Annotated in this window: 49 protein-coding genes and 2 pseudogenes (2 of these 51 running past the window's edge); 26 read left to right on the top strand and 25 right to left on the bottom strand. The window is 60.4% G+C overall.

The genetic code is table 11. The features are described from left to right. Together CAF65_RS11895 and CAF65_RS11900 are read right to left on the bottom strand one after the other, a co-directional pair. Window positions 1-118, bottom strand: a pseudogene (locus CAF65_RS11895) (type II toxin-antitoxin system RelE/ParE family toxin); it reaches 138 nt to the left of the window's first position. A 211-nt stretch (window positions 119-329) separates the two neighbouring features. Further along, complete coding sequence (locus CAF65_RS11900; protein ID WP_085716450.1) at window positions 330-731, bottom strand: lysozyme inhibitor LprI family protein; 402 nt, start codon at window positions 729-731, stop codon at window positions 330-332. Window positions 732-955: 224 nt separating this feature from the next. Between CAF65_RS11900 and CAF65_RS11910 the strand changes: the two genes are divergently transcribed. From CAF65_RS11910 to CAF65_RS11950, 9 genes are all read left to right on the top strand, one after another. Next, window positions 956-1,933 carry a dipeptidase gene (locus CAF65_RS11910; protein WP_008019494.1) on the top strand — a complete coding sequence of 326 codons (978 nt, stop codon included), beginning with the start codon at window positions 956-958 and terminating at the stop codon, window positions 1,931-1,933. Window positions 1,934-2,012: 79 nt separating this feature from the next. Next, the gene (locus tag CAF65_RS11915; RefSeq protein WP_008019495.1) at window positions 2,013-2,543 is read left to right on the top strand and encodes a DUF5943 domain-containing protein; all 531 of its coding nucleotides are present in this window, start codon (window positions 2,013-2,015) and stop codon (window positions 2,541-2,543) included. Between the two features lie 15 nt (window positions 2,544-2,558). Further along, a complete protein-coding gene (dgcA, locus tag CAF65_RS11920; protein ID WP_085716452.1) occupies window positions 2,559-4,619 on the top strand; it encodes a dimethylglycine demethylation protein DgcA in 2,061 nt (686 codons plus the stop codon). A gap of 172 nt (window positions 4,620-4,791) precedes the next feature. After that, complete coding sequence (dgcB, locus tag CAF65_RS11925) at window positions 4,792-6,738, top strand: dimethylglycine demethylation protein DgcB (RefSeq protein WP_085716453.1); 1,947 nt, start codon at window positions 4,792-4,794, stop codon at window positions 6,736-6,738. Beyond that, on the top strand, window positions 6,738-7,958 hold the full coding sequence (locus CAF65_RS11930; protein ID WP_085716454.1) for an electron transfer flavoprotein subunit alpha/FixB family protein: 1,221 nt from the start codon (window positions 6,738-6,740) through the stop codon (window positions 7,956-7,958). The genes dgcB and CAF65_RS11930 overlap by 1 nt, the downstream gene beginning before the upstream one ends. A gap of 15 nt (window positions 7,959-7,973) precedes the next feature. After that, window positions 7,974-8,744, top strand: coding sequence for an electron transfer flavoprotein subunit beta (locus CAF65_RS11935; protein WP_085716455.1), 771 nt, complete (start codon window positions 7,974-7,976; stop codon window positions 8,742-8,744). A gap of 122 nt (window positions 8,745-8,866) precedes the next feature. Continuing rightward, window positions 8,867-9,433, top strand: a complete 567-nt coding sequence (locus tag CAF65_RS11940; RefSeq protein ID WP_085716456.1) for a GNAT family N-acetyltransferase — start codon at window positions 8,867-8,869, stop codon at window positions 9,431-9,433. A gap of 129 nt (window positions 9,434-9,562) precedes the next feature. Further along, complete coding sequence (locus CAF65_RS11945) at window positions 9,563-10,369, top strand: RHS repeat-associated core domain-containing protein (protein WP_085716457.1); 807 nt, start codon at window positions 9,563-9,565, stop codon at window positions 10,367-10,369. Window positions 10,370-10,511: 142 nt separating this feature from the next. Then, the gene (locus tag CAF65_RS11950) at window positions 10,512-11,732 is read left to right on the top strand and encodes a retropepsin-like aspartic protease (protein ID WP_143492096.1); all 1,221 of its coding nucleotides are present in this window, start codon (window positions 10,512-10,514) and stop codon (window positions 11,730-11,732) included. Between the two features lie 767 nt (window positions 11,733-12,499). Here CAF65_RS11950 and gbcA read toward each other — a convergent pair. Next, entirely contained in the window at window positions 12,500-13,795 is a 1,296-nt protein-coding gene (gene gbcA, locus CAF65_RS11955) for a glycine-betaine demethylase subunit GbcA (protein ID WP_085716458.1), read from the bottom strand. A 295-nt stretch (window positions 13,796-14,090) separates the two neighbouring features. Between gbcA and gbcB the strand changes: the two genes are divergently transcribed. After that, the gene (gene gbcB / locus CAF65_RS11965) at window positions 14,091-15,191 is read left to right on the top strand and encodes a glycine-betaine demethylase subunit GbcB (RefSeq protein ID WP_085716460.1); all 1,101 of its coding nucleotides are present in this window, start codon (window positions 14,091-14,093) and stop codon (window positions 15,189-15,191) included. 59 nt (window positions 15,192-15,250) lie between these two features. On the opposite strand, the gene CAF65_RS11970 is transcribed toward gbcB, so the two are convergent. Together CAF65_RS11970 and CAF65_RS11975 are read right to left on the bottom strand one after the other, a co-directional pair. Further along, window positions 15,251-16,075 (bottom strand): NAD(P)-dependent oxidoreductase, encoded by an 825-nt coding sequence (locus CAF65_RS11970; RefSeq protein WP_085716461.1) that lies wholly within the window; start codon window positions 16,073-16,075, stop codon window positions 15,251-15,253. Between the two features lie 213 nt (window positions 16,076-16,288). Beyond that, entirely contained in the window at window positions 16,289-17,329 is a 1,041-nt protein-coding gene (locus CAF65_RS11975) for a low specificity L-threonine aldolase (protein ID WP_085716462.1), read from the bottom strand. 130 nt (window positions 17,330-17,459) lie between these two features. Between CAF65_RS11975 and CAF65_RS11980 the strand changes: the two genes are divergently transcribed. The 8 genes from CAF65_RS11980 (at window position 17,460) to fdhA (ending at window position 27,601) form a co-directional block, all read left to right on the top strand. Then, the gene (locus CAF65_RS11980; RefSeq protein ID WP_085716463.1) at window positions 17,460-18,212 is read left to right on the top strand and encodes a TraX family protein; all 753 of its coding nucleotides are present in this window, start codon (window positions 17,460-17,462) and stop codon (window positions 18,210-18,212) included. Between the two features lie 303 nt (window positions 18,213-18,515). Further along, window positions 18,516-19,769, top strand: coding sequence for a serine hydroxymethyltransferase (gene glyA / locus CAF65_RS11985; protein ID WP_085716464.1), 1,254 nt, complete (start codon window positions 18,516-18,518; stop codon window positions 19,767-19,769). A 23-nt stretch (window positions 19,770-19,792) separates the two neighbouring features. Further along, window positions 19,793-21,043 (top strand): sarcosine oxidase subunit beta, encoded by a 1,251-nt coding sequence (locus tag CAF65_RS11990; RefSeq protein ID WP_085716465.1) that lies wholly within the window; start codon window positions 19,793-19,795, stop codon window positions 21,041-21,043. Window positions 21,044-21,057: 14 nt separating this feature from the next. Further along, complete coding sequence (locus CAF65_RS11995; RefSeq protein WP_007980417.1) at window positions 21,058-21,387, top strand: sarcosine oxidase subunit delta; 330 nt, start codon at window positions 21,058-21,060, stop codon at window positions 21,385-21,387. Continuing rightward, the gene (locus CAF65_RS12000) at window positions 21,384-24,401 is read left to right on the top strand and encodes a sarcosine oxidase subunit alpha (protein ID WP_085716466.1); all 3,018 of its coding nucleotides are present in this window, start codon (window positions 21,384-21,386) and stop codon (window positions 24,399-24,401) included. The genes CAF65_RS11995 and CAF65_RS12000 overlap by 4 nt, the downstream gene beginning before the upstream one ends. A gap of 149 nt (window positions 24,402-24,550) precedes the next feature. Then, window positions 24,551-25,183, top strand: coding sequence for a sarcosine oxidase subunit gamma (locus tag CAF65_RS12005; RefSeq protein ID WP_085716467.1), 633 nt, complete (start codon window positions 24,551-24,553; stop codon window positions 25,181-25,183). A 158-nt stretch (window positions 25,184-25,341) separates the two neighbouring features. Next, on the top strand, window positions 25,342-26,199 hold the full coding sequence (purU, locus tag CAF65_RS12010) for a formyltetrahydrofolate deformylase (RefSeq protein ID WP_085716468.1): 858 nt from the start codon (window positions 25,342-25,344) through the stop codon (window positions 26,197-26,199). Window positions 26,200-26,401: 202 nt separating this feature from the next. Continuing rightward, the gene (gene fdhA, locus CAF65_RS12015; protein ID WP_085716469.1) at window positions 26,402-27,601 is read left to right on the top strand and encodes a formaldehyde dehydrogenase, glutathione-independent; all 1,200 of its coding nucleotides are present in this window, start codon (window positions 26,402-26,404) and stop codon (window positions 27,599-27,601) included. 669 nt (window positions 27,602-28,270) lie between these two features. Here the strand turns inward: fdhA and CAF65_RS28710 are convergent. From CAF65_RS28710 to CAF65_RS12040, 5 genes and pseudogenes are all read right to left on the bottom strand, one after another. Beyond that, window positions 28,271-28,801: pseudogene (locus tag CAF65_RS28710) on the bottom strand (RHS repeat-associated core domain-containing protein); the annotation flags it as partial. Between the two features lie 341 nt (window positions 28,802-29,142). Next, window positions 29,143-30,186: an RHS repeat-associated core domain-containing protein gene (locus CAF65_RS28715; RefSeq protein ID WP_256578630.1), complete on the bottom strand. Its 1,044-nt coding sequence runs from the start codon at window positions 30,184-30,186 to the stop codon at window positions 29,143-29,145. Window positions 30,187-30,272: 86 nt separating this feature from the next. After that, window positions 30,273-30,947 carry an anti-sigma factor domain-containing protein gene (locus CAF65_RS12030; RefSeq protein ID WP_085716470.1) on the bottom strand — a complete coding sequence of 225 codons (675 nt, stop codon included), beginning with the start codon at window positions 30,945-30,947 and terminating at the stop codon, window positions 30,273-30,275. Then, window positions 30,944-31,570 carry a sigma-70 family RNA polymerase sigma factor gene (locus CAF65_RS12035; RefSeq protein WP_085716471.1) on the bottom strand — a complete coding sequence of 209 codons (627 nt, stop codon included), beginning with the start codon at window positions 31,568-31,570 and terminating at the stop codon, window positions 30,944-30,946. Before CAF65_RS12035 ends, CAF65_RS12030 begins: the two co-directional genes overlap by 4 nt. A 54-nt stretch (window positions 31,571-31,624) precedes the next feature. Next, window positions 31,625-32,218, bottom strand: coding sequence for a fasciclin domain-containing protein (locus CAF65_RS12040; RefSeq protein WP_085716472.1), 594 nt, complete (start codon window positions 32,216-32,218; stop codon window positions 31,625-31,627). Between the two features lie 321 nt (window positions 32,219-32,539). Here CAF65_RS12040 and CAF65_RS12045 point away from each other — a divergent pair, with 321 nt between their 5' ends. Further along, window positions 32,540-33,100: a DUF2780 domain-containing protein gene (locus CAF65_RS12045; protein ID WP_085716473.1), complete on the top strand. Its 561-nt coding sequence runs from the start codon at window positions 32,540-32,542 to the stop codon at window positions 33,098-33,100. Window position 33,101: 1 nt separating this feature from the next. Here the strand turns inward: CAF65_RS12045 and CAF65_RS12050 are convergent, their stop codons facing one another. After that, window positions 33,102-33,989 carry an acyltransferase gene (locus CAF65_RS12050; protein ID WP_085716474.1) on the bottom strand — a complete coding sequence of 296 codons (888 nt, stop codon included), beginning with the start codon at window positions 33,987-33,989 and terminating at the stop codon, window positions 33,102-33,104. 240 nt (window positions 33,990-34,229) lie between these two features. On the opposite strand from CAF65_RS12050, the gene CAF65_RS12055 reads away from it, so the two are divergent. Next, entirely contained in the window at window positions 34,230-34,733 is a 504-nt protein-coding gene (locus CAF65_RS12055; RefSeq protein ID WP_085716557.1) for an ATP-dependent zinc protease, read from the top strand. Between the two features lie 12 nt (window positions 34,734-34,745). Here the strand turns inward: CAF65_RS12055 and CAF65_RS12060 are convergent, their stop codons facing one another. From CAF65_RS12060 to CAF65_RS12095, 8 genes are all read right to left on the bottom strand, one after another. Beyond that, entirely contained in the window at window positions 34,746-35,375 is a 630-nt protein-coding gene (locus CAF65_RS12060; RefSeq protein ID WP_143492097.1) for a glutathione S-transferase, read from the bottom strand. Window positions 35,376-35,566: 191 nt separating this feature from the next. Continuing rightward, window positions 35,567-35,746, bottom strand: a complete 180-nt coding sequence (locus CAF65_RS12065) for a hypothetical protein (protein ID WP_085716476.1) — start codon at window positions 35,744-35,746, stop codon at window positions 35,567-35,569. Next, the gene (locus CAF65_RS12070) at window positions 35,743-36,873 is read right to left on the bottom strand and encodes a PepSY domain-containing protein (RefSeq protein ID WP_085716477.1); all 1,131 of its coding nucleotides are present in this window, start codon (window positions 36,871-36,873) and stop codon (window positions 35,743-35,745) included. The genes CAF65_RS12065 and CAF65_RS12070 overlap by 4 nt, the downstream gene beginning before the upstream one ends. Before the next feature lie 71 nt (window positions 36,874-36,944). Then, entirely contained in the window at window positions 36,945-39,389 is a 2,445-nt protein-coding gene (locus tag CAF65_RS12075; protein ID WP_085716478.1) for a TonB-dependent siderophore receptor, read from the bottom strand. Between the two features lie 175 nt (window positions 39,390-39,564). Then, window positions 39,565-40,539 carry a FecR domain-containing protein gene (locus tag CAF65_RS12080; protein ID WP_085716479.1) on the bottom strand — a complete coding sequence of 325 codons (975 nt, stop codon included), beginning with the start codon at window positions 40,537-40,539 and terminating at the stop codon, window positions 39,565-39,567. Further along, entirely contained in the window at window positions 40,536-41,054 is a 519-nt protein-coding gene (locus tag CAF65_RS12085) for an RNA polymerase sigma factor (protein ID WP_085716480.1), read from the bottom strand. Before CAF65_RS12085 ends, CAF65_RS12080 begins: the two co-directional genes overlap by 4 nt. A gap of 146 nt (window positions 41,055-41,200) precedes the next feature. After that, window positions 41,201-41,908: a PolC-type DNA polymerase III gene (locus CAF65_RS12090; protein ID WP_085716481.1), complete on the bottom strand. Its 708-nt coding sequence runs from the start codon at window positions 41,906-41,908 to the stop codon at window positions 41,201-41,203. Then, window positions 41,905-43,845, bottom strand: coding sequence for a putative nucleotidyltransferase substrate binding domain-containing protein (locus tag CAF65_RS12095; RefSeq protein WP_085716482.1), 1,941 nt, complete (start codon window positions 43,843-43,845; stop codon window positions 41,905-41,907). Before CAF65_RS12095 ends, CAF65_RS12090 begins: the two co-directional genes overlap by 4 nt. Before the next feature lie 253 nt (window positions 43,846-44,098). Between CAF65_RS12095 and CAF65_RS12100 the strand changes: the two genes are divergently transcribed. Continuing rightward, window positions 44,099-44,560 (top strand): response regulator, encoded by a 462-nt coding sequence (locus tag CAF65_RS12100; RefSeq protein ID WP_085716483.1) that lies wholly within the window; start codon window positions 44,099-44,101, stop codon window positions 44,558-44,560. A 93-nt stretch (window positions 44,561-44,653) separates the two neighbouring features. On the opposite strand, the gene CAF65_RS12105 is transcribed toward CAF65_RS12100, so the two are convergent. Further along, on the bottom strand, window positions 44,654-46,831 hold the full coding sequence (locus CAF65_RS12105; protein WP_085716484.1) for a malate synthase G: 2,178 nt from the start codon (window positions 46,829-46,831) through the stop codon (window positions 44,654-44,656). A gap of 545 nt (window positions 46,832-47,376) precedes the next feature. Between CAF65_RS12105 and CAF65_RS12110 the strand changes: the two genes are divergently transcribed. Further along, a complete protein-coding gene (locus CAF65_RS12110) occupies window positions 47,377-47,895 on the top strand; it encodes a glycine cleavage system protein R (RefSeq protein WP_085716485.1) in 519 nt (172 codons plus the stop codon). A gap of 215 nt (window positions 47,896-48,110) precedes the next feature. Here the strand turns inward: CAF65_RS12110 and rarD are convergent, their stop codons facing one another. The 5 genes from rarD to CAF65_RS12135 all read right to left on the bottom strand — a co-directional run bounded on the left by rarD (window position 48,111) and on the right by CAF65_RS12135 (window position 53,896). Next, window positions 48,111-48,998, bottom strand: coding sequence for an EamA family transporter RarD (gene rarD, locus CAF65_RS12115; protein WP_085716486.1), 888 nt, complete (start codon window positions 48,996-48,998; stop codon window positions 48,111-48,113). 204 nt (window positions 48,999-49,202) lie between these two features. Further along, the gene (locus CAF65_RS12120) at window positions 49,203-50,177 is read right to left on the bottom strand and encodes a serine/threonine protein kinase (protein WP_085716487.1); all 975 of its coding nucleotides are present in this window, start codon (window positions 50,175-50,177) and stop codon (window positions 49,203-49,205) included. Window positions 50,178-50,359: 182 nt separating this feature from the next. Beyond that, window positions 50,360-52,261 (bottom strand): PhoX family phosphatase, encoded by a 1,902-nt coding sequence (locus tag CAF65_RS12125; RefSeq protein ID WP_085716488.1) that lies wholly within the window; start codon window positions 52,259-52,261, stop codon window positions 50,360-50,362. 66 nt (window positions 52,262-52,327) lie between these two features. Beyond that, window positions 52,328-53,092: a TOBE domain-containing protein gene (locus tag CAF65_RS12130; RefSeq protein ID WP_085716489.1), complete on the bottom strand. Its 765-nt coding sequence runs from the start codon at window positions 53,090-53,092 to the stop codon at window positions 52,328-52,330. 63 nt (window positions 53,093-53,155) lie between these two features. Then, on the bottom strand, window positions 53,156-53,896 hold the full coding sequence (locus CAF65_RS12135) for a ComF family protein (protein ID WP_085716490.1): 741 nt from the start codon (window positions 53,894-53,896) through the stop codon (window positions 53,156-53,158). A gap of 91 nt (window positions 53,897-53,987) precedes the next feature. Between CAF65_RS12135 and bioB the strand changes: the two genes are divergently transcribed. The 4 genes from bioB to bioC form a co-directional block, all read left to right on the top strand. Continuing rightward, window positions 53,988-55,043, top strand: a complete 1,056-nt coding sequence (gene bioB, locus CAF65_RS12140; protein WP_007981424.1) for a biotin synthase BioB — start codon at window positions 53,988-53,990, stop codon at window positions 55,041-55,043. Window positions 55,044-55,209: 166 nt separating this feature from the next. After that, the gene (gene bioF / locus CAF65_RS12145; protein WP_085716491.1) at window positions 55,210-56,388 is read left to right on the top strand and encodes an 8-amino-7-oxononanoate synthase; all 1,179 of its coding nucleotides are present in this window, start codon (window positions 55,210-55,212) and stop codon (window positions 56,386-56,388) included. Further along, window positions 56,381-57,112 (top strand): alpha/beta fold hydrolase, encoded by a 732-nt coding sequence (locus CAF65_RS12150; RefSeq protein WP_085716492.1) that lies wholly within the window; start codon window positions 56,381-56,383, stop codon window positions 57,110-57,112. The genes bioF and CAF65_RS12150 overlap by 8 nt, the downstream gene beginning before the upstream one ends. Then, window positions 57,105-57,671, top strand: the 5' portion of a protein-coding gene (gene bioC, locus CAF65_RS12155; RefSeq protein WP_085716493.1) for a malonyl-ACP O-methyltransferase BioC. Its footprint extends 246 nt past the window's final position; only the first 567 of its 813 coding nucleotides appear in the window; its start codon is at window positions 57,105-57,107; its stop codon lies off the right edge, out of view. Before CAF65_RS12150 ends, bioC begins: the two co-directional genes overlap by 8 nt.

Genomic DNA, 57,671 nt, shown 5'->3' on the forward strand with positions numbered 1-57,671 from the left:
GACTTACGTCGGGCATGCCAGCGAGCGCCGTGATGGCATCACGAACCTGAATCTGGTGAACGGAATGCAATCTCAAGAGTTGCTTAACGGCCTTTCGAGTCCAGTGAATGCTGTTCATGGAAACATATAAGTCTTTTATAAGATTTGCGAATCTTTACTTATATTTTCGGCTGGCCAACAAACGAATATTGTCAGGCTATTGCGCCGAAAGGAGCGTCAACTCTCCTTTCGGCAAGGACATGTGGGATTGGTCTGGGAAAGCTGTGGGAATAGTCTTTTTTGAGCGCGATAGCTGATGACGCTACCCGCTTTCGCCGGTTGAATCAGGATTACTCCTGCCCAATCGACTCCAAAAACTCCGACCGTTCGTCACTCATTCGCGCGATGCAATCGTTCTGGGCAATGGTGAACGCCTTGCTGCCGCTGGTGGCCGGGAAGGCTTCGACGACGCAGTCGGCATCCCGGGTCTTGAGCCATTGCTGTTGGGCGGCCTTGAGCTTGGCCGTGATGTCGGCCAGTTGCGACGGGTTCTTGCCGTATTGCGACTGCATGCGCTCGGTCAGGCCCTGGAGGTTTTCCTTGAGCAGGTCTTCGGCGGTGGTTTTGCTGAACGCCGAACACTCGAGGGTCTGGACGTCGTTTTCGACTTTGTCGCACGGGTTGTCGTCGGACACCTCCGCTGCGTGTACGCCGGTCGCAATCATTGCCAAAGCCAGAAGGATGGATTTCATTCAGGTCGCCGCTCTATTCCAGTGATGCGGCGAATTCTGGCCCAAGCCGAGGGCCTTGAACAGGTCGGTGATTGTGCCTGACTACGACCCTTTGTCGCGGATTGACGCTTTCGGCAAACCCCCTGTCGTTTTTGCACCCGGCTGCCCCTGCACCGAGGCATATGCTGGCCCCAAAGCGCCGGCAGACGATTCGGCGCATGAATCGCTAATAAGGGGACAGCCTGATGAGCCCAGCCGAATTGCACGCCGACAGCATCGTTATCGACGGGCTGATTATTGCCAAGTGGAACCGCGAGCTGTTTGAAGACATGCGCAAAGGCGGTCTGACCGCAGCCAACTGCACCGTGTCGGTGTGGGAGGGCTTCCAGGCCACCGTCAACAACATCGCCGCCAGCCAGAAACTGATCCGCGAGAACAGCGACCTGGTGATTCCGGTGCGTACTACCGCCGACATCCGCAAGGCCAAGGAGCAGGGCAAGACCGGCATCCTCTTCGGCTTCCAGAATGCCCACGCCTTCGAAGACCAGATCGGTTACGTCGAGGTGTTCAAGCAGCTGGGCGTCGGTATCGTTCAGATGTGCTACAACACCCAGAACCTGGTGGGCACCGGTTGCTACGAGCGTGATGGTGGCCTGTCGGGCTTCGGTCGCGAAATCGTCGCCGAGATGAACCGGGTTGGCGTGATGTGCGACCTGTCCCATGTCGGCTCCAAGACTTCCGAAGAAGTCATCCTCGAGTCGAAGAAGCCGGTCTGCTACTCCCACTGCCTGCCGTCGGGGCTCAAGGAGCACCCGCGCAACAAGTCCGATGAAGAACTCAAGTTCATCGCCGACCACGGCGGCTTTGTCGGCGTGACCATGTTCGCGCCGTTCCTGGCCAAGGGCATTGATTCGACCATCGACGACTACGCCGAAGCCATCGAATACACCCTGAACATTGTCGGCGAAGATTCCATCGGCATCGGCACCGACTTCACCCAGGGCCATGGCCAGGACTTCTTCGAATACCTGACCCACGACAAGGGCTACGCCCGTCGTCTGACCAGCTTCGGCAAGATCATCAACCCGCTGGGCATCCGCACCGTGGGCGAGTTCCCGAACCTGACCGAGACGTTGCTCAAGCGCGGCCACTCCGAGCGCGTGGTGCGCAAGATCATGGGCGAGAACTGGGTCAACGTGCTCAAGGACGTCTGGGGCGAGTAAGCCGCAGCACTTCTGAATCTTTTCCCCCCGGCCATCCGCGCCGGGGGCAATACCAAAATTCTTCTGGAGTTAAGTTTCCATGGCCAAGATCGCCCCGCAATTGCCAATCGAAGTCGACAGCGAAACCGGTGTCTGGACCTCCGACGCCCTGCCGATGCTGTACGTACCGCGCCATTTCTTCGTCAACAACCACATGGGCATCGAGGAAGTGCTGGGCGCCGAAGCCTATGCCGAAATCCTCTACAAGGCCGGCTACAAGTCCGCCTGGCACTGGTGTGAAAAAGAAGCCGAATGCCATGGCCTGGAAGGCGTAGCGGTGTTCGAACACTACATGAAGCGCCTGTCGCAGCGCGGCTGGGGCCTGTTCAAGATCCAGGACATCGACCTCGACAAAGGCACCTGCAGCGTCAAGCTCGAGCACTCGGCGTTCGTCTACGTGTACGGCAAGGTCGGGCGCAAGGTCGACTACATGTTCACCGGCTGGTTTGCCGGCGCGATGGACCAGATCCTCGCCGCTCGCGGCAGCAAGATCCGCACCGTGGCCGAGCAAGTCTACGGTGGCTCCGAAGAGGGCCACGAAGACGGCTTGTTCATCGTCAAGCCGTTGTAAGTCGAGGAACCCGCCATGGCTTTCGAAGCAATGTTCCAGCCGATCCAGATCGGCAAACTGACCATCCGCAACCGCGTGCTCAGTACCGCGCACGCCGAGGTCTACGCGACCGACGGCGGCATGACCACCGATCGGTACGTCAAGTATTACGAAGAGAAGGCCAAGGGCGGGATCGGCCTGGCGATTTGCGGCGGTTCGTCCGTAGTCGCCATCGACAGCCCGCAGGAATGGTGGAGCTCGGTGAACCTGTCCACCGACCGCATCATTCCGCACTTCCAGAATCTGGCCGACGCCATGCACAAGCACGGCGCCAAGATCATGATCCAGATTACCCACATGGGCCGTCGCTCCCGTTGGGACGGCTTCAACTGGCCGACGCTGATGTCGCCGTCCGGCATTCGTGAACCGGTGCACCGCGCCACCTGCAAAACCATCGAGCCGGAAGAAATCTGGCGGGTGATCGGCAACTACGCGCAAGCTGCGCGCCGCGCCAAGGCCGGTGGCCTGGACGGCGTCGAACTGTCGGCCGTGCACCAGCACATGATCGACCAGTTCTGGAGCCCTCGGGTCAACAAGCGTACCGACGAATGGGGCGGCACCTTCGAAGGCCGCATGAAGTTCGGTCTGGAAGTGCTCAAGGCCGTGCGCGCCGAGGTCGGTGACGATTTCTGCGTGGGCATGCGTATCTGCGGTGACGAATTTCACCCCGATGGCCTGTCCCACGAGGACATGAAGCAGATCGCCAAGTATTACGACGATACCGGCATGCTCGATTTCATCGGCGTCGTGGGTTCGGGTTGCGACACCCACAACACCCTGGCCAACGTGATTCCGAACATGAGTTATCCACCGGAGCCGTTCCTGCACCTGGCGGCCGGTATCAAGGAAGTGGTCAAGGTTCCCGTGCTGCACGCGCAGAACATCAAGGACCCGAACCAGGCCACCCGTATTCTGGAAGGCGGTTACGTCGACATGGTCGGCATGACCCGTGCGCACATCGCCGACCCGCACCTGATCGCCAAGATCAAGATGGGCCAGGTCGACCAGATCAAGCAGTGCGTCGGTGCCAACTACTGCATCGACCGCCAGTATCAGGGCCTGGATGTGTTGTGCATCCAGAACGCGGCGACCTCCCGTGAATACATGGGCCTGCCGCACATCATCGAAAAAACCACTGGTAAAAAACGCAAGGTGGTGGTGGTCGGTGCCGGCCCGGCGGGGATGGAAGCCGCTCGTGTGGCTGCCGAGCGTGGCCACGATGTGACCCTGTTCGAGAAGAAGGAATTCATCGGTGGGCAGATCACCACGGCGTCGAAAGCGCCGCAGCGTGACCAGATCGCCGGTATCACCCGCTGGTATCAGCTGGAACTGGCACGGTTGAAAGTCGACCTGCGCCTGGGCACCGCGGCGGATGCGCCGACCATCATGGACCTGCGTCCGGATGTGGTGGTGCTGGCGGTCGGGGGTCACCCGTACCTGGAGCAGAACGAACACTGGGGCGCGGCTGAAGGCCTGGTAGTCAGCAGCTGGGACATCCTCGATGGCAAGGTAGCGCCGGGCAAGAACGTACTGGTCTACGACACCATTTGCGAATTCACCGGCATGTCGACCGCCGACTTCATCGCCGACAAGGGCAGCCAGGTCGAGATCGTCACCGACGACATCAAGCCTGGGGTGGCGATTGGCGGTACGTCGTTCCCGACTTACTACCGCAGCATGTATCCGAAAGAAGTGATCATGACCGGCGACATGATGCTGGAGAAGGTCTACCGCGAAGGCGACAAGCTGGTGGCGGTACTGGAAAACGAATACACCGGCGCCAAAGAGGAGCGGGTGGTGGACCAGGTGGTCGTTGAAAACGGCGTGCGTCCGGACGAAGAAATCTACTACGCGCTGAAGGAAGGCTCGCGCAACAAAGGCCAGATCGATGTCGAAGCCTTGTTCGCGATCAAGCCGCAGCCATGCCTGGAACAGAGCGGCGACGGCTACCTGCTGTTCCGCATCGGCGACTGTGTGGCCCAGCGTAACGTACACGCGGCGATCTACGACGCGCTGCGGCTGTGCAAGGATTTCTAAGAGCTTGTGGATAACCCTGTAGGAGCGAGCTCGCTCGCGATGGATTTGAAGACGCCGCGTTTTTCCAGACCCTGCGCGTCATCGTTAACGCCCATCGCGAGCAAGCTCGCTCCTACAGAGGATCGAGCAAGGCATTCAGGTAGTTAAGCCCGAGGTCTTTGGGAGCTCCACCATGTTGAACACCCTTCTTCCAATCCTGTTGTTCGCTGCCCTGGGCCTTGCGGTTCTGGGGGCGATGCGGCGGGTGGCCATGTGGCGCCGAGGCCGGGCTTCGAAAGTCGACCTGATCGGTGGCCTGTTCGCCATGCCCAAGCGCTACATGGTCGATTTGCACCATGTGGTGGCGCGGGACAAATACATTGCCAATACCCACGTCGCTACGGCTGGCGGTGCGGTAGCGTCCGTCGTGCTGGCGATTCTGGTACACGGTTTTGGCCTGCATAACCGCTTCCTTGGTTATGCGTTGCTGTTGATGTCGGCGGTGATGTTCGTCGGCGCGATCTTTGTTTACCTGCGTCGGCGCAACCCGCCGTCGCGTCTGTCGAAAGGCCCGTGGATGCGCCTGCCGAAAAGCCTGCTGGCGTTCTCGGCCTCGTTCTTCCTGGTGACCCTGCCGGTGGCCGGCATCCTGCCCGAAGACTTCGGTGGCTGGGTCTTGGCCGTCATCCTCGGGATCGGTGTGCTGTGGGGCGTGTCGGAGCTGTTCTTCGGCATGACCTGGGGCGGGCCGATGAAGCACGCCTTCGCCGGTGCCTTGCACCTGGCCTGGCACCGTCGCGCCGAACGCTTTGGCGGTGGTCGTTCCACTGGGTTGAAACCGCTCGACCTGAACGACCCGAGCGAGCCACTGGGCGTGGAAAAGCCCAAGGATTTCACTTGGAACCAGTTGCTCGGCTTCGACGCTTGCGTGCAGTGCGGTAAATGCGAAGCGGCGTGCCCGGCCTTCGCTGCCGGCCAGCCGCTGAACCCGAAAAAACTGATTCAGGACATGGTCGTCGGCCTGGCTGGCGGCACCGATGCGAAGTTCGCCGGCAGTCCGTATCCGGGCAAACCGATTGGTGAACACGCGGGTAATCCGCATCAGCCGATCGTCAACGGCCTGGTGGACGCCGAGACCCTCTGGTCGTGCACCACCTGCCGCGCCTGCGTCGAGGAATGCCCGATGATGATCGAGCATGTCGATGCCATCGTCGACATGCGCCGTCACCTGACCCTGGAAAAAGGTGCGACCCCGAACAAGGGCGCGGAAGTCCTGGAAAACCTGATCGCTACCGACAACCCGGGCGGCTTCGCGCCGGGCGGGCGGATGAACTGGGCGGCTGACCTGAACCTCAACCTGCTCAGTGAAAAGAAATCCACCGACGTGCTGTTCTGGGTTGGCGACGGTGCCTTCGACATGCGTAACCAGCGCACCCTGCGCGCGTTCGTCAAAGTGCTCAAGGCGGCGAAAATCGACTTTGCCGTGCTCGGCCTCGAAGAACGCGACAGCGGTGACGTGGCTCGACGCCTGGGCGATGAAGCGACTTTCCAGCTGTTGGCCAAACGCAATATCCAGACCCTGGCCAAATACAGTTTCAACCGCATCGTCACCTGCGACCCGCACAGTTTCCACGTGCTGAAAAACGAGTACGGCGCATTTGATGGCAACTATCTGGTGCAGCACCACAGCACCTACATGGCGGAAATCATCGATGCTGGCGCGTTGAACCTCGGCCAGCACAAGGGCGACAGCGTGACTTATCACGACCCGTGCTACCTCGGCCGCTACAACGGCGAGTACGAGGCGCCGCGCCAGGTACTGCGTGCCCTCGGCATCGAGGTCAAGGAAATGCAACGCTCCGGATTCCGCTCGCGCTGCTGCGGCGGTGGTGGCGGCGCGCCGATCACCGACATTCCGGGCAAACAGCGTATTCCCGACATGCGCATGGAAGACATCCGCGAGACGGGTGCCGAACTGGTGGCCGTGGGTTGTCCACAGTGCACCGCGATGCTCGAAGGCGTGGTTGAACCACGGCCGTTGATCAAGGACATCGCCGAACTGGTGGCTGACGCGCTGCTGGAGGACCAGGCCCCAAAGTCGTCCACACCGGCCAAACGTGAACCTGCGGAGGTGCACTGATGAGCGACATTATCCGCCGCGACCCCCGCGCCGAATGGATTGCCCGTAACCGTCTGCACCCGCTGCACGCGGCCATGCAACCGGTGCAACACAGCTGGATGGGGCCCAACGGCGTCATCCGCAAGAACCCCCATGGCATCGGGTTTATCGGGCCGAACGGGATCAAACGTATCGACCGCAGCGGCGCGCAACAGGGCGGGTCGGTCAAGCGCTCGGCCGCCGTTGAAGTGCAATTGCCGCTGCATCAGGTGCCTGCACCGGCGTTTTACATCAGCGTGGTGCCGGACATGGTCGGTGGCCGCTTGAGCAGTCACGACCGCGACCTGTTGGGCCTGGCTCATCAACTGGCCGGCAAGGACGGCGCGGTGCTGGCCGTGGTTTTCGGCGAGCACAAGGAAAACGCTTTCGCCACGGCGGGCGTCGACCGCCTGCTGGTACTGGAAGGTGACGAATTCAGCGGTTATGCACCGGAACAACGCGTCCAGGGCCTGCGGGCTGTGGATAACCAGTTCAGCCCGCGTCACTGGCTGCTGCCGGATAGCCGCAGCGGTGGCGGCGAATTGGGTCGACGCTTTGCTGCCGCCCTGGGTGAACGCCCGGCCACGCGGGTCTGGCAGGTCAAGGATCAGGAGTGCATCGGCCGCGCCGGCGCGGGTCTGCAAGACCTTGCCCGTCCACTGGCACGACTGATTCTGGCGGCTGCCGAGTGCGCCGAACCGGTCAGCGAAACCCGTCACGAAGTGCTGCCCGTAGAGTTATCCACAACCGTGGCGCGCAGCCTGTCGCGTATCGAAGACCTGGGCGCGGTGGCAGTCGATCCGGCGGCCATTCCGATGGCCGAAGCCGAGTTCATTTTCTCCGGCGGCAACGGGGTCAAGGACTGGGGGCTTTTCCACCGGACCGCCGAAGCCCTCGGCGCGACCGAAGGCGCATCGCGGGTGGCGGTGGACGACGGGTTCATGGCCCGCGACCGTCAAGTCGGGGCATCCGGCACCTGGGTCACCGCACGGGTCTACGTGGCAGTGGGGATTTCCGGAGCGATCCAGCACCTGCAAGGCATTGGTGCCTGCGACAAGGTAGTGGCGATCAACCTCGACCCTGGTTGCGACATGATCAAGCGCGCGGACCTGTCGGTAATCGGCGAGAGCGCGGAGATACTTCAAGCCTTGATCGAGGCGGTAGAGGCTTACCGCAACGACGCCAAGCGCGATGCGGCTTAAGGGAAGGAAAGGGTTATGAGCACGAAAATCATCAGCCTGGTGTCCATCGGCGCCCACCCGACCTCCGGTCGGCCGCGTCGCGCGGAACAGGATGCGCGGGCGGTGGAACTGGGCCTGCAACTGGCTGGGGATAACTTGCAGGTGCTGCATGCCGGCGACGTCGCCGAGCCTGCCCTGCGTGCTTACCTGGGCATGGGGCTGGATCAGTTGCACGTACTGGAACAACCGGAGGGCGCCGATGCGCTGCCGTCCCTCACCGCGTATTTGCGCGATGCCGGGGCCCAAGTGGTGCTGACCGGCAGCCAGGCGGAAACCGGCGAAGGCTCGGGCATGCTGCCGTTTCTGCTGGCTGAAGGCCTCGGCTGGCCGCTGGTGGTGGGGCTGGCGCAGGTCGAGTCCATCGACGCTGGTTCAGCTCTGGTGCTGCAAGCCTTGCCCCGTGGCCAGCGTCGTCGCTTGAAGGTTCGCTTGCCGTTTCTCGCCACTGTGGATAACGCCGCACCCAAGCCTCGGCAGAGTGCTTACGGCCCGGCTCGGCGCGGGGTGTTGCAGGCCGATGAAGTGGAAGTGGTCGACGACGAACTGCTGGCGGTCGCCACCCTGCAACCGGCTAAGCCACGACCCAAGCGCCTGAAGGTGATCAAGGCCAAGAGCGGCGCCGACCGCATGAAAGCCGCAACGGCAAAAGCCAGTGGCGGAGGGGGACAAGTGCTCAAGGGCGTTACGGCGCAAGCTGGGGCTGAGGCGATTCTGAAATTGCTGATTGAAGAAGGCGTGGTTCGCTGACGGAGAATCACTAAAAAACCCATGTGGGAGCGAGCCTGCTCGCGAAGGCGTTGTGTCAGCCGACATTGATATTGCCTGACCCACCGCATTCGCGAGCAGGCTCGCTCCCACAAGGAAACACGATGGCAGTTGAATTTCGTTCCGCAGTCCGCGCGGATGCGCGGGAGATCGCGCGGTTGTTCCAGATTTCATCCGAAGGCGCTTCAGATTACATCTGGAGCCAGATCGCAGAGCCCGGCCAGGATCTGCTTGACGTAGGCGCCATCCGCTACGCCCGTGACGATGTGGATTTTTCGTATCAGAACTGCCTGATCGCCGAAGCGCACGGGCAGGTCATCGGCATGATGCACAGCTACGTGATGCGCCACGACCCGTTCGCCGAGCCGGTCACCGATCCGGTGCTGGCGCCCTACGCGACCATGGAAATTCCCGACACCCTGTACATTTCCAGCCTCGCCCTGCATGAGGGCTGGCGCAACCAGGGCCTGGGTAAACAGTTCCTGGCCTACGCCTACGACCGCGCCAACCAGCTCGGGCTCAACGGCCTGAGCTTGATCGACTACGCCGCCAACACCGGCGCCCGGCGTTTCTATGAGCGTCACGGCTTTCGGATTGTCGATACCTGCCTGATCACGCCGCATCCGATGATTCGGGTGACGGGCGAGGCTTACCTGATGTATCGGCCGTAGCGGACTGGCAGAACTGCTAGTGTTGGTTTTCGCCGCGTTTGGTTAGGGTAGTGATCAATTAATACCCGCTCAGACTTCGAATCAGACAGGGTGCTGCGGGTCGATCAGGTCTCTCTCAGGTGACTGCCGATGCCTATTTCCCAACAGACCCAATGCACAAACCAGCCCTCGGCGGCACAGCCGCGACTTTCCAGAACCGTGCTGCTGGCGACTGACCTGCAGCAGAGCGTCCTCGTCGAACTGGACAGCAGACGCCTTACACCGCGCGCGTATTGCGCCTATGGGTTTCAAAGTGGCCCACAGTCGGGCGGGGCGCATTTAGCCTTCAATGGACAAATCAAAGAACCGTCCACAGGGTGGTATCACCTAGGTAATGGTCGTCGTGTCTATAACCCGGTGCTGATGCGGTTTCACAGTGCGGATCGGTTGAGCCCGTTTGGTAAAGGGGGAATGAATGCGTATACCTATTGCGAGGGAGACCCGCTCAATTACACAGACCCGACGGGTGAGTTCATAGCGAGTGTTTTACCGATTATTCAGCGAGGTCTGACAGTTGCGTTGCACACCATTGCTCCGGCGGCTTTTATCTTTGGCCCCAAGGCTTCAGGTGCCGCTCTACAGGCCACCCGACTCAGTCTGGGCGGTTCGGTCACCAGCGTTGTGGGAGCAACCATGCAATTGGTGGGATACCCAGTCGGCGCTGTTGTCCAGGCCGCAGGGACGACAGCCTTGATAGCGGGGGCGGCGACCCGGGGGGCTGTTGCGGTCAAGAATGCTTACCAGAGCAATGTGTTGTGGAAAACCGTGAAAGCCAACATCAAAAACATCATGGGTTGGCCTGATTCAGCAAAGTCACGCACGCCTCCTGTTACTTTGGTAAGCATGAACTCGAATAGCCCTCAGAGGACGTCCGCCAATATTAGAACTTCCATATAACGGCCTGATTCCAGAGCGCACTGAACGAGTCTCGTTGGACTACATTTTTATAGTGCGCTGGTCAGGGTGCAGCACACTGTTACGAAGCTTTCAGAAGTTCAGCGCTTGATCATAAAACATGCTTTTTATGAGTGTGTCGGCCATGAAGCCTGTGAAGCGGTCGCTGCTGCTTTTCCTGTTGCTTGCGATCCTGTCGACAGGATCTCTGGCCGGTAACGGGCCGACCAAGCCTCAAACGCGTTATGCGCCCGAGCAGGACTTCTATCAATGGTTGGAGTCCGAACCGGGCCAAAAAGCCTCCCTGACGCAACTGCGCGAGCGCTGTGATCGCGTGCGGGATGCCAGGGAAAACCTCAATTGTTCCGTGTCCGTTATTGCCCGCATGTTCGAACTCAAGGCCGCCAATCAGCTGCCTGATTACTATCTGACGACCAGGCGCAAACACGCTCGGGCCATAGACGCCAACCAAGAGCTTAAAGGCTTGTTCTCGATGTTCGGCAATCAGTCGCTCTCGACCCTGAAGGCGACTGGCGATTTCACCGTGAAAAGAACGTCGCGGCACGAAGTGCTCAGAATTCATCCCTATTCCAGTGACCATTTCATTGCCGATGAAGTGCTGCCCTTTATCGATGTCAGTGCGGCCAACGGTCATTCCGCCCGCTTCGTTCTCGACACCGGCGCCCCGCAAACCCGGGTCAATCAAGAGACCGCGAAGCTCATGGGGATCAAGTGGCTGAGCGACTCCCATTACGCCTACAGCACGTTTTATGGTGAGAGTGAGCTGTCTGCCCGGCTGGGCGTTCTGGACGCCTTGAAGGTGGGCACAAGCGAGTTCCACAACGTACTGGTGTTTGTCAGTGATCGGGACAACTTGCTGGGGCTGGATCTGATCAGCAAGTTGGGGCGGTTGAAGTTGACGCGCAAGACCCTGGAACTCAACACCGCGCGACCCACGCGCTGCGACTCACCGATCAACTACACCCGCATGGACCTCAACCAGCGCCTGACCATCGCCGCCCGCATGGACAACCGTGCTACGCAGGCGATTGTCGATACCGGCAATGCCGATTACCTGACTTCGGCGCTGCCGGGTGAGCAGGTCAATGTCGTGCAGTCGTTGAACCCTGGCAACTCCCCGCTCGATACCGCCGACAGGCAACGCTACCAAACCTTCAAGGGCGTGCTGAACCTGCCGGGTCACAGCCTGCCGATCACCTACAAATACTACCCGGGGTTCACCATTCCGCCGTCGTGGGTGCAGGGACGGTACGTGCCGTCCGTTCTGCTGGGGTGGCGAGCGTTCGATGACTTTGAATTGAATCTGGATATCGAGGCGGGGCGCTCGTGTTTTAACAAGGTTTGAAGACGCGAGACCAATTTCGAAGTGTTTACCCACAATCCCTGTGAGCGCTTCTGTGGATAACATGTTCGCCCCTTGCCAAGCCCCTTACAGATCAGGGGCTGCAGGCCGAAGATCAAAAAATAACCAGCCTAAGCTGCGGTTTTTCATGGGTTTTTTCAGAGGATAAGTGCAGGACTTGCCCCCAATCTCTGTTGGCGCTTCTGTGGATAAGATGTTCGCTTACCGCTACAGCCCATGCAAACCGTGGCTTTCGAAGGATTGGTTAAAAAACGTTCAAACTGCTGGTTCTGGCCAGCTTTGCACTCTGAGAACGCAGGAAAATCACGGTCTCCAGCGGTTTTCCACAATACCCGTGAAGTTGCCCCCAAAGTCTGTTGGTGCTTCTGTGGATAAGGTGTTCGCCATACGCTGCGAGCTCCGTATTACGTGCCTTTTAGAGGTTTGATCAATAAATGATCAGGCGTCGGGGAAAACCCTCGTTCTGAATAAGTCACGGATTTTCTTCAGTTTCCGGGGAGAAATTTTCCGAGCTTTCCACAGTTGTCCCCATTTGCTGTGGGTGGAGATGTGGATAACTTGTTTGCGGAAGGCTGGGAGCCGTACGAGGCATAGCGCTGAACGGAATAGATCATATTTCGTACAGCTCTGAGGCGGAGGGTGTCAGGAGTTTATTTGTGGAGAGTTAGATCGCTTTCGCGAGCAGGGGATTTGTGAACGACACAGATCAACTGTAGGAGCGAGCCTGCTCGCTCCTACAGGAGGGATATTTAGCCGCTGACCGCAACCCCTTTGAGGTACGGCGCAGGTTCGGCCCCCAGGTTGTTCAGCATGCGACCGCTGTACCAATCGATAAAGTTCACCACACCGAACTCATAGGTCTTGGAGTATGGACCTGGCTGGTAGGCGGTGGAGTTGATGCCGCGCTGGTTTTCCTCTGCCAGACGACGGTCCTGGTCGTTGGTGGCGTCCCAGACCTTGCGCATGCGTTCCACGTCGTAGTCCACGCCTTCGACGGCGTCCTTGTGGACCAGCCACTTGGTGGTAACCATCGTTTCCTGGGCGCTGATCGGCCACACGGTGAAGACGATGATGTGGTCGCCCATGCAGTGGTTCCAGGAGTGCGGCAGGTGCAGGATGCGCATCGAGCCCAGGTCCGGGTTCTTGATGCGGCCCATGAGTTTGGCGCAGCCCTGCTTGCCGTCCATGGTCATCGACACGGTGCCCTTGAGCAGCGGCATGCGCACGATGCGGTTACGCAGGCCGAAGCTGGCGTGGGCGTAAGGGATCTTCTCGGCTTCCCAGGCAGCGGCGGAGGCCGCGACGTGGTCCTTGAACGCCTGGTCGGCGCGCGGGTCGGTGACGTCGTCCCATTCCAGCAGGGTTTTCAGCAATTCCGGGTGCGAACCGTTGCAGTGGTAGCACTCGCGGTTGTTTTCCAGCACCAGTTTCCAGTTGGCTTTTTCCATCAAGGTGGTTTGCACCGCCACCTTGGTGTTTTCCATGTCATACGGTTCCATGTAGTGAGTGAGCGTCGCCAGGAACTCGTCGATGGCCGGCGGGTTTTCCGCCAGGCTGATGAAGATGTAGCCGCCGGCGGTTTTCACGTTCACAGGCTTGAGGCCGTACTGCTTCATGTCGAAGTCGGCGCCCATTTCGGTGCCGGCGAACAGCAGGCGACCGTCAAGCTCGTAGGTCCACTGATGGTAGTGGCAGACCAGTTTTGCGACCTTGCCCTTGTCGCTGGTGCACAGGCGCGAGCCGCGGTGACGGCAGACGTTATGGAAGGCGTGGACCACGCCATCGGCGCCGCGGATCACAATGATCGGGTTCTTGCCGACCTCCAGGGTCAGATAGTTGCCCTTGGCCGGGATTTCGCAAGTCATGCCGGCGATCAACCATTCTTTCTGGAAGATCTCCTGCATATCGATATCGAAAAGGCGCTCGTCGGTGTAGAACGGCTGCGGCAGCGAGAAGGTGCGCTCGCGCTCTTGCAGCATCTGTGCAGTGGCCTTGCGTGCGGGTTCCAGCGGATCGCCCAGGCTCAGGGTAGTAGTGACGTCCATCGTTTTATCCTCAAGGCCATCTGCGTGGCCGGCGAAAGTGGCTAATCAGGTGTGCTGTTCAGGGTTGCTACGCAAGGTGTAATGGTTGTGTCTTGGTATGGGGCGAGTGTGGGGCCGGCGCAGGCCAGAACCTTATCCATGGGCGACATGGTGCAATCTGTTCCCGACGCGCAAGCCCCGGCAGTTGGGGGCTGGTCGCGATAAGCATGTGAATGTCGCAGATAGGTAAATGGGTGATTCGCGCTATACGCAGAATCGCCAACATGAAGGCCGACAGTCGGCCGTGGAGATCAGCATGTCCAACAACTTCCTGAACCCGGTAACCACCCAGACCTGGGCCAATGGTCGGCACATCGTCCGTTGCGTCAAAGTCATCCAGGAAACCTGGGATGTGCGTACCTTCTGCTTCATGGCTGATCAGCCAATCATGTTCTTCTTCAAGCCGGGGCAGTTTGTCACCCTGGAGCTGGAAATCGAAGGGCAGCCGATCATGCGCTCGTACACCATTTCCAGTTCGCCGTCAGTGCCTTACAGCTTTTCGGTGACCATCAAGCGGGTTCCGGGCGGCAAGGTGTCGAACTGGCTGCACGACACCTTGCATGAAGGCTACGAACTGGCGGTGCACGGCCCGGTGGGACTGTTCAACGCCATTGATTTCCCAAACCCGAAAGTGCTGTATCTCAGCGGCGGCGTGGGGATCACACCGTGCATGTCCATGGCTCGCTGGTTCTTCGACACCAACGGCAACGTCGACATGGCGTTCATCCATAGCGCCCGCTCGCCCAAGGACATCATTTATCACCGCGAGCTGGAACACATGGCGGCGCGGATCGAAAACTTCAGCCTGCACCTGATTTGCGAAAAACACGGTTTCGGTGAGCCATGGGCCGGTTATCGCGGTTACCTGAACCACAAGATGCTGGAACTGATGGTGCCGGACTTCCTTGAGCGCGAAGTGTTCTGCTGCGGCCCGACGCCGTATATGAATGCGGTCAAGCGTCTGCTGGAAAACGCCGGCTTCAACATGAAGCACTACCACGAGGAATCCTTCGGTGCCACGCCGCCAGAGGCGATCGCCGATGCGGTTGAGAATGCTGAACAGGCCGCCGATGCACCGGCGGTGGATGAGGCGGATCTGCATGAGGTGCAGTTCACTGCATCAGGCAAGAGCATCCGTGTTGCACCGGGCGAAACCGTACACGCCGCCGCAGCCAAGGTCGGCCTGATGATTCCCAAAGCCTGCGGCATGGGGATTTGCGGTACCTGCAAAGTGCTCAAACTGGGCGGCGAAGTGGAGATGGAGCACAACGGCGGGATCACCGAGGACGACGAAGCCGAAGGGTTCATCCTGTCGTGCTGCAGCGTGCCGAAAGGCGATGTGCGGATCGAGTACTGATCCACACCGATGACCCCTGCAGGAGCGAGCAGGCTCGCTCCTGCAGGTTTTGTGTTATTTCAATCGATGAACAGATCCGTCATCAGCTTGTCGCTGCTGTCAGGCGCGAATCGATAGTGTTCGAACTCAGTCACACCGGTTTCTCGCAGTATTTCCTCATCGATCAGCAAACGCCCGGTCAGGCTGCGGTTTGCGCTGCTCAGGATCACATGGGCGGCATCGGCCATGATCGCAGGCGTGCGTGCATGCTTGAACGACTCCCGTGATCCCAGCTGAAACTCGATGGCGGCTGTGGCGATCATCGTCTGTGGCCACAGCGAATTGACGCTGATCCCGTAATTCCTGAATTCCTCACTCATGCCCAGGGTCAGCATGCTCATGCCGTACTTGGTGACGGTGTAGGGGCTGTATTGGGCGAACCACTTGGTGGCCAGGTTCAGCGGTGGCGACAGGTTGAGGATGTGCCCGGCGGATTTCTTCAAATAGGGCAGCGCGGCCTGACTGCACAGCAGTACGGCACGGGTGTTGATCTGGTGCATCAGGTCAAAGCGCTTGAGCTCAAGGTGCTGGACCCCGGTCAGCTTGATTGCCCCGGCGTTGTTGATCAGTGCATCGATACTGCCGAAATGTTCGTTGGCCTGGGCCAGCGCCTCACGTACGGCATCCTCTTCACGTACATCCACCTGCAAGGCCAGCGCCTTACCACCTGCGGCTTCCACTTCCTTGGCCACGCTGAAAATCGTTCCCGGCAACTTGGCGTGGGGCTCGGCACTTTTGGCTGCAATCACAATATTGGCCCCATCGCGCGCGGCCCGCAGCGCGATCTCGCGGCCGATCCCGCGGCTGGCACCGGTGATGAACAGGGTTTTGCCTTGCAATGACATGCGTACGCTCCTGATTGTTGTTGTCTGTACGGATCGACAGACAATGTAGACCAAGACTTCAGGAGCGAACGGCCAGGAGAAATTCGGCGGGGGATTTACTTGTGGGAGCGAGCCTGCTCGCGAAGACGTATTGACCTTCAAAATTGATGTTGACTGACCCAACGCCTTCGCGAGCAGGCTCGCTCCTACAGAGATTGCATTGGCTCTGGCGTTTTAGTGAGACATCACTTCGCGGATGTCTTTTGCCAATTCCCGCACACGCTCTTCCTCGGTATCCCACGAGCACATGAAGCGTGCGCCGCCGTTGCCGATGAAGGTGTAGAAACGCCAGCCCCTGGCGGTCAGTGCGGCGATGGCCGGCTCCGACAGTTGCAGGAATACCCCGTTGGCCTGAACCGGGAACATCAGTTCCACACCCGGAATGTCGCTGACCAGTTCGGCCAGCAATTGCGCGCAGCGGTTGGCGTGGTTGGCGTATTTGAGCCAGGCGCCGTTTTCCAGGATGCCGACCCACGGCGCCGACAGGAAGCGCATCTTTGACGCAAGCTGCCCGGCCTGTTTGCAGCGGTAATCGAAGTCTTCGGCGAGTTTGTGGTTGAAGAACAGAATCGCCTCACCCACCGCCATGCCGTTTTTCGTGCCGCCAAAGCACAGCACGTCGACGCCGGCCTTCCAGGTCAGGTCAGCCGGGGTGCAGCCCAGGAATGCGCAGGCGTTGGAGAAGCGTGCGCCGTCCATGTGCAGGTTCAGGCCCAGCTCCTTGCAGGTGGCGCTGATGGCGCGGATTTCGTCCGGGGTGTAGACGCTGCCGACTTCGGTGGCTTGGGTCAGAGTCACGACGCGGGGTTTGGGGTAGTGGATATCCTGGCGTTTGAGCGCGACCTCGCGGATCGAGTCCGGGGTCAACTTGCCGTTTTCAGTGCGGGCGATCAGCAGTTTGGAACCGTTGGAGAAGAATTCCGGAGCGCCGCATTCGTCGGTTTCGACGTGGGCGGTTTCCGAGCAGATCACGCTGTGGTAACTCTGGCACAGCGACGACAGCGCCAGCGAGTTGGCAGCGGTGCCGTTGAAGGCGAAAAACACTTCGCAGTCGGTCTCAAACAGTTTGCGGAAATCGTCGGAGGCGCGGGCGGTCCACTCGTCGTCGCCGTATGCGCGCTGGTGGCCGTGGTTGGCCTGTTCCATCGCCGCCCAGGCTTCAGGGCAGATGCCGGAATAGTTATCGCTGGCGAATTGTTGGCTCTTGTCGGTCATGGCCTGCTTCCGTGGTCGAGATGCCTATGGTGAAGCGTCCCGTGGTCAATGAGGGTGCGCTGTACCCAAGATCGTCAGGTGGAGCGCACAGGATGTCGCTGTCGGGAACATACAGTGTCGAAGGGCAATTATGCACGTGACAACGCACAAGATCATGCACAAGGCCATGCACTTAAAGCAGCGAGACGGGGCACTGGATCTGCTCAAGTGGCTGGCGCTTTTGAGCATGCTGCTCGATCACCTGCGATATGTCGGTTATTCCGCCGATTTGCTGTATGTGCCGGGACGCCTGGCGTTTCCATGGTTCTGCCTGGCGATGGCGGCCAATCTGGCGCGCGTGCGGACGATGATGGCCGGTGGCCAGTGGCGCTATCTCGGTTGGCTGTTGCTGTTCAGCGCGGTGAGTGAAATTCCTTACCGAATGTACATTCCAAATCCCGACACCTTGAATGTGCTGCCCACCCTTGCCCTGGGCCTGCTGGTGGTTCGTGGCTGGCAGCAACCGGCGCTTGCATCGCGATTGCTGGCAGTTGGTGCGGTATTGCTGGCAGCGTTTTTCTCCCAGCGATTGATGTTCGGTTTTTTTGGTGTTCTGTTGCCGCTGGTCTTGCTGCTGGTACTCCAGCGACCCTGGTATTTCGCCCTGTTGGCGGGGCTGGTCTGTCTGGCGGCCAATCAATGGCAGGTGCTGTATCACGCCGCTCGCCTGGGCAATATCGCGGCGATTCCGGCCATCGTCACGTGTCTGATTGCGCCATGGCTCGGGTTGTTCCTGTTGCGACATGCCGGGGGCGTAAAACCACCACCGATGCGGCGCTGGGCGTATGCCCTGTATCCCGCGCATTTCCTGGTGTTGCTGGCATTGCGACAGGTTCTCGCATAACCCCGGGAACTGAATGCAAACCCTGTGGGAGCGAGCCTGCTCGCGAAGGGGGAGTGTCAGGCGACATCAATGTTGCTGCCCCATCGCCTTCGCGAGCGGGCTCGCTCCCACAGGGGATTGCGGCTGGTTCGCGGATCGTGCGCATCAAGCCATTTCCCGCCATGTCGTAAACGCACCTTTGCGTGGCGCCCGTAGGCATTTGACGACTCGAAGCCGGTCATACCATCGCTATCAAAGGGCACTGCCGAAAAGCCAGTGCCTCACCGAGACGAATGGCGCACCGCCGCCGCTGGGAGAGACGCGATGTTCAGCAAGCAAGACAAGATCCAGGGTTACGACGATGCACTGCTGGCGGCGATGAATGCCGAGGAGCAACGTCAGGAAGATCACATCGAGCTGATCGCGTCGGAGAACTACACCAGCAAGCGCGTGATGGAAGCGCAGGGCAGTGGCCTGACCAACAAGTACGCCGAAGGTTATCCGGGCAAGCGCTACTACGGTGGCTGCGAGCACGTCGACAAGGTTGAAGCCCTGGCCATCGAGCGTGCAAAGCAACTGTTCGGCGCCGATTACGCCAACGTGCAGCCGCATTCCGGTTCCTCGGCCAACAGTGCTGTGTACCTGGCCCTGCTGCAAGCCGGCGACACCATCCTCGGCATGAGCCTGGCCCACGGCGGTCACCTGACCCATGGTGCCAAGGTGTCGTCCTCGGGCAAGCTGTATAACGCCGTGCAGTACGGCATCGACACCAACACCGGCCTGATCGATTACGACGAAGTCGAGCGCCTGGCCGTCGAGCACAAGCCGAAGATGATCGTTGCCGGCTTCTCGGCGTACTCCAAGACCCTCGACTTCCCGCGCTTCCGCCAGATCGCCGACAAGGTCGGTGCGCTGCTGTTCGTCGACATGGCCCACGTGGCCGGTCTGGTCGCTGCTGGCCTGTACCCGAACCCGATTCCATTTGCCGACGTGGTAACCACCACTACCCACAAGACCCTGCGCGGTCCCCGTGGTGGCCTGATCCTGGCCAAGGCCAACGAAGAGATCGAGAAGAAGCTCAACGCAGCCGTGTTCCCCGGTGCCCAGGGCGGCCCGCTGATGCACGTGATCGCGGCCAAGGCCGTGTGCTTCAAGGAAGCGCTGGAGCCAGGTTTCAAGGCCTACCAGCAACAAGTGATCGAAAACGCCCAGGCCATGGCCGGCGTCTTTATCAAACGCGGCTACGATGTAGTGTCCGGCGGCACCGACAACCACCTGTTCCTGGTCAGCCTGATTCGTCAGGGCCTCACCGGCAAGGACGCGGATGCAGCACTCGGTCGCGCCCATATCACCGTGAACAAGAACGCTGTCCCGAACGATCCACAGTCGCCGTTCGTGACCTCCGGCCTGCGCATCGGCACCCCGGCGGTGACCACGCGCGGCTTCAAGGTGACACAGTGCGTCACGCTGGCCGGCTGGATCTGCGACATCCTCGACAACCTCGGCGATGCCGACGTCGAGGCCAATGTGGCCCAGCAGGTTTCGGCTCTGTGCGCAGACTTCCCGGTTTATCGCTGAGTGCGGTTTTGGAGTAAATGACTATGCAACGCTACTCGGGCTTCGGCCTCTTCAAGCACTCCCTCAGCCACCACGAAAACTGGCAACGGATGTGGCGCACACCGACTCCGAAAAAGGTCTACGACGTGGTCATCGTCGGCGGTGGCGGCCATGGTCTGGCGACCGCCTACTACCTGGCCAAGGAACACGGCATCACCAACGTGGCCGTGGTCGAAAAAGGCTGGTTGGGCGGCGGTAACACCGCGCGCAACACCACCATCGTTCGCTCCAACTACCTGTGGGACGAGTCGGCGCACCTGTACGAGCACGCGATGAAACTGTGGGAAGGCCTGTCCCAGGACCTCAACTACAACGTGATGTTCTCCCAGCGCGGCGTCTACAACCTGTGCCACACCCTGCAGGACATCCGTGATTCCGAGCGTCGGGTCAGCGCCAACCGCCTCAATGGCGTGGACGGCGAGTTGCTCGATGCCAAGCAAGTGGCCGACGAGATCCCGTATCTCGACTGCTCGAAGAACACCCGCTACCCGGTGATGGGCGCTACCGTCCAGCGTCGCGGCGGCGTGGCCCGTCACGATGCCGTGGCCTGGGGCTTTGCCCGTGCCGCCGACGCCTTGGGCGTGGACCTGATCCAGCAGACCGAAGTGATCGGTTTCCGCAAGGAAAACGGCGTGTGCATCGGCGTGGAAACCAACAAGGGCTTCATCGGCGCCAAGCGCGTCGGCGTGGTCACTGCCGGTAACTCCGGGCACATGGCCAAACTGGCCGGTTTCCGCCTGCCGATCGAATCGCACCCGCTGCAAGCGCTGGTGTCCGAGCCGATCAAGCCGATTATCGACAGCGTGATCATGTCCAACGCCGTGCACGGCTACATCAGCCAGTCCGACAAGGGCGACCTGGTGATCGGCGCCGGTATCGACGGCTACAACGGCTACGGTCAGCGCGGTTCCTATCCGGTGATCGAGCACACCATCCAGGCGATCGTCGAAATGTTCCCGATCCTGTCGCGCGTACGCATGAACCGTCAGTGGGGTGGCATCGTCGACACCACGCCGGATGCCTGCCCGATCATCTCGAAAACCCCGGTGCCTAACATGTTCTTCAACTGCGGTTGGGGCACCGGCGGCTTCAAGGCCACACCTGGTTCGGGCAACGTATTTGCCGCGAGCCTGGCCAAGGGTGAAATGCACCCATTGGCTGCACCTTTCTCCATCGACCGCTTCCACAGCGGTGCGTTGATCGACGAACACGGCGCTGCAGCAGTCGCCCACTAACAGGAGAAATCCCCATGTTGCATATCTTCTGTCCTCACTGCGGCGAACTGCGCTCCGAAGAGGAATTCCATGCATCCGGCCAGGCGCACATCCCGCGCCCACTGGACCCGAACAGCTGCACCGACGAGGAGTGGGGCGACTACATGTTCTTCCGCGACAACCCTCGTGGCCTGCACCACGAGCTGTGGGATCACGTCGCCGGTTGCCGCCAGTACTTCAACGTCACCCGCGACACCGTGACCTACGAAATTCTCGAAACCTACAAGATCGGCACCAAGCCACAATTCACCGACAAGACCGATAGCCCGAAAGCGGCCAGCACGGCTCTGGGAGAGAAGGTATGAGCCAGATCAATCGCCTGTCCAACGGCGGACGGATCGACCGCAACAAAGTATTGACCTTCACCTTCAACGGCCAGAACTACAAAGGCTTCGAAGGTGACTCCCTGGCCGCTGCACTGCTGGCCAACGGCGTCGACATCATCGGTCGCAGCTTCAAGTATTCCCGTCCGCGCGGCATCTTCGCCGCCGGTGCCGAAGAGCCGAACGCGGTGCTGCAGATCGGCGCCACCGAAGCTACGCAGATCCCGAACGTGCGCGCCACGCAGCAGGCGCTGTACCAAGGCCTGGTCGCCACCAGCACCAACGGCTGGCCGAGCGTGAACAACGACATGATGGGGATTCTCGGCAAGGTCGGCGGCAAGCTGATGCCGCCGGGCTTCTACTACAAAACCTTCATGTACCCGCAATCGTTCTGGATGACTTACGAGAAGTACATCCGCAAGGCTGCCGGCCTTGGCCGCTCGCCGACCGAGAACGATCCGGACACCTACGACTACATGAACCAGCACTGCGACGTGCTGATCGTCGGCGCTGGCCCTGCCGGTCTGGCGGCTGCCCTGGCGGCTGCGCGCAGCGGTGCCCGCGTGATCCTCGCCGATGAACAGGAAGAGTTCGGCGGCAGCCTGCTCGATTCCCGCGAAAGCCTCGACGGCAAGCCGGCCACCGAGTGGGTCGCCAGCGTCATCGCCGAGCTGAAAAACACCCCGGACGTGCTGCTGTTGCCGCGCGCCACGGTCAACGGCTACCACGACCACAACTTCCTGACCATTCACGAACGCCTGACCGATCACCTCGGCGACCGCGCTCCGATTGGCCAGGTGCGTCAGCGCATTCACCGTGTCCGTGCCAAGCGTGTGGTACTGGCGACCGGCGCTCACGAGCGCCCACTGGTCTACGGCAACAACGACGTGCCGGGCAACATGCTGGCCGGCGCTGTCTCCACTTACGTGCGCCGTTACGGTGTGGCACCGGGCAAGAAGCTGGTGCTGTCGACCAACAACGACCACGCCTACCGCGTAGCCCTGGATTGGCTCGACGCCAGCCTGCAAGTGGTGGCCATCGCCGACGCCCGCAGCAACCCTCGCGGAGCACTGGTGGAAGAGGCGCGTGCCAAAGGTATCCGCATCCTCACCGGCAGTGCCGTGATTGAGGCTCGTGGCAGCAAGCGCGTGACGGCTGCCCGTGTGGCCGCTATCGATGTCAAGGCGCACACCGTGACCAGCCCTGGCGAATGGCTTGAATGCGATGTGGTGGCCAGCTCCGGTGGTTACAGTCCGGTGGTTCACCTGGCCTCGCACCTGGGTGGCAAGCCGATCTGGCGCGAAGACATCCTCGGTTTCGTACCGGGCGAAGCACCGCAGAAGCGCGTGTGCGTCGGTGGCATCAACGGCGTTTACGGTCTCGGCGATTCTCTGGCCGACGGTTTTGAAGGCGGCGCCCGCGCCGCAGCTGAAGCCGGGTTCCAGACAGTCGAAGGCGTACTGCCAAAAGCCCTGAGCCGTCTCGAAGAGCCGACCCTGGCGCTGTTCCAGGTGCCTCATGAAAAGAACACCGCACGGGCGCCGAAGCAATTCGTCGACCTGCAAAACGATGTCACCGCCGCCGCCATCGAACTGGCGACCCGCGAAGGCTTCGAGTCGGTCGAGCACGTCAAGCGCTACACCGCACTGGGCTTTGGCACCGATCAGGGCAAGCTCGGCAACGTCAACGGCCTGGCCATCGCGGCCCGTTCGCTGAACGTGACCATCCCGCAGATGGGCACCACCATGTTCCGTCCGAACTACACGCCAGTGACCTTTGGCGCTGTGGCCGGTCGTCACTGTGGGCATATCTTCGAGCCAGTGCGCTATACCGCTCTGCATCAGTGGCACCTGAAAAACGGCGCCGAGTTTGAAGATGTCGGCCAGTGGAAACGTCCGTGGTACTTCCCGAAATCCGGTGAAGACATGCACGCGGCCGTGAAGCGCGAATGCAAAGCCGTGCGCGACAGCGTCGGCCTGCTGGACGCTTCGACCCTGGGCAAGATCGACATCCAGGGCCCGGATGCCCGCGAGTTCCTCAACCGCGTGTACACCAACGCCTGGACCAAGCTCGATGTGGGCAAGGCGCGTTACGGCCTGATGTGCAAAGAAGACGGCATGGTGTTCGACGACGGCGTGACTGCATGCCTGGCCGACAACCATTTCGTCATGACCACCACCACCGGCGGCGCGGCACGCGTGCTTCAGTGGCTGGAACTGTACCACCAGACCGAATGGCCGGACATGAAGGTGTACTTCACCTCCGTGACCGACCACTGGGCGACCATGACCCTGTCCGGGCCGAACAGCCGCAAGCTGCTCAGCGAAGTCACCGACATCGACCTGAGCAGCGAAGCCTTCCCGTTCATGACCTGGAAAGAAGGTCTGGTGGGTGGTGTGCCGGCGCGGGTGTTCCGGATTTCGTTTACCGGTGAGCTGTCGTACGAAGTCAACGTGCAGGCCGACTACGCCATGGGCGTGCTCGAGAAAATCGTCGACGCCGGCAAGAAGTACAACCTGACCCCGTACGGCACTGAAACCATGCACGTGCTGCGGGCCGAGAAGGGCTTCATCATCGTCGGTCAGGACACTGACAGCTCGATGACCCCGGACGACCTGAACATGGGCTGGTGTGTCGGTCGCACCAAGCCGTTCTCGTGGATCGGCTGGCGTGGCATGAACCGCGAAGACTGCGTGCGTGATCAGCGTAAGCAACTGGTTGGCCTCAAGCCGATCGATCCGACCAAGTGGCTGCCGGAAGGTGCGCAACTGGTGTTCAACACCAAGCAAGCGATCCCGATGACCATGGTCGGTCACGTGACCTCCAGCTACCTGCACAACTCCCTGGGCTATTCGTTCGCCATGGGCGTGGTCAAGGGCGGCCTGAACCGCATGGGCGAGCGTGTCTTTGCGCCCCTGGCGGACGGCAGCGTGATCGAGGCGGAAATCGTTTCTTCGGTGTTCTTCGATCCGAAGGGTGAGCGCCAGAACGTGTGATTGCCTCGGTCCCTGTGGTGAGCCTGCCGACGCCTTCGCGAGCAGGCTCGCTCCCACAGGAGATTGCGTAACCGTTGTGGGAGCGAGCCTGCTCGCGAAGACGGCGGAACAGCCCCCACAGGGCCAACAGAATTCAGAACAGGTGCTTTATGACCGCAGCCAATGTTTACCAACAACGCCCAACCTCCGGGGCCAAGGCCGAGTCGTCGCTGCATCACGCCGACCTCGCCAGCCTGGTGGGCAAGGGCCGCAAGAACGCCGGCGTGACCGTGCGTGAGAAAAAACTCCTCGGCCACCTGACCATCCGTGGCGATGGCCACGACGCTGCGTTCGCCGCAGGCGTGCACAAGGCCCTGGGCATCGAGTTGCCGGGCGCGCTGAGCGTCATCGTCAAAGGCGAAACCAGTTTGCAATGGATGGGGCCGGATGAGTGGCTGCTGATCGTGCCGACCGGTGAAGAGTTTGCCGCCGAGAAAAAACTGCGCGAAGCGCTGGGCGATCTGCACATTGCAATCGTCAACGTCAGCGGCGGCCAGCAACTGCTCGAACTGAGCGGCCCGAACGTGCGCCAGGTACTGATGAAGTCCACCAGCTACGACGTGCACCCGAACAACTTCCCGGTGGGCAAAGCCGTCGGCACGGTGTTCGCCAAGTCGCAGTTGATGATCCGTCACACCGCCGAAGACACCTGGGAACTGCTGATTCGTCGCAGCTTCTCGGATTACTGGTGGTTGTGGCTGCAGGATGCTTCTGCCGAATTCGGCCTCAGCGTTCAGGCTTGATCACCACCCGTCATGGAGGCGATCACCTGTGGGAGCGAGCCTGCTCGCGAAGAGGGAATGTCAGTCGGCATCAACGTTGCTGATACACCGCCTTCGCGAGCAGGCTCGCTCCCACAGGAGGGTGCTTTCATCACCGATTTTTCAGGAGTCACCGCACCATGAGCCGCGCCCCAGACACATGGATTCTGACCGCCGACTGCCCAAGCCTGCTCGGCACGGTGGATGTGGTGACCCGCTTTCTGTTCGAGCAGGGCTGCTACGTCACTGAACACCACTCCTTCGATGACCGCCTTTCGGGGCGTTTCTTCATTCGTGTGGAATTCCGACAGCCCGATGGCTTCGACGAGAAGTCGTTCCGCGCGGGGCTGGCCGAACGTGGTGATGCTTTTGGCATGAACTTCGAACTGGTCGCGCCGAACTATCGGCCAAAAGTGGTGATCATGGTTTCCAAGGCCGATCACTGCCTCAACGATTTGCTTTATCGCCAGCGCATTGGCCAGTTGTCGATGGACGTGGCTGCCGTGGTCTCCAACCATCCGGACCTCAAGCCACTGGCCGACTGGCACCAGATTCCGTACTACCACTTCCCGCTGGATCCGAACGACAAGCCGGCGCAAGAACGTCAGGTATGGCAGGTCATTGAAGAGTCCGGTGCGGAACTGGTGATCCTTGCGCGCTACATGCAAGTGCTGTCGCCGGAGTTGTGCCGCAAGCTCGATGGCAAGGCGATCAACATCCACCACTCCCTGCTGCCCGGTTTCAAGGGGGCCAAGCCCTATCACCAGGCCTACAACAAGGGCGTGAAACTGGTGGGCGCCACGGCGCATTACATCAACAACGATCTTGACGAAGGGCCGATCATCGCTCAGGGCGTCGAGGCGGTGGACCACAGCCATTACCCGGAAGACCTGATCGCCAAAGGGCGGGATATCGAGGGGCTGACCCTGGCGAGGGCGGTTGGTTATCACATTGAGAGACGAGTGTTTTTGAACGCCAATCGTACGGTCGTTCTTTAGATCGCTTTCGCGAGCAGGCTCGCTCCCACAGGGTTTTGTGTCGTTCAGATACCTTGTGTTCACCCCTGATCCACTGTGGGTGCGGGCTTGCCCGCGAAGAGGCCCTTACAAGCAATACAAGAAACAGCATCTATACCCGAGCACTTAACGCGCTGCCTGCCTTGGCAGCGTGGTTCCATAAAAACAACAGCGAGGTGAAAGCATGTCTGGCAATCGTGGTGTGGTGTATCTCGGCGCTGGCAAGGTCGAAGTACAGAAAATCGACTATCCGAAAATGCAGGACCCGCGCGGCAGGAAGATCGAGCACGCCGTCATCCTGCGCGTGGTCTCTACCAACATCTGTGGTTCCGACCAACACATGGTGCGTGGTCGTACCACCGCTCAAACCGGCCTGGTGCTGGGGCACGAGATCACCGGTGAAGTGATCGAGAAGGGCCGCGACGTCGAAAACCTGCAAATCGGCGACCTGGTATCGGTACCGTTCAACGTGGCTTGCGGGCGCTGCCGTTCCTGCAAGGAAATGCACACCGGCGTCTGCCTGAGCGTCAACCCGGCGCGTCCCGGTGGCGCCTATGGTTACGTCGACATGGGCGACTGGACCGGCGGCCAGGCTGAATACGCGATGGTGCCGTACGCCGACTTCAACCTGCTGAAACTGCCTGATCGCGACCGCGCGATGGCAAAAATCCGCGACCTGACCTGCCTCTCCGACATCCTGCCGACCGGCTACCATGGCGCAGTGACTGCCGGCGTCGGCCCAGGCAGCACCGTGTACATCGCTGGTGCCGGCCCGGTCGGCCTGGCCGCTGCCGCTTCCGCTCGCCTGCTGGGTGCAGCAGCGGTGATCGTCGGTGATGTCAACACCGTGCGCCTGGCTCACGCCAAGGCCCAGGGTTTCGAAATCGTCGACTTGTCCCTTGATACTCCGCTACACGAACAAATTGCCGCACTGCTGGGCGAGCCGGAAGTGGATTGCGCCATCGACGCCGTCGGCTTCGAAGCCCGCGGCCACGGTCACGACGGCGTCAAGCATGAAGCCCCGGCCACCGTGCTCAACTCGCTGATGGGCGTGGTGCGCGTGGCAGGCAAGATCGGCATCCCCGGCCTCTACGTCACCGAAGACCCGGGCGCCGTCGACGCCGCCGCGAAAATGGGCAGCCTGAGCATCCGCTTCGGCCTGGGCTGGGCCAAATCCCACAGCTTCCACACCGGCCAGACCCCGGTGATGAAGTACAACCGCCAGCTGATGCAAGCCATCATGTGGGATCGTATCAACATCGCTGAAGTGGTGGGGGTGCAGGTGATCAGCCTGGACGACGCGCCGAAAGGCTACGGCGAGTTTGATGCGGGCGTGCCGAAGAAGTTTGTGATTGATCCGCATAAGTTGTTTAGTGCGGCGTAAGGTTGTTAAGGACATGGAGGGCGACTTTGTGTCGCCCTTTCATTGATGGATGGGGATTTTTTACTCAGTAATGACGAATTTCGGTTCTTTTGTACTTAAAGGATATCACGCCATTTTTATTCATGTATCGAACCGGTTGGTACGCGCGATCAAATGATTTCAATCTTTCCTGCTCAATTTTCACGCCTCTAGCCTGCACCTTTAGGCGATATATGTTGTGGGGAGTGGACCCTGCACGAGGTATTTGAGATGAAATCTCTAATTCGCGATCAGGTAGATTAGAGGTAGTACTAACCCAATTCTGAACATCAGCTTGTGTTCTTCCACTTGGTATCCGTTGTGGATTCTGTGTTGAGAAATGAGACCCGGAGCGAGAACTTCCAGGTGGCGGACGATGAGGAAGGGGAGGGGGGAGAGATGCGTCGATGCTGCTATACGACTGTACATGTGCGTACCCGGATGAAGGGCGTTGTGAAGGCAATCCAGATGAACTTTCTGCACCTGCACTCGAATAAATAGACGCGGATGCTGAACCGGATGTTGAAATAGGAGCACTTGCTTGAGGTCTATACTGAGGTTTCTGCGATGCCATTTTGTATGCCTGTGAAGCTCGAGCCATACTCGGCGTTCTGAGTTTCAATAAATTCAACAGACCTTTCCACGGATTGGCGAAATGCCCTGTCGGATCACTGCGATTCACCGGATCCCCCACACAATACCCATACGCATTCAACCCACCCTCCCCAAACGGACTCCAACTGTCCGGGCTGTTAAACCGCATCAGCACCGGATTGAACGCCCGATAGCCATTGCCCAGCAAATAATGCCCGGTGATCGGATCCGGGCGTTCGCCGTTGAAACCCATCAGGCTGAGCAAGCCACCTTCTGGCGGGCGATGCCCGTAGGGTGAATAGACGAGGGGGTGAGTCTGCGTCGCGTCGAGTACGTTCAATACCGAGTGTTGTTGATCGGTGGCGAGCAAGGTTTTTCAGTGATGCCACCCTGGCGCTGTTGCTGCGCCAGTAGCTGGTCGTCGTGCTGAAACACCGTGCGCTGTACCTGGCCCTGGATTTCCGTGGTCAGGCGGTTTTTCAGATAAAACCGCTGGGTGTTCGCCTGCGCCGAGGGCGCGCAGTCGGCCAGACGATCCAGTGGGTCGTATTGGTAGCGACAGAGCACGTTTTGGTGTGTGGAAGGCATGGGCTTCGCTCTCTGAAAGATAAAGAACCCGAGGTTGGGACTACCAGATTCAGGCAGATGCCCAGCGTTGTCTAGCTAGCAGAAGTGCTAGGTTTGACCGTCCACACCGGTCAGACCCCGGTCATGAAGTACAGCCGCCAACTGGTGTTAGCCATCATGTTTTGAGTTGAATCGTGTGCTGAATATTGCGTGGTTCGACAGGCTGGGATTGATACGCCTCTCATAACCTCAATCCCTCGAACCGCCTGGTGCGGACCCGCATGCCGGGTGGTGTGGCAGGGGTACGGCCTATGAAGGTCGTCCCCTATACCGATAGGGCTATTACTTTAATAAATAGCACACTAATCGCTGTCATAACTGGTGTCGCTGTGCCAGTCTTCACCGTAAACTTTTCTGTGGTGGGCTTTTTGTTCTTCTCTTATTCTTTTGGCTTCCCATTCCAATCGTTTTTGTTTCTTGTTTTTGATAGCTACATAGTATCGATTTTGAAGAAAATCACGCCCTGGGCTGGTGTCGTTATTAGGGACGTTGTGTTTCGCGGTTTTAAAGAGTTCTTTGTTGCCGATCACTTGGGCTGGCAGATGTCCAGATTTGTTGCCCAATGATATTTCTCGAATCGCATTAAGAAAGTCGGCATCTGCTAATTCATTTACTTGGTTTAGAGGGGTGGTGTTCTGAAGCACCCTTCCATGCATTTGTTTAGAGGAAAGTGCTAGAGCGACAAGGTCATCTCCCTTAAGGAGTTTAACGATTCTTCGAAAAGGTACATCTGGAATGCCGGAAAGTTGAAAATGACCAACGTTAGCGGCTGATACGGCTTTAGGAAAAAATTTCTGCATCAAGCTCAACCAACTGACATGTCCAGTAGGGTCGCTTCGATTTACCGGATCCCCCACACAATACGCATATGCATTCAACCCACCTTTCCCAAACGGACTCCAACTGTCCGGACTGTTAAAGCGCATCAACACCGGATTAAACGCCCGATAACCATTCCCCAAAAAATACCACCCCGTCACCGGATCCGGTCGTTCGCCGTTGAAGCCAAGCAGGCTAAGTAAACCGTTTTCCGCAGGGCGGTGGCCATAGGGGGTGTAAGAGAGGGAATGAGGCTGGGTTGTGTCGAGCACGTTCAACACCGAGCGCTGCAGGTCGGTGGCGAGCAAGCGGGTTTCCACGTTGCCGCTCTGGCGTTGTTGCTGCGCCAGCAACTGATCCTCGTGCTGCATGATCGATCGTTGCACCGTGCCCTGTACCTCGGTGGCCAGGCGATCTTTCAGGTAGAAGCGCCGGGTACTGGATTGTGCCGAGGGGCTGCAATCGACCAAGCGGTCCAACGGATCGTAGTGGTAGCGGCAGAGTACGGTTTCGCGGTTGGGTTGCATGGGCAACACTCCCTCAAAAATCCTTGAGTTCAGGGATTCACTGTCGCGCAATCAGTCGGACCTGCCTACTAGCAGAACGGTTAGTGTCACAACGCCGCCAACGCCCCTTGATACAACACCGGTCCCGTCGGCTGCCCGGTCGGCGATCCGCCTTTAGGCTCAAGGCTGACCGCCAGCGCAATCGGCTTGCCGATCAGCGCTTTCTGCGCCTCGCTCAATTCGACCTTGCCTTTGCCTCCGGCCGGAATCACGCCGAGGGAGATCGGCTTGCCGTCCGCCGGAATCGCCCACAACTCCAGGCTTTGCCCGGGTTCGACAGCCGCCAGCGTCAGCGGCTCGACTTGCAGGTAATGTTCGTGGGCCTGCACACGCAACGCCGGTTTCGCGTCGGCGTTGACCAGCGTGGCGCTGTAGCGGGCATCGTCGGAGATGTAGTGAACGCCGAGAATCACTGCAATCAGCAGTGAGCAAACCGCCGCCGTCACTCGCAGCCAGTTCCAGAACGGACGCTTCTCTGGCACGTGCAGCACTTGTGGTTCGATCCGTTCGGTAATGCCTTGCCAGACGCGATCCGGCACCGGCTGCTCCGACAGGGCTTCGGTCAGGCTGACCAGGCTTTCCTGCCACTGCGCCAGTTCCGCGCGCAAGGTCGCATCTTCCAGCAACAGCTGTTCGAAACGCCGACGCGCGGTGGCGGGCATCAGGCCAATGGCATAGTCGGCGGCGAGGGCGCGGCGCAGGGTCGGGGTTTTATAGTTCATGATTCAAGGCACCTGCGCAGGCGCTCCAGGCCGCGGCGGATCCAGGACTTCACCGAGCCCAGCGGTGCGGCCAGGTGTTCGGCCAACTCGGAGCACGACAGTCCCTGGAAATATGCGACGGTAATCGACTGGCGCTGCATCCCTTCGAGGCTGTCCAGGCAGCGGCTCAAGGCGCTGGCTTCACGGGCACTGTCCAGTTGCTCGTGGGCCGATGGACTTTCATCCACAAGCCTCTGTTCTTCGATATCACTCAATGGCCGATCACGGTGTTTGCGCAACTGGTCGATGGCTTGATTTCGGGTGATGTTGATCATCCAGGTCAACGGCGCCGACAGATGCGCCTCGTAACGCGAGGCGTTGTTCCAGATGCGCACGAAGCTCTCTTGCAGCACCTCTTCGGCCAAGTCCGGACGGCCCATGAATCGCAGGGCGACGCCGTGCAGCCGAGGTCCGACGCTGCGGTACAGCGTCTCGAACGCGCGGCGGTCACCCAATGAACACTGGGCCAGCAGTTGCCTGAGCTGATCGGTGTCGGTGATGGGAATGGCGGTTCTCCCGGAAAGCAGGGCAGGGGGCCGTTTGCAGGCAGAGGTTAGTTCACGGCGTGCAGTTGTTCCATTCACGGCGAACTCCTCGGGTGGACCGCCGCCCCCGACGCGCGGGGACGGCGGCACGGCTCAGCTTTTCGGCATCAGCACTTTGTCGATGACCTGAATCACGCCGTTGGACTGATACACGTCATAGGTGGTGATGTCGGCGATGTCGCCTTTTTCATCCTTGATGGTGATGTTGTGCGGGCCGTTCATCATCGCCCACAGCTTGCCGCCGGCGACGGTGGTGAGCTCGGTCTTGCCACCACCGGCCTTGATCTTCTCGGCCAGGGTTGCCATGTCGAGTTTTCCGGCGACCACGTGGTAGGTGAGGATTTTGCCCAGGGTGGCCTTGTTTTCCGGTTTGAGCAGCGTATCGACAGTGCCGGCAGGCAGGGCGGTAAAGGCTGAATTGACCGGGGCGAATACGGTGAACGGGCCTTTGCCCTTGAGGGTGTCGACCAGGCCGGCGGCTTTTACCGCGGCGACCAGGGTGGTGTGATCGGCGGAGTTCACCGCGTTATCGACGATGTCCTTGCTCGGCAGCATGGCCTGGCCGCCGACGGTCACGTTGTCATGGCTCATGGTTGCCGCTTGTACAGTATTCAGAGCGAAAGCACCGCCAAGGGCCAGGGTCAGCAGGCTGGCAATCAACGGTGTTTTGATCGAAGTGCGTTTCATGGTGATGATCCTTTGGTGGGGAATCGGCCAGGAATGTCTGTCCGTGCTTGATATACGGGCGTGGGGCGGGACTGGATGCGGCACCGGGAAAATATTTTGATGAACCTGATCCCTGTAGGAGCGAGCTTGCTCCGGGCGGCGCTCCGACGATGGGCTCAAAGGCAATGCGTTTATCCAGACAGCCCGCGTCATCGTTGACGTCCATCGCGAGCGAGCTCGCTCCTACAGGGGATGGGTGGCTGGGAACAATGTCGGGGGATATCAGTCCAACGCACAGTTTTTCGCCGTCCATTGCGGGTGGCGTTCACAGAGGATGTCTGAATGAAGATTTCACGCGGTTTTGTCCTGGCATCGCTCTTGACCCTGGTGGTCAGCCCGGCCTTTGCCCAGTTCAACCTGAGCGATGCGGCCAATGCCATTTCCGGCATGCAGGGCGGCAATGCGGCGGCCGATGCTGCACCGACTACGGAAACGGCAGACCTGCTGGGAGCGCTCACTGAATTGAACATCACCCCACAGCAAGCCATTGGCGGCGCCGGGGCGATGCTGGGGCTGGCGAAGAACCAGTTGAGTTCGAACGACTACTCGGAACTGGCCAAAAGCGTACCGGGTATCGACATGCTGTCCGGCGGTGGCGAGCTGGGTGTGCTCGCCGGATTGCTCGGCTCCACCGGCAAGGCCGCAGGCCTGGATAACGCCTTGGGCAACGTCAAGAACACCAATGACCTGAACAATGCTTTCAGCGCCCTGGGCATGGACAGCGGCATGATCGGGCTGTTTACCCCGGTGCTCCTGCAATACCTCGGTCAGCAGGGTGTCGGCGGTTCACTGCTGAGCAGTCTGGGCAGCATCTGGGGCACGGGCATCGCCACCGGTAGCTGATTCAGCGGCGCTCGGTGTGCAAGGCGTCGATGCGCCGGTCCTTCTCGACCCAGAGCTGGTTGACCCAGTTCTGGGTTTTTTCGCGAAACAGCGGATCGTTTTCGTAATCGCCCTGCCACAGTGCCGGGTCGAGTTCGCGGGTCTGGATATCGATGATGACCCTTGGCACATTGCCGCTGATCAAGTCCCAGAACCCCGGAATGTTCTGCTGCGGGTAAACCACCGTCACATCGAGGATCGCATCCAGCTGTTCACCCATCGCCGCCAGCACAAAGGCCACTCCACCGGCCTTTGGCTTGAGCAAGTGATTGAACGGTGACTGTTGCTGGGCACGTTTGGACGCCGTGAAGCGAGTGCCTTCGAGGTAGTTGACCACCGTCACCGGTTGGCGCTTGAACAGTTCGCAGGCCTGTTTGGTGATCTCCAGATCCTTGCCCGCCAGTTCCGGGTGTTTGGCCAGGAACGCCTTGCTGTAGCGCTTCATGAACGGATAATCCAGCGCCCACCACGCCAGGCCCAGGAAGGGCACCCAGATCAGCTCTTTCTTGAGGAAGAACTTGAAGAACGGCGTACGCCGGTTCAGCGTCTGGATCAGCGCCGGGATGTCGACCCAGGATTGATGGTTGCTGATCACCAGGTACGAGGTGTCACGGCGCAGATCATCACCGCCGCGGATGTCCCATTGGGTGGGGATACACAAGCGGAAGATCAGCTTGTCGATCTCGGACCAGGTCTCGGCAATCCACATCACCGACCATGAGGCGTAATCGCGAAAGCGGCCGGGCAGGACCAGTTTGAGCAGGGCGAATACCATCAACGGCCCGATCAGGATCAGGGTGTTGAGCAGAAGCAGCAGGGTCACGAAACTGCCGGTGAGCAGGCGGCGCATATGTCACTCGTGGATACGATTGGGCGCGCCATGATAAGCAGCTTCGGGCGACAGGCCAAATCGGCGGTGACGAATGTTTCACCTTCGCAGCGGTAGGCTTGAGCAAAGCTATTGGATTCGGGTACTCGGCTGACTGATCTGGCCTCTTCGCGAGCCTGCTCGCGAAGCGATTTCAAGAACGAACGAATTGCTGGCGGACTGTCTAAAATTGCGCTGCCCATACTCAAGGACAACTATCACGTGAAATCCCTCCTCGCAGTGCTCTCCCTCATCGCCCTGCCGGTCATGGCCGCGGAACCCACCCTCTATGGGCGTTACGAATACATCGCCCTGCCGGAAATCGGCGGGCAGGTCCTCAAGGCGAAAATGGACACCGGCGCCCTGACTGCGTCGCTGTCGGCCAAGGACATCGAAACCTTCAAGCGTGACGGCGAAGACTGGGTGCGTTTCCGCCTTGGCACCAAGGATGCGAACAACCAGGTCTACGAACACAAGATCGCGCGCATCAGCAAGATCAAGACCCGTTCCGAAGAAGAAGAGGATGATGAAGCGGCAGCACCCACCAAACGGCCGGTGGTTGATCTGGAATTGTGCCTGGGCAACGTCAAGCGCACGGTCGAGGTCAACCTCACCGACCGCAGCAGCTTCAACTATCCGTTGCTGATCGGCGCCAAGGCGTTGCGCGAATTCGGCGCGGCGGTGAACCCGGCTCGGCGGTTTACGGCCGACAAGCCGGATTGCTGATCTTTTGAAGGCTTAAACCTTCGGCATTGTCGCAATCATCGAAGGCCGCTGGCTGACCTCGAAATACCACGCCGCCAGCTGTGGATTAGTCGTGCGCCATTCCAGATCCGGGTGGCGCAGGTCCAGGTAACCCAGTGCACAGGCCACGCTGATCGCCGCCACGTCGAAATGGCAGGTCAGCTCGGCAATCGCGTCCTTTTCCAGCAGCACCAAGGTACGGCGGATCTTGTCGCGCTGGCCGTCGAGCCATTCGGCCCAGTGTTTCTCCGGGGCACGCAGGGCGACTTCGTAGCGCACCAGCACGGCTGCGTCCATGATCCCGTCTGCCAGCGAAGCGAGGGTCAGGCGCCGCCAGCGGGCCGAGCCTTCGCGGGGGATCAGCGGGTTGCCGACGTGCTGCTGATCGAGATATTCGAAAATGACCCGGCTGTCATGGATGACATTGCCATCGGCCAGGCGCAGGGCCGGGATTTTGCTCAGGGGGTTGTCGTCGATCAGGGCCGGGTCCGGGTTGACCGGAGTGAGTACGCTGTTTTGCAACGCAACGCGGTCCTGTTGACCGGTTTCGTGCAGCAGCACCATGATTTTGCGAACGAAGGGAGAGAGCGGGTTGTGGTACAGGGTCATGCTCGGGGCGGACATGGCAGCGTCTCGATCGGTGGCAGTGTCGGGCAGCATAGCGTGTTGTAGCGGGAGCTCAATATCCCTTGTGGGAGCGAGCCTGCTCGCGATGGTCGTCAACGATGACGTTGGAGGACTGACACCCCGGGGTGTTCTCGAGTGCATCGTCGGAACGCCGTCCGGAGCAAGCTCGCTCCTACAGGCGGGGCACTTCAGCGGCGTTGCAGGAGGCCCCGCAGGGCAACAGCGGCGGGGATGCCCAGGCCAAGCCAGCTCAGCGAATCCCACACACCATCCCCGAGCAACGCGGCAAACAACCCTGCCGCGCTGAACAGGGCGATGACGATTGGGGTGCTGAACACTTTCCAGAAGTTCGACTGCCGGGGCTTCATGCCGTGCTCTCTGATTTTTCCAGTACAGGCCTGGCAGCCTTGCGTCGTACCACCCACAAGTACACCCCACTGCCGAGCACGATGATGGTCAGCACATCCAGGGTCGCCCAGAGGATTTTCATCGGCATGCCGCCGTAGTCACCGAAGTGCAGTGGCTGCGACATGCCCATGGCGTCCATGTACCACGGTCGTTCGGCCACGGCGGTGACTTGCAGGGTGCTGGCGTCGATCAGTACGGGTGTCAGCAAGTGAGAGGTCAGGTGCGTGCTGCCTTTCATGAACACCGCGTAATGGTGCTCGCTGGAAAACCGCGTGCCGGGGAAGGCGATGAAGTCCGGCTGCATGCCCGGCGCAACCTCCTCGGCGATGTCGAGCAGACGGGTGGCCGCTGCCAAATGCGTCAGCGGCTGCGCATCACGGTACGGTGCGACCATTGCGCTCAGGCTGTCGTTGCGCCAGGCGGCAATGATCAGGTCGGCGCAGGCACTGATCACCCCCGTCACGCCGACCACCAGGGCCCAGGTCAATGTCACGACACCGATCAGGTTATGCAGGTCGAGCCAGCGCAGGCGCGTGGATTTGTCCTGGCGCACGGTGGCGAATTTCAAGCGACGCATGAACGGCAAGTACAGCACCGTGCCGGAAACGATCGCTACAACGAATAGAACCCCCATGAACGCCAGCAGCAACTTGCCTGGCAAGCCGGCGAACATGTCCACGTGCAGACGCAGCATGGTCAACATGAAGCCACCGTTGGCCGATGGCGTTTCCAATACTTCGCCGGTACGGGCATCGAGCATGAAGGTGTGGGACGAGTTCGGCTCGGTACCGGCGGTCGCGGCCATGATGGTCAACACAGCGTTGGGCTCATCGTCCTCGAAGCCGAAGTACTGCATGACTTCACCGGGGCGATGTCGCTCGGCCGCCTCTGCCAATTGCTGCAAATTCAGGTGTGGGGTGTCCGCCGGCATTGCCTTCACTTCGGGCACATTGCCCAGCAAGTGGTCGATCTCGTGGTGAAAGATCAACGGCAGACCGGTCAGCGCCAGCAGCAAAAGGAACACCGTACAAACCAGGCTGGTCCAGGTATGGACAGCGGACCAGCGGCGAATGGTTTTACTTTTCATTTCATGGCCTTCAGAAAGGCCAAGCCGTCCTCGAAGGACGGCCTGGTCATTGGGCGTGTCAGCTCAAGGCGTTACCACTTGTACGTTGCACTCGCGACGACACTGCGCTGGTCGCCGTAGTAGCAGTAGAAGCTGTCGCAAGTGGAGATGTAGTCCTTGTCGAACAGGTTGGTCGCGTTAACGGCCAGCGAAGCGCCTTTGAGGCTGTTGTCCAGGCGACCGAGGTCGTAGTGAACCACCGCGTCGAACACCGTGTAGGCGCCGGCCTTGCCCAGCCAGGTGTTGGCCTGGTCGCCGTAGGTGTTGCCGGTGTAGCGTGCGCCGGCGCCGATGCCGAAACCGTCCAGTGCGCCGTTGTGCCAGGTGTAGTCGCCCCACACCGACGCTTGCTGGTTAGGCATCAGTTGCAGGCGATTGCCCTTGTAGATGCCCTCTTGCACTTCGGATTTGGCCAGGGTGTAGGCAGCGGTGACCTTGAGGTTTTCGGTCACGTCGGAAACGGCTTCCAGCTCCAGGCCTTTGACTTTCACTTCGCCGGTCTGGCTGGTGACCGTGACGTTGCCCACGTTGTTGGTGACGGAAACGTTCTTCTGGGTCAGGTCATACACCGCCGCCGTCAGCAGGGTGTTGCTGCCCGGAGGCTGGTACTTGATGCCCAGTTCCCATTGCTTGCCTTCGGTCGGCTTGAACGACTCGGTCGGCGAGGCAGCGGCATTGCTGGTCGGCTGGAACGATTCGGCGTAGGACAGGTAAGGCACGAAGCCCGAGTCGAATACGTAGCTGATCGCCGCGTTGCCGCTGAAGTTCTTGTCGCGCTCGGTGTTGGTGGCATCACCTTTGTTGAAGAATGTGGTTCCGGTGTGGACCCAGTCTTCACGACCCCCGAGGGTCAGGCGCCATTGGTCGAGGGCCATCTGGTCCTGGATATACAGGCCGGTCTGCTGGGTCTTCTGTTCGTAGTCATAGAAGGCCGTGGAGCGTGCAGGACGCTCGATCGGCAAACCATAGATCGGGTTGTTGACGTTGATACCCGGCGCGGTACCGAAGATCGACAGGTAATTGGTGGTGTTGCGCTGGTGGTCCAGGCCAATCAGCAAGGTGTGACTGACGTTGCCGGTGATGAAGTCACCCTGGAAGTTGTTGTCCACGGCGAACTGGGCGATGTCTTCGTCGACGTTGCTGGTGCCACGGCCGGTGTTGCCTTGATCGTCGACGACAAACCCGAGGTTGGCTAAGTCAGGGTTGTAGCTATTGACGGTCACGGCCTGGAACGACAGCTCCGACTTGGTGTAACGCAGGTTCTGCCGGAACTGCCAGACATCGTTCAGGCGATGTTCGAAGGCGTAACCCAGCGCGTAGTAGGTGCGGTCGTAGAAGTCGTAGTTCGGATCACCCAGGTTCTTGTGATGGGAAATCTCGCCGAACGGCATGTCGATCTTGGTGCCCTGGATCGGATAGAACTGACTGGTGATACCGGTATCGTCACGGGTGAACTGCGTGAGCAGGGTGAAACTGGTGTCATCGTCGATGTTCCAGGTCAGGCTTGGCGCAATGTTGTAGCGCTTGTCATCGATGTGGTCGATTGGCGTGCCACCGTCGCGCAGCACACCGCTGAGGCTGTACAGGAACTGGCCTTCGTCGTCGATTTTGCCGGTGCTGGCGAAGTTGATCTGGCGATGGTTGTCGCTGCCGTACTGCAGCTGGACCTCGCTGCTGGCTTCAGCGCTTGGGCGACGGCTGACCATGTCCAGCAGGCCGCCCGGAGGAGTCTGGCCGTATACGGACGAGGCCGGGCCGCGCAGCAGCGCCAGGCGGTCGAGGTTCCAGGTTTCCTGTTTCGGGTTGGCGTATACACCTTTTGGCAGCGGCAGGCCGTCGAGGAATTGGGTCGGTTCGAAACCACGCACGCGCAACCAGTCGGAGCGGGTGTCGCTGCCGAAGCTGCTGGCGGTGATGCCAGGCAAGTAGCGCACGGCATCATCGAGGGTGTGCACGTTGCGGTCGTCCATCTGTTGACGAGTGACGACTGAAATCGAGCGCGGTGCTTCGACCAGCGCGGTGTCGGTCTTGGTGCCGGCGGCGGTGCGCTTGGCCGTGTAGCCCTGCGCCGGACCCCAGGCGCTTTCAGCGTCTTCCACGCCGATCACGCTGGTGGCCGGCAGGGCCATCACGCCATCGGGCACGGCCACCAGGCTGTAGGTGCCTGCACTGCTTTGCTCCAGTTGCAGGCCGGTACCCCGCAGGGCCTCACGCAGAGCGCCGGCTGCGTCGAACTGGCCGTTGACTGGCGCCGAGGTTTTGCCCGCCGCCAGGGATGGGTTCAGCGCCAGGGCCAAACCGGCCTGGCTGGCGATCTGGTTCAGGGTGTTGGCCAACGGAGCGGCCGGCAGGTTGTAGGCGCGAACGCTGGACGCCTGTTCAGCGGCGAACAGTGGGCTGCTGGCCAAAGGGGGGCAAAGGGCAATGGCAACCGCTAGCAAACTGCGGCGCAACAGGGAGTCTAGCGAGCGAGGCATACAGCGGCTCCTGAATGGAAATATTTCTCAATTGCCTGTGTGCCGAACGAAAATCAAAAAGTGATAGGGCTGGATGAAAATAATTTCGATTCAGAAGTCGGTTGCGGCTGGTATTGGGGCAAACCGGTTTTTGTGGGGCGTCGAACGCCGCCATCGCGAGCAGACACAAAGCTATTCAGGGCTTGGTAGCGGCCTTGGCCACAACCTTCACCCACCATGGCGTATGCTGCTCGATTTGCACCGGCAGGGTCGGCAGCAGGGCATTGAGCGCCAGGTCGGTGTCGCGCAGCGGGAAACTGCCGGTGATGCGCAGGTCGGCTACCTCCGGCGCGACGCCAACGTAACCGTTTCGATAGCGGCCGATTTCATGCACCAGATCTTCCAGCCGCGTGTTGTCCACCACCAGCATGCCGCGAGTCCAGGCATCCGCGCCGAGGTTGACGGCCAGAACCGGGCCTAGGCCGTTGTTGCGGATCAGTACCTGCTGGCCTTCGTACAGGATCTGTTCGTCCGGAATGGATTGCGGATGAACCGCCACTGCCGACTGCAACACGCTCAGGCGCGTGCCTTCTTCTTCGCGCTTGACCAGAAACCGGGTCCCCAGCGCACGCATACTGCCTTCGCGGGTTTCGACGATGAACGGCCGGGGATCGCCATGACCGGTTTCCACCAGGATTTCGCCTTCCTGAAGCACGATGCGCCGTTGCTTTTCATCGAAGCGCACATCCAGGGCGCTGTGGGTGTTGAGATTGATCAGCGTGCCATCAGCCAGGCGCAGGGTGCGTTGCTCGCCAACGGCGGTGCGCTGGTCGGCCAGCCAATAGTCGATCGGCAGATAACGCTCCCCGGCGAACAGTGCCAGGCCAATCGCCGCAACGATACTGGCTACACCGCTGCCGAGCTTGCGCACCCTTCGACGAATGCCTTCGCGCGATTGCAGCAGGGCCGTGCGAGCAGGGCCGCTGGCCACGCTGAAACGCTGGTCGAGCATGCCCAGCTGGCGCCAGGCGCGGGCGTGCTCTTCGTGGGCCGCGTGCCACTTGGCGAACTCTTCGCGCTCCACCGGGTTGGCCGAATCCATCGACAACTGCCAGGCAATCGCCGCGTCCAGCACCTTGGCCGATACCGGTTTGGCACTGAGCGGATTCATGTCGGCTCACCATAAAGCGCGACGTAGCACTGGCGAATGCCCTGGGCCAGGTACTGGCGCACCCGCGGCACCGACACCCCCAGGCGCTCGGCGATTTCCGCGTGGCCGAGGCCGTCGAGACGGTTGTAGAGGAACGCTGCCCGGGCCTTGCTGGAAAGCTTGCCGAGCAAACGATCGATGTTTTTCAGGTCTTCGAGGATCATCTGCTGTTCTTCCGCCGACGGTTGTTCGGCTTCGGGAACCAGCATCAACTCGGTGAGGTAAGCCTGCTCCAGCGCGGCGCGCCGGAAATAATCGAACAGCAGGCCCTTGGCAATCGCCACCAGGAATGCCCGAGGCTCGCGCGGGGCCTTCAGTTCCTCGCGGCCCAGCAAGCGCACGAACGTGTCCTGGCTCAGGTCTTCGGCCCGCTGCGGGCAGGCGACGTTGCGTCGAAGCCAGGCCAATAGCCAACCGCGATGGTCCCGATATAACGCACCGACGAGCTCACTTTGAGGGCTTGGGACTGACGACACGCCGCATCACCGATTGGGAAACATTAACTAACGAGAATTGTTCGCGATTGTGACAGAGGCGGGGGAGGTAAGCAATTGGCGTTGGTCGGGTGGGTGTTTGGCGATGGCCACTGTAGGAGCTCGCTCCTACAGGGATTGCGTATAGGTCAGAAGGAAGGCGCCTGCTGCCGGCGCTTCCACTGACTCAAGCGCTGTTGCAAATTCAACGGGCTATGAATCTGCTGCTGCCGCGCGCGGCTGAATAGAATCAGCGCCAGTTCGGCGGTGGCCAGGGCGTCGGCGCTGGCGTGGTGGCGCTCGAAGACTTCGAGCTTGAACCAGTCGATCCAATCGTCCAGCCCCGCCTCGCGAATGTGCGCCTGGGGGCACAGCAGCGGTGCGATGTCCGCCACGTCCAGAAACGGATGCTGCAACTTCAAACCCAGATGATCTTTCAGCGCACGGCCGAGCATGTACTGGTCAAACGGCGCGTGGAAGGCCAGCACCGGGCTGTCACCGAGGTACTCCATCAGGTCGAGCAGCGCTTCTGCCGGGTCGCTGCCTGCCGCAATGGCGCTGGGGCCAATACCGTGGATCAGCACACTGGGGCCGAGTTTTACTTGCGGGTATTGCAGGGTGCGCTCGAACTGCTGGCGAAAGTCGATGGCCCCGTCCTCGATCACCACGGCGCCGATGGACAACACACGGTCCTTGTTCAGGTTCAACCCGGTGGTTTCCAGGTCGAGCACCACCCAGCGTTGCTCGCGCAGACTGCACTGCGCCAGGTCGGCAGCAGTCGACAAGCGTTCCAGCCGATGTTGCAGGTGGGCGGGCAGGGTGGGGGGCGTCGGGCGCAACCAGGAAAACAGGCTCATAACTGATACCGCAACGTCAGGCTGCTTTGCAGGCGTTGTGCCTGGCGCAGGGACTCACGCAGGATGCGTCGGTCCAGATGGTTGAGGCTGTCGGGATCGACCCGGTTTGAGTAAGGAAAATTCTCTCGGGTTTGTAGTTGATGTTGCTGCATGCGGGTTTGCTGGATGAAGTGATAGGCCTCTTCATACGCGGCGCCGTCCAGGGGGTCGATGACCTCCCTGGCGACCAACTGGCGAAAACGCTCTAGGGTGCTGTTCGCTTCGATACCGTGAGCCAGGGCCAGCAATCGGGCCCCGTCGACAAACGGTGCCAAGCCCTGAATCTTCAGATCCAGGCTGGCCTTCTCGCCATTTTTGCGCGTCAGCACGAACTCGCGAAAACGCCCTACGGGCGGGCGATTGCGCAGTGCATTTTCGGCCATCATGCGCTGGAACAAACGGTTGTCACCGACCTGATCGAGAATACCCCGACGCAACTGCTCGCAGCCTTGTTCGCTGCCCCAGACCACGCGCAAGTCGAAATAGATGCTCGAACCCAGCAGGTTCTCCGGGGTTGCCTCGCGGATAAACGCCGCAAAGCGTCGCGCCCACTCGGCCCGGGACAGGCACAGCTCCGGATTGCCGGCCATGATATTGCCCTTGCACAAAGTGAAGCCGCACAGCGCCAGGCTCTGGTTGATCTGCTGGGCAATGGGCAACAACTTGCCGCGAATCTCGGCGGCATGAGCGGCGTCCCTGGCTTCGAACAGAATGCCGTTGTCCTGATCGGTGTGCAGGGTCTGCTCGCGGCGACCTTCACTGCCGAAACACAGCCAACTGAATGGCACGCCTGGGTCGCCTTTTTCGGCGATAGTCAGTTCGATCACCCGGCACACGGTGTGGTCGTTGAGCAAGGTGATGATGTGGGTGATCTGCGTCGAAGACGCGCCGTGGGCCAGCATTCGCTCGACCAGCTGACCGATTTCGCCCCGCAGCGCCACCAGGTTTTCCACCTTCTGCGCATTGCGGATAGTGCGGGCCAGGTGCACCAGGTCGACCCGTTGCAGAGAAAACAGATCGCGCTCGGAAACCACACCGCACAAGCGCTGGTCCTTGACCAGGCAGACATGGGCTATGTGACGCTCGGTCATGGCAATCGCCGCGTCGAATGCACTGTGATCCGGCGACAGGAAAAACGGCGCCCGGGTCATGTGCCTTTCGATGGCTTCGTTGAAATCACTGCTGCCGTCGGCCACGGTCTGACGCAGGTCGCGCAGGGTGAAAATCCCCAGTGGCGCCTTGAGTTCATCGACCACCACGATGCTGCCGACCTGTTGTTCGTGCATCAACGTCACGGCTTCGCGCAACGGCGTCTGCGGGGCGCATATCACCGGGTGGCGCATGGCCAATTCGCCCAGTCGGGTATTGAGCGAATATTGGGTGCCGAGGGTTTCCACGGCTTTTTGCTGCACTTGCTGGTTGACTTGATCCAGCAGGCTACTGACGCAGCGCAGGGCGAAGTTGCGGAAGGTGTCCGATAGCGAAAACAGGCGGATGAACGCCGGCTTGTTCAGTTGCAGGCAGAAGGTGTCCTCGCCGGCCAGGTGCTCGGTGCGGGTCGCCCGTTCACCCAGCAATGCCGCGAGGGGGAAACATTCGCCGGTGGTGATCTCGAAGACCGTTTCGGTGCCACCTTTTGCCGTATGCGGACGCTCGCCCACGACCCGGCCTTGCTTGACGATATAGAAGTGCTCGACCGGGCCATCGGCAGGTTTGATGATGCTCTCGCCAGGGGCGTAGAAACGCAGCTGACATTGCTCGACCAGATACGCCAGGTGAGCGTGTTCCATCTGGTTGAAGGGCGGGAAACGCTGAAGGAATTGCAACGTGCCCTGGATGTTCTGCAACACCGCGGTTTTCCCTGCCTGTGTGAAGGCGTCCGCTTTACTCATAACCATTACCGCAGTCTTTTTTGGATTTGTTGTCGTCGGATGACTCACCCATGGTCGGCCCCTACGGTCAGGGTGCCCATTGGACGTAAGTCTAGGTAGGCAATGAGTGTGACTGAATGTCGGAAAAACCTTACGCAATGGAGAGAAAAATCGCTCTATCCTGCTATAGGAAAAGTATCCGACGAAGTGCACATTGAAGGTCTATCAGCGATGTCTCACCACTGTGCCAGGGAATTGAACTGAACATGTAGGGAACGCCATGTCCGACCACGATATTTTGAGTGACGCCGAGCGGGAATTGCTCAGTGCCGTCATGCTGGAACCTGACCTGCCGCTGCAACGGGTGCTGATCGTCGACGACGATAAAGACGCCCGGGAGCTGTTGTCAGAGATCCTCGCGCTGGAAGGCATTCGCTGCAAAAAAGCGGCCAGTGGCAAAGCGGCACTCAATATCCTGGTGGCAGAGGCAGAGATCCAAAAGCCCTCGATCGGTTTAATGATCACCGACCTGCGGATGGGCGAAGTAGACGGGCTGGATCTGATCCGCCAGATACGTGAGTCGGTTCGGGCGGCGTTGCCGATCATCATTGTCTCGGGTGACGCCGACGTGAAGGATGCGATCGCCGCGATGCATTTGAACGTGGTGGACTTTCTGCTCAAGCCGATCGATGCCGGGCAGTTGCTTGAGTTGGTCAAGCGTGAGCTTGGGATGAAGCCTTAGCAGCCCCGCGCATCCCCTGTGGGAGCGCATCGGCAAACAAAAAAGCCCTGATCGAAAGGTCAGGGCTTTTTCATGTCCGGCGTAAACGCTCAGTTACAGGCCATTGGCAGCCTTGAACTCGCGCCGACGACGGTGCAGGACCGGCTCGGTGTAGCCGTTTGGCTGTTTGGTGCCTTCGACCACCAGTTCGACCGCCGCCTGGAAGGCGATGTTGCTGTCGAAATTCGGAGCCAGCGGACGGTACAGTGCGTCGCCGGCGTTCTGACGGTCAACCACCGGCGCCATGCGCTTGAGGCTTTCCATGACCTGGTCTTCGGTGACGATGCCATGGCGCAGCCAGTTGGCGATGTGCTGGCTGGAAATACGCAGCGTTGCACGGTCTTCCATCAGGCCGATGTCGTTGATGTCCGGCACCTTCGAACAACCGACGCCCTGGTCGATCCAGCGCACCACATAACCGAGAATGCCCTGGCTGTTGTTGTCCAGTTCGTTCTTGATCTGTTCGGCTGTCCACTGCGGGTTTACCGCCAGCGGGATGGTCAGGATGTCGTCCACCGACGCATGCGCACGTTTGGCCAGTTCGGCCTGACGGGCGAACACGTCAACCTTGTGGTAATGCAGCGCGTGTAGCGCAGCGGCGGTTGGCGAGGGTACCCAGGCGGTGTTGGCGCCGGCCAGCGGGTGAGCGATTTTCTGTTCGAGCATCGCCGCCATCAGGTCTGGCATGGCCCACATGCCCTTGCCGATCTGCGCGCGACCTTGCAGGCCTGTGCTCAGGCCAATATCGACGTTGGAGTTCTCGTAGGCGCCGATCCATTTCTCCGCCTTCATGTCCGCCTTGCGCACCATCGGGCCGGCTTCCATGGAGGTGTGGATTTCATCGCCTGTGCGGTCGAGGAAACCGGTGTTGATGAACACCACGCGCTCACTCGCCGCCTTGATGCAGGCCTTGAGGTTGATCGTGGTACGGCGCTCCTCGTCCATGATCCCGACTTTGAGTGTGTTGCGTGGCAGGCCCAGCACGTCTTCGATGCGACCGAACAGCTCGTTGGTGAACGCCGCTTCTTCAGGGCCGTGCATCTTCGGCTTCACGATATAGATCGAGCCGGTGCGGCTGTTCTTGCGCGAGCTGTTGCCATTGAGGTTGTGGATCGCCGACAGGCAGGTCACCAGGCCGTCGAGAATGCCTTCCGGCACTTCATTGCCGTCTTTGTCGAGGATCGCGTCGATGGTCATCAGGTGACCGACGTTACGCACGAACAGCAACGAACGACCGTGCAGGCTCAATTCACTGCCATCGACCGCGGTGTAGGTGCGGTCGGGGTTCATGGTACGGGTAAAGGTCTGACCACCCTTGGTGACGCTTTCGGACAGGTCACCCTTCATCAGGCCGAGCCAGTTGCGGTAGATCACCACCTTGTCATCAGCGTCGACGGCGGCAACCGAGTCTTCGCAGTCCATGATGGTGGTCAGCGCGGCCTCCATCAGGATGTCTTTGACGCCGGCCGCGTCGGTCTGGCCGACCGGGGTGCTGGCGTCGACCTGGATTTCGAAATGCAGGCCATTGTTTTTCAGCAGGATCGCGGTCGGTGCAGCGGCATTGCCCTGGAAGCCGATCAGTTGAGCATCGTTGCGCAGGCCGGTGTTGCTGCCGCCTTTAAGGGCGACCACCAGTTTGCCATCGACGATCTTGTAGCCGGTGGAGTCGACGTGGGAACCGGCCGCCAATGGCGCCGATTCGTCGAGGAAGGCACGGGCGAAGGCAATGACCTTGTCACCGCGCACCTTGTTGTAGCCTTTGCCTTTTTCCGCGCCGCCAGCTTCGCTGATGGCGTCTGTGCCGTAGAGCGCGTCATACAGCGAACCCCAGCGGGCGTTCGAGGCGTTGAGCGCAAAGCGGGCGTTCATCACCGGCACCACGAGTTGCGGGCCGGCCATGCGGGCGATTTCGTCATCGACGTTTTGCGTCGTCGCCTGGAAATCGGCCGCTTCTGGCAGCAGATAACCGATGTCTTGCAGGAAGGCTTTATAGGCCACGGCGTCGTGGGATTGACCGGCACGTGACTGGTGCCAGCCGTCGATACGAGCCTGGAAATCATCGCGTTTGGCGAGTAGGGCTTTGTTCTTCGGCGCCAGGTCATGGATGACCTTGTCGGCACCGGCCCAGAACTGATCGGCGGTGAGGCCGGTTCCGGGAATGGCTTCGTTGTTCACGAAGTCGAACAGGACTTTGGCGACCTGCAGGCCACCGACTTGAACGTGTTCAGTCATTGCTTGCCTCACTCTGCTCAGCTATTTCGCTTTTCAGCTCTTCAATTTAACAATGAAGCCTTCGGCCATTTAAACCACAAACCCCTCTACCAGTACATGCCATTTCGGGCGGCTGGGTTGGGACCAATCAACGGCTTGGGGCCTTGCTGACAGGGCTTTCAGGGTTGCGAACGTGCCTGCGGCAGACATCGATCCAACGTTATGTAGTGCGCGCTGAGGCATACTACATGATGAATTGCGGTTGTGAAAATTAGACTAATTACGTCGTTCTGCGACCCCATGACGCATTGCGGTCACGTCGGGGATTGTGATGTTCTCAAAAAACCATTGGATTGTTCCAGTTAAATATCAAAAGTTGTACACGATTTGTTGTTCCTGTCGGATCGGTGGTGCCTGCATTCGCGAGCAAGCCCGCTCCCACAAGGGCCCGCGCAATCATTGTGGGAGCGAGCCTGCTTGCGAAGGCGCCGGACCTGTCAGCGCAGGTTCAACCCTTGCCTATACTTGTTTTTCCAAAACAAAAAACATGACCAGAGGGCTGCGCCATGGACCATCTCGTACTCACCGTTTTTGCTCCGGACAAGCCCGGGCAAGTCGAGCGCATTGCCCAATGCATTGCCGAGCACGGCGGCAACTGGCTGGAAAGCCGCATGTCGCGCATGGCGGGACAATTCGCCGGCATTCTGCGGGTGGGCGTGCCGGCCGAGGCCTACGACGAATTGGTCGATGCCCTGCAGGGCTTGTCCGCCCAAGGCATTCGCGTGTTGGTCGCCGAAAGCAGCATCGAACAATCCTGCACCTGGAAGCCGATCGCCATGGAACTGGTGGGCAATGATCGTCCGGGGATCGTGCGTGACATCACACGCTTGTTGAGCGAGCAGGGGGTGAACCTGGAGCGGCTGGTCACCGAAGTGCGCCCGGCACCGATGAGTAGCGAGCCGTTGTTCCATGCCGAAGCGATTCTTGCCGTCCCGCTGACATTGTCGCTGGACGTACTCCAGTCGCGCCTGGAAACCCTGGCCGACGATCTGATGGTCGAGTTGGTGCTGCGCAGTGATCCCTGATCAGGTTATCCAAGTTAAACGTGCACCGGCCTGTGGATAACCTGTAGAGACACCCCGCCAGGCCACGCCGACCGGGGTTCTACATAACTTGATCAAAAAACCAGCAGTTTCAGCCACTTGCGCACAATCGGCGGGGATCACGCTGTGGATAACCTTGGGAAGGATCGACGCAGGCCACGGGGGACGTGGCCTGCGGAATTTTGTGTGTTTTTTGATCAGCTGCGGCGGCGCAAACTGAGCCACGCATCGACGCTGTAAACTGCCAGGCCGGCCCAGATAAACATGAACGCTACCAAGGTGCTGGACGACAGGTGCTCGCCAAACAGCAGCACCGCTTGCAACAGCACCAGTGTCGGCGCCAGGTACTGGAGAAATCCCAACGTTGTATAGGGCAAATGCCGTGCGGCGGCGTTGAAGCACACCAGCGGCACCAGGGTTACAGGCCCGGCAGCCACCAGCCACCAGGCCTCGGACGTGGTCCAGAATTCGGCCTGGGCGCTGCTGGCCGTTGGGTTGAGCAGCAACCAGCCGAGGGCAATCGGCACCAGCATCCAGGTTTCCACCACGAGCCCCGGCAGTGCCTTGACCGGTGCCTGCTTGCGAATCAGGCCATAGAAGCCGAAGGTCAGGGCCAGCACCAGCGACACCCACGGCAGACTGCCGACTTGCCAGACCTGTTGCGCCACACCCACAGCCGCCAGACCAACGGCAATCCATTGCATGCGCCGCAACCGTTCGCCGAGGATCAGCATGCCCAGCAATACGTTCACCAACGGGTTGATGTAGTAACCGAGACTGGCCTCCAGCATGCGGCCGTTGTTCACCGACCAGACGTAGGTCAGCCAGTTGGCCGCGATCAGCGCACCGCTCAAGGCAAGGATTGCCAGCCGTCGGGGGTTTTCCCGCAGCTCGCGCCACCAGCCGGGATGCTTCCAGACCAGCAGCAGCAAGGTGCCGAACAGTGCCGACCACAGCACCCGGTGGATGATGATTTCCACGGCGGGTACGCTGGCGATGGCTTTGAAGTAGAGGGGGAAAAGCCCCCAGATGATGTAGGCACTCAGGCCTAGAATGTACCCGCGACGCGGGTTGGCGGCTTGCATGCAGAATCCTTGCTTAGGCAGCTAACAAAGAGGGGATTGTAAGGAGATTTGTCTAAGGATGTCCTGACTGAATAGGTAGGTCATTTGTGAATACGAACAACTGTGGGAGCGAGCCTGCTCGCGAAGGCGATTCCGGATTCAGCACAGCAGTGTCTGATAAACCACTATCGCGAGCAGGCTCGCTCCCACAGGGTTTCAGGTTCGTCAGAACAGTTTCAGGGGGGCTTCATTGAGCGCCGCCAGCTGCTCGCGCAAGGCCAACACCTGATCACCCCAATAACGCTCGGTGCCGAACCACGGAAAACTGCGAGGAAATGCAGGATCGTCCCAGCGGCGGGCGAGCCAGGCGCTGTAATGCATCAGGCGCAAGGCGCGCAAGGGTTCGATCAAGGCCAGTTCACGCGGGTCGAAATCGTGGAATTCGTTGTAGCCATCCATCAGTTCCGACAACTGGCTCAGGCAGTCCTGGCGATCGCCAGCGAGCATCATCCAGATGTCCTGCACCGCCGGGCCCATGCGGCAGTCGTCGAGGTCGACGATATGGAACATCTCGTCGCGGCACATCATGTTGCCGGGGTGGCAGTCACCGTGCATGCGGATGTTCTGGTGCGGCGTGTTGCTGTAGGCATCTTCCACACGCTTGAGCAGATCGCGGGCCACCGACTCGTAGGCCGGCAGCAGACTGCGGGGTATGAAGTTGCCGTCGAGCAAGGTACTGAGTGAATCATGGCCAAAATTTTTCACCGCCAGTGCTTCACGGTGCTCAAACGGCCTGGTCGAGCCGACCGCGTGCAGGCGACCGAGCAACTGGCCAAGGCGATACAGTTGATCGAGGTTGCCCGGCTCCGGTGCACGACCGCCACGGCGGGGGAACAGGGTGAAACGAAAACCGTTGTGTTCGTGCAGGGTTTCACCGTTGTGGATCAACGGTGCCACGACCGGCACCTCGCAGTTGGCGAGTTCGGCGGTGAACTGGTGCTCTTCCAGAATCGCTTCGTTGCTCCAGCGTTGCGGCCGGTAGAACTTGGCGATCAGCGGCTCGGCGTCTTCGATACCGACTTGATAGACGCGGTTCTCGTAGCTGTTGAGCGCCAGGATGCGCGCATCGCTGAGAAAGCCGATGCTTTCAACGGCATCGAGCACGAGGTCTGGCGTAAGGGTTTCAAACGGGTGGGCCATGCTGACTCCTGCGCGCAGCAGGCTGCTGCGTCCGGCCAGGCATGGTAGCGCAGACGGGCGCAGTTAGGTTGTGGCTGTGCTGATGCCATCGCGAGCAGGCTCGCTCCCACAAGGGATATTCGGTGTGCTGTGGCACACAGATGTTTTCCTGTGGGAGCGAGCTTGCTCGCGAAGAGGGCCTGTCAGGCGCCGACGATCCCGCCGTCTTCCCGGGTAATCGCCATCACCGATGAGCGCGGCTTGCCGTTGGGCAGATGCTCAGGGAAGGTCGAACCGCCGTTTTCGCCCGGGTGCTGGATCCCGACAAACAGGGTTTTCTGGTCCGGCGAGAAGCTGATCCCGGTCACCTCGCAGCCTACCGGGCCGACCATGAAGCGGCGAATCTCGCCGGTCGCCGGATCCGCGCAGAGCATCTGGTTATTGCCCATTCCGGCAAAATCACCGGCGTTGCTCACATCACCGTCAGTCAGGATCCACAGGCGTCCGGCCTTGTCGAAGCCCAGGCCGTCCGGGCTGTTGAACATGTTCTGCGGCGTGATGTTCGACGAGCCGGCCTTTGGTGTACCGGCATGTGCGCCCGGGTTGCCGGCCACCACAAACAGGTCCCAGGCAAAGGTGTGCGAAGCGTGATCGTCGCGCTCGGTGCGCCAGCGCAGGATCTGGCCGTAGACGTTCTTCTCGCGCGGGTTCGGTCCGCCCACCGGTTGCCCGTCTTCGCCGCGTTTGGCGTTGTTGGTCAGCGTGCAGTAAACCTGGCCATCCTTGGGGCTGACCACGATCCATTCCGGGCGGTCCATGCGCGTGGCTTTCACCACACTGGCGGCGAGACGGGCGTGGATCAGCACTTCGGCCTGATCGGCAAAGCCGCTGCTGGCGTCGATACCGTTTTTGCCGTGGGTCAGTTCGATCCATTCACCCTGGCCTTTCGGGTGATCGGCGTTGCCGTCCCCCGCATCGAAACGCGCCACGTACAGGGTGCCGTGATCGAGAATGTCGCGGTTGGCCTTGGGGTTCTTGTGGTCGATCCTGTCGCGGCTGACGAATTTGTAGATGAACTCACCGCGCTCATCGTCGCCCATGTACACCACGGCATGACCATCGCCGGTTTCAGCCAGGGCGGCGTTTTCGTGCTTGAAGCGCCCCAGGGCCGTGCGTTTGACTGGCGTCGATTTCGGATCGAACGGATCGATCTCCACCACCCAGCCGTGACGGTTGAGCTCGTTGGGGTTCTTGGCCAGGTCGAAGCGCTCGTCGTGCTGGTGCCAGTTGATCTCTTTGCTGGTCGCCACCGCGCCGTAGCGTTTTTGCGCCGGGTCGAATTTTTGCTCCGCGTTGCTGCTGCCGAAACAGTCGGTAAAGTTCTCTTCACAGGTCAGATAGGTGCCCCACGGCGTCTTGCCATTAGCGCAATTCTGGAAGGTGCCGAGCACGTTCTTGCCGTGGGGATCGGCACTGGTTTTCAACAGGGCATGGCCGGCGGCCGGGCCGCTCATGCTGATCGGGGCGTTGCCGTGAATGCGGCGGTTGTAGCGTGAGCCCTGGACGAATTGCCATTGGCCGTTCTTGCGCTGCACTTCAATCACCGACACACCTTCGCAGGCCAGCGCCTTGCGCACTTCTTCCGCCGATTGCGGCATGCCGCCGTGAGCGTAGAGGTAGCGGTAGTTGGTGTATTCGTTGTTGATCGCCATCAGCGCCCGGTCTTTTTCGCCTGGGAATTCGAACAGGCTCATGCCGTCGTTGTTGTCGCCGAACTGGGCTTCCTGATGTTCGGCACTGCCGTTGCCGCTCGGGTCGAACGCCGGGCCATCCTTGTGCAGAGGCTGTCCCCAACTGATCAGCACCGAGGACTTGTAGCCCGGTGGCAGGGTGATTGCGTCGCTGGTGGCGGCGGGAATGCTGTCGAAGCCCAGCAACTGGCTGTTACCGGCGCTGACACTGGCAGCCATCACACTGCGGCTCAGCAGGTTGCCGCCGAGGAACATCGCGGCGCCGCACAGGGCACCTGCGCTGATGAAACCGCGACGACTGAGGCCGACCATGGTTTCGAGGTCGGTGGACTGGTTTTCTTCTAATAGGCTCATTTCAGGCTCCCTGCGGTTTTGCAGACACCATAATGATGAGTAATGAACCTTTTGTTGCAGTTCTGTTTAAAGCGGTGTGCCCAGAAGAACTTTGGACGGCGAAAACTCCACGCGCACCGGCTTGCCACACGTCAGCCCCAATGCCTGCAGATGCCCCGGTTCGTCCAGGGCGCACAGTGTCAGGCCGTTGGGCAGGGTGATGCGCACTTCGCTGGGGCCATCGTCGGCGTCGAGAATCTTTTCGATGGTGCCTTTCAGGCAATTGTTTCCATGGGTTTCAGCGGAATCGATTCCCAGCACATCGAGCCAGCCGGCCTTGATCAACGCTACGACTTCAGTGCCGATTTGCAACTCCAGGCGCTCGGTACTGTCGTGGGTGATTTGCGCGTCGATGATCACACCTTCGGCGACTTCGAGGCGAATCAGGTCGTTGCGTCCCTGAGGCTCGATCGCCGCCACCTTGCCGTGCAACTGATTGCGCGCGCTGGTGCGCAGCATCAAACGCCCGAGCAGGTCGAGGTCGCTCGCGTCTTCAGCGGCTTCCAGCACTTGAGCCTGTAAGGCTTGCAGCTTCTGGTACAGCCGCAACACGCGCTCGCCTTCGTTGGACAGGCGGGCCCCGCCGCCGCCCTTGCCACCGACAATCCGCTCCACCAGCGGCTTCTGCGCCAGGTTGTTCAGTTCATCGATCGCATCCCAGGCGGCCTTGTAGCTCAAGCCCGCGCTCTTTGCGGCGCGGGTGATCGAGCCTTGCTCGGCGATGTGCTGCAGCAAGGCGATGCGCTGCGGACGGCGGACAATGTGCTGGGACAACAAGGTGGGCAAAGACATGGCGAATCGCTTTGGGTGGTGACGATGGTGAGGACGTTGGCCGCTTGGGCCGCGCGAGTCAAGTCAGGGTGTCTCGCCGGGTTTTGGCGTGCGTGCCAGGCAATAGACGTCGACCCTCGCCGCACCGGCGTCCATCAGCAGACGAGCCAGGGCCTGGGCCGTGGCACCGGTGGTCAGTACGTCGTCGACCAGTGCCAGGTGCTGGCCTTTGACGACGGCGCCGGGTGCCAGGGCGAATGCGTTGCGCAGGTTCTTTCGGCGGGCTTCGGCATTCAAGGCCTGCTGGGCGTCGGTGTCCTGGGGTCGTAGCAGCAGCCGTTCATCGCAAGGAATATCGAGACTGGCACTCAACCAGTGAGCCAGCATTGTCGCCTGATTGAATCCGCGCTGACGCAGACGTCGACTGGCCAGTGGCACCGGGATCAGTGCATGGGGTCGCTGCAGATCGTCTTCGAGGCGATGTTGCAGGCATTGAACGAGAAGTTCGGCGAGTAGGTGACCAAGCGGCCACTTTGCGTTGTGTTTGAAACGGGTGATCAGGCTGTCTATCGGAAAGCTGTAGGTCCAGGGGGCAATCACTTGTTCGAAGGCCGGTGGCTGCTTCAAGCAATGACCGCAAGTCAGCCCTGCTGCTGGCAGGGGCAGCGCGCAGGTCAGGCAGTGATCGCCGAGCCAGGGCAGCTCGGTCTCACAGGCCATGCAGATGGGCAGGGTGCTGTCGGCGATTTCATCGCAGAGCAAACAGTGTTGTTTGTTTTTTAACCAGATGTAAACCTGGCCTTTGTATCGTGGTTGACAGCGCATCGCTCTTCCTTAAATATGCCGAACATCCGTGTCGCGCCTGTGGGTATTCCATGCCCCGGTCGCCAGCCAAGCATAAATCAAGGAATCGCCCATGAGCGCCAGCACCACTGCAACCCTGCGTCATGACTGGACTTTGGCCGAAGTCAAAGCACTCTTCGTTCAGCCATTCAACGACCTGCTGTTCCAGGCGCAGACGGTGCACCGCGCGCATTTCGACGCCAACCGTGTCCAGGTGTCGACCCTGTTGTCGATCAAGACCGGCGCCTGCCCGGAAGATTGCAAATATTGTCCGCAGTCCGGTCACTACAACACCGGCCTGGAAAAAGAAAAACTGATGGAAGTGCAGAAGGTCCTCGAGGAGGCCGCTCGCGCCAAGGCCATCGGTTCGACCCGTTTCTGCATGGGCGCGGCGTGGAAGCACCCGTCGGCCAAGGACATGCCTTATGTACTGAAGATGGTCGAAGGCGTGAAAGCCCTGGGCCTGGAAACCTGCATGACCCTCGGTCGCCTGGATCAGGAGCAGACCGAAGCGCTGGCCAAGGCCGGCCTCGACTACTACAACCACAACCTCGATACATCGCCGGAGTTCTACGGCAGCATCATCACCACCCGCACCTACAGCGAGCGCTTGCAAACCCTGGCCTATGTGCGTGACTCGGGGATGAAGATCTGCTCCGGCGGCATTCTGGGTATGGGCGAGTCGCTGGACGATCGCGCCAACCTGCTGATCCAGCTGGCCAACCTGCCGGAGCATCCGGAATCGGTGCCAATCAACATGCTGGTAAAAGTGGCCGGTACGCCGCTGGAAAATGCCGACGACGTCGACCCGTTCGACTTCATCCGCATGCTCGCGGTTGCCCGCATCCTGATGCCGCAATCCCACGTGCGCCTGTCCGCCGGCCGCGAAGCCATGAACGAACAGATGCAGGCCCTGGCGTTCTTTGCCGGTGCCAACTCGATTTTCTACGGCGAAAAGCTGCTGACCACCGCCAACCCGCAGGCCGACAAGGACATGCAACTGTTCTCGCGTCTGGGCATCCTGCCGGAAGCCCGCGAAGAGCACGCCGATGAAGTGCATCAGGCGGCTATCGAGCAGGCGCTGGTGGAGCAGAAGAGCAGCGAGCAGTTCTATAACGCGGCTGTTTAATCGCCACCATTGACCTGATTGGAATGCAAAAAACTGTGGGAGCGAGCCTGCTCGCGAAAGCGATCTAACAGTCGACATTTTTGTTGAGTGTGAAACCCTCTTCGCGAGCAGGCTCGCTCCCACAAGGTACTCCGATCGCTTCTGAATTCTGATCCGCGAGGCCTGCATGTCTTTCGATCTCGCCGCACGCCTTGCTGCCCGTCGTGCCGAAAACCTCTACCGCCAGCGCCCGCTGCTCGAAAGCCCGCAGGGGCCGCAAGTGGTGGTCGATGGCCAGCCGTTGCTGGCGTTCTGCAACAACGACTACCTGGGCCTGGCTAATCACCCGCAAGTGATCGAAGCCTGGCGCGCAGGCGCTTCGAAGTGGGGTGTGGGTGGAGGGGCGTCACATTTGGTCATCGGCCATAGCGCTCCGCATCATGCCCTGGAAGAAGCGCTGGCCGACCTGACCGGTCGCCCGCGCGCGTTGCTGTTCACCACCGGTTACATGGCCAATCTCGGCGCGGTCACGGCACTGGTGGGGCAGGGTGATACGGTGCTCGAAGACCGGCTCAACCATGCGTCGCTGCTCGACGCAGGGCTGTTGTCCGGCGCGCGGTTCAATCGTTATCTGCACAACGACCCGGTGAGTCTGGCCAAACGCCTGGAAAAAGCCACCGGCAATACGCTGGTGGTCACCGATGGCGTGTTCAGCATGGACGGTGATATCGCCGACTTGCCAGCGCTTGCTCGAGAGGCCAAGGCCAAGGGTGCCTGGTTGATGGTTGACGATGCCCATGGTTTTGGACCGCTGGGTGCCAACGGTGGCGGCATCGTCGAACATTTCGGTTTGAGCCAGGATGACGTTCCGGTGTTGGTCGGCACTCTCGGCAAAGCGTTCGGTACGGCGGGTGCCTTTGTGGCTGGCAGCGAAGAGCTGATCGAGAGTCTTATCCAGTTCGCCCGCCCCTACATCTACACCACCAGCCAGCCACCTGCGCTGGCCTGTGCCACGTTGAAAAGCCTGGAGCTGCTGCGCAGCGAACATTGGCGTCGCGAGCATTTGCAGACGCTGATCCGCCAGTTCCGCCACGGCGCCGAACAGATTGGCCTGGAACTCATGGACAGCTTCACGCCGATCCAGCCGATCATGATCGGTGACGCGGGGCGCGCGGTGCGTCTTTCGCAAATGCTGCGCGAACGCGGGCTGATGGTGACCGCGATTCGCCCGCCGACCGTACCCGCCGGCAGCGCCCGACTTCGGGTCACGCTGACGGCTGCCCACAGTGAGGCCCAGGTACAGCTATTGTTGAATGGACTGGCCGATTGTTTTCAACGACTGAAGCCGGAGCCAAGCCATGCGTGATCGTCTGATTCTGCTGCCCGGCTGGGGCCTTGGCGTTTCACCGCTGGAGCCTTTGGCGGCGGCCTTGCGCGGCCTGGATGAACACCTGCATGTCGAGATCGAGCCGTTGCCGGAACTGGAGTCGAGCGATCTTGAAGAGTGGCTCGATGAGCTTGATTCGACGCTACCGCAAGACGCCTGGCTTGGCGGTTGGTCCTTGGGCGGCATGCTCGCCTGCGAGTTGGCGGCCCGGCGCGCGGATCGCTGCTGCGGTGTGTTCACCCTGGCCAGCAACGCTTCTTTTGTCGCTCATGAACAATGGGCGAGCGCCATGCCCCAGGAAACCTTCAATGCGTTTCTGGCGGGCTGTGAAGCCGATCCGCGCACGACGTTGAAACGCTTTTCTCTGCTCTGCGCCCAAGGCGCCGAAGACCCGCGCGGATTGTCGCGGTTGTTGCTCGGTGGCGCACCGAACACCGCCGCGCCGGTGCTGCTCAGTGGTCTGCAAGTGCTCGCGCAGCTGGATACACGACAGGCACTGCAGTCGTTCCGCGGTCCGCAATTGCATCTGTTCGCCGGCCATGACGGGCTGGTGCCAGCGCAAGCAGCGGGGGAGTTGTTGGCATTGCTGCCGGATGTTGAAATCGGTCTGATTGAACAGGCCAGCCACGCGTTTCTCCTGGAAGACCCCCACGGTGTGGCGGGGGCGATTCAGGCCTTTTTGCATGAGTGCGGCGATGACTGATTTATCCCTTCCCAACCTGCCTGGCGCTTTGCCCGACAAGCGCCAGGTTGCCGCTTCCTTCTCCCGCGCAGCGGCGAGCTACGACAGCGTGGCCGAGTTGCAGCGTGATGTGGGCAGCCAATTGCTCAGGCGCTTGCCGCAGGACTTCGTACCGCAGCGTTGGCTGGATCTTGGCTGTGGCACCGGGCATTTCAGTCGTGCCCTGTATGAGCAATTTCCGGGAGGTCACGGTGTGGCGCTGGATATCGCCGAAGGCATGCTCAACCATGCCCGGCCATTGGGGGGGGCCGAGCACTTCGTGGCCGGCGATGCCGAGCGTTTGCCACTGCAGGACTCGACTTGCGACTTGATCTTCTCCAGCCTTGCGGTGCAGTGGTGCGCGGACTTCGATTCGGTGCTCAGTGAAGCCTTTCGGGTGCTGAAACCGGGCGGAATTTTCGCGTTTGCTAGTCTGTGTGCAGGGACGTTGTTTGAATTGCGCGACAGCTGGCGGCAGGTCGATGGCATGGTGCACGTCAACCGTTTCCGGGAGTTTGGTGTTTATCAGCAGTTGTGTGCG

Source organism: Pseudomonas sp. B28(2017), assembly GCF_002113025.1.
Taxonomy (GTDB): Bacteria; Pseudomonadota; Gammaproteobacteria; order Pseudomonadales; family Pseudomonadaceae; genus Aquipseudomonas.

Excerpts from the sequence above, each read along its gene's own strand:
- CAF65_RS12075 (WP_085716478.1), bottom strand. The coding sequence starts at position 39,389 with ATGCCTCGCTCGCTAGACTCCCTGTTGCGCCGCAGTTTGCTAGCGGTT.
- gbcB (WP_085716460.1), top strand. The coding sequence starts at position 14,091 with ATGTCCAACAACTTCCTGAACCCGGTAACCACCCAGACCTGGGCCAAT.
- CAF65_RS11935 (WP_085716455.1), top strand. The coding sequence starts at position 7,974 with ATGAGCACGAAAATCATCAGCCTGGTGTCCATCGGCGCCCACCCGACC.
- CAF65_RS12125 (WP_085716488.1), bottom strand. The coding sequence starts at position 52,261 with ATGAGCCTATTAGAAGAAAACCAGTCCACCGACCTCGAAACCATGGTC.
- dgcA (WP_085716452.1), top strand. The coding sequence starts at position 2,559 with ATGGCTTTCGAAGCAATGTTCCAGCCGATCCAGATCGGCAAACTGACC.
- CAF65_RS11970 (WP_085716461.1), bottom strand. The coding sequence starts at position 16,075 with ATGTCATTGCAAGGCAAAACCCTGTTCATCACCGGTGCCAGCCGCGGG.
- CAF65_RS11975 (WP_085716462.1), bottom strand. The coding sequence starts at position 17,329 with ATGACCGACAAGAGCCAACAATTCGCCAGCGATAACTATTCCGGCATC.
- glyA (WP_085716464.1), top strand. The coding sequence starts at position 18,516 with ATGTTCAGCAAGCAAGACAAGATCCAGGGTTACGACGATGCACTGCTG.
- CAF65_RS12070 (WP_085716477.1), bottom strand. The coding sequence starts at position 36,873 with ATGAAAAGTAAAACCATTCGCCGCTGGTCCGCTGTCCATACCTGGACC.
- CAF65_RS11930 (WP_085716454.1), top strand. The coding sequence starts at position 6,738 with ATGAGCGACATTATCCGCCGCGACCCCCGCGCCGAATGGATTGCCCGT.
- CAF65_RS12040 (WP_085716472.1), bottom strand. The coding sequence starts at position 32,218 with ATGAAACGCACTTCGATCAAAACACCGTTGATTGCCAGCCTGCTGACC.
- CAF65_RS11910 (WP_008019494.1), top strand. The coding sequence starts at position 956 with ATGAGCCCAGCCGAATTGCACGCCGACAGCATCGTTATCGACGGGCTG.
- CAF65_RS12030 (WP_085716470.1), bottom strand. The coding sequence starts at position 30,947 with ATGAACTATAAAACCCCGACCCTGCGCCGCGCCCTCGCCGCCGACTAT.
- CAF65_RS11915 (WP_008019495.1), top strand. The coding sequence starts at position 2,013 with ATGGCCAAGATCGCCCCGCAATTGCCAATCGAAGTCGACAGCGAAACC.
- CAF65_RS12095 (WP_085716482.1), bottom strand. The coding sequence starts at position 43,845 with ATGGTTATGAGTAAAGCGGACGCCTTCACACAGGCAGGGAAAACCGCG.
- dgcB (WP_085716453.1), top strand. The coding sequence starts at position 4,792 with ATGTTGAACACCCTTCTTCCAATCCTGTTGTTCGCTGCCCTGGGCCTT.
- CAF65_RS12120 (WP_085716487.1), bottom strand. The coding sequence starts at position 50,177 with ATGGCCCACCCGTTTGAAACCCTTACGCCAGACCTCGTGCTCGATGCC.
- CAF65_RS12105 (WP_085716484.1), bottom strand. The coding sequence starts at position 46,831 with ATGACTGAACACGTTCAAGTCGGTGGCCTGCAGGTCGCCAAAGTCCTG.
- CAF65_RS12090 (WP_085716481.1), bottom strand. The coding sequence starts at position 41,908 with ATGAGCCTGTTTTCCTGGTTGCGCCCGACGCCCCCCACCCTGCCCGCC.
- fdhA (WP_085716469.1), top strand. The coding sequence starts at position 26,402 with ATGTCTGGCAATCGTGGTGTGGTGTATCTCGGCGCTGGCAAGGTCGAA.
- CAF65_RS12100 (WP_085716483.1), top strand. The coding sequence starts at position 44,099 with ATGTCCGACCACGATATTTTGAGTGACGCCGAGCGGGAATTGCTCAGT.
- CAF65_RS12130 (WP_085716489.1), bottom strand. The coding sequence starts at position 53,092 with ATGTCTTTGCCCACCTTGTTGTCCCAGCACATTGTCCGCCGTCCGCAG.
- rarD (WP_085716486.1), bottom strand. The coding sequence starts at position 48,998 with ATGCAAGCCGCCAACCCGCGTCGCGGGTACATTCTAGGCCTGAGTGCC.
- CAF65_RS11900 (WP_085716450.1), bottom strand. The coding sequence starts at position 731 with ATGAAATCCATCCTTCTGGCTTTGGCAATGATTGCGACCGGCGTACAC.
- CAF65_RS12080 (WP_085716479.1), bottom strand. The coding sequence starts at position 40,539 with ATGAATCCGCTCAGTGCCAAACCGGTATCGGCCAAGGTGCTGGACGCG.
- bioB (WP_007981424.1), top strand. The coding sequence starts at position 53,988 with ATGAGCGCCAGCACCACTGCAACCCTGCGTCATGACTGGACTTTGGCC.
- CAF65_RS12000 (WP_085716466.1), top strand. The coding sequence starts at position 21,384 with ATGAGCCAGATCAATCGCCTGTCCAACGGCGGACGGATCGACCGCAAC.
- CAF65_RS12110 (WP_085716485.1), top strand. The coding sequence starts at position 47,377 with ATGGACCATCTCGTACTCACCGTTTTTGCTCCGGACAAGCCCGGGCAA.
- CAF65_RS11940 (WP_085716456.1), top strand. The coding sequence starts at position 8,867 with ATGGCAGTTGAATTTCGTTCCGCAGTCCGCGCGGATGCGCGGGAGATC.
- CAF65_RS11990 (WP_085716465.1), top strand. The coding sequence starts at position 19,793 with ATGCAACGCTACTCGGGCTTCGGCCTCTTCAAGCACTCCCTCAGCCAC.
- gbcA (WP_085716458.1), bottom strand. The coding sequence starts at position 13,795 with ATGGACGTCACTACTACCCTGAGCCTGGGCGATCCGCTGGAACCCGCA.
- CAF65_RS12065 (WP_085716476.1), bottom strand. The coding sequence starts at position 35,746 with ATGAAGCCCCGGCAGTCGAACTTCTGGAAAGTGTTCAGCACCCCAATC.
- CAF65_RS28715 (WP_256578630.1), bottom strand. The coding sequence starts at position 30,186 with ATGCAACCCAACCGCGAAACCGTACTCTGCCGCTACCACTACGATCCG.
- bioF (WP_085716491.1), top strand. The coding sequence starts at position 55,210 with ATGTCTTTCGATCTCGCCGCACGCCTTGCTGCCCGTCGTGCCGAAAAC.
- CAF65_RS11995 (WP_007980417.1), top strand. The coding sequence starts at position 21,058 with ATGTTGCATATCTTCTGTCCTCACTGCGGCGAACTGCGCTCCGAAGAG.
- CAF65_RS12045 (WP_085716473.1), top strand. The coding sequence starts at position 32,540 with ATGAAGATTTCACGCGGTTTTGTCCTGGCATCGCTCTTGACCCTGGTG.
- CAF65_RS11980 (WP_085716463.1), top strand. The coding sequence starts at position 17,460 with ATGCACGTGACAACGCACAAGATCATGCACAAGGCCATGCACTTAAAG.
- CAF65_RS11945 (WP_085716457.1), top strand. The coding sequence starts at position 9,563 with ATGCCTATTTCCCAACAGACCCAATGCACAAACCAGCCCTCGGCGGCA.
- CAF65_RS12050 (WP_085716474.1), bottom strand. The coding sequence starts at position 33,989 with ATGCGCCGCCTGCTCACCGGCAGTTTCGTGACCCTGCTGCTTCTGCTC.
- CAF65_RS12060 (WP_143492097.1), bottom strand. The coding sequence starts at position 35,375 with ATGTCCGCCCCGAGCATGACCCTGTACCACAACCCGCTCTCTCCCTTC.
- CAF65_RS12150 (WP_085716492.1), top strand. The coding sequence starts at position 56,381 with ATGCGTGATCGTCTGATTCTGCTGCCCGGCTGGGGCCTTGGCGTTTCA.
- CAF65_RS11950 (WP_143492096.1), top strand. The coding sequence starts at position 10,512 with ATGAAGCCTGTGAAGCGGTCGCTGCTGCTTTTCCTGTTGCTTGCGATC.
- CAF65_RS12135 (WP_085716490.1), bottom strand. The coding sequence starts at position 53,896 with ATGCGCTGTCAACCACGATACAAAGGCCAGGTTTACATCTGGTTAAAA.
- CAF65_RS12005 (WP_085716467.1), top strand. The coding sequence starts at position 24,551 with ATGACCGCAGCCAATGTTTACCAACAACGCCCAACCTCCGGGGCCAAG.
- purU (WP_085716468.1), top strand. The coding sequence starts at position 25,342 with ATGAGCCGCGCCCCAGACACATGGATTCTGACCGCCGACTGCCCAAGC.